Source organism: Acholeplasma hippikon, assembly GCF_900660755.1.
GTDB classification, from domain to species: domain Bacteria; phylum Bacillota_I; class Bacilli_A; order Acholeplasmatales; family Acholeplasmataceae; genus Acholeplasma; species Acholeplasma hippikon.
Genome location: NZ_LR215050.1, coordinates 173,015 through 230,685, shown reverse-complemented (window position 1 = coordinate 230,685; position 57,671 = coordinate 173,015). Strand labels below are relative to the sequence as shown.

Below are 57,671 nucleotides of genomic sequence, written 5' to 3'. Positions count from 1 at the left end.
AAAGTTATAAATAACAAAGATTAAAATACCAGGAAGTATTAAACTGATAAGCATTCTTTTATCTGTAAAGAATCTTCTAAGTTCTTTTTTAATAATGATTCCTATTGTCTTCATTATGCTTCACCTTTCTTGTCATAGAGTTCAAAGAATCTTTCTTCGATTGTCATATCTTTAGTGATTTCACTAAAGTTACCTTCTAAGACCATCTTTCCATCAATAATAATACCAACACGATCACATAGTTTTTCTACTAATGAGAAAATATGTGTTGATAGAATAATAGATTTACCTTCATTTTTTAAATCTACTAAAAAGTCTGTAACTGTTTTAGCTGTAATAATATCTAAACCATTAGTTGGTTCATCAAAAATAATAATATTTGGATTATGCACAACTGAAATTACTAATGAAATCTTTTGTTTCATACCAGTTGATAAATCTCCAACTTTAACTTCAGCAAATTTATCAATACCGAATTTTTTAAATACTTCTTCTTTTCTCTTTTGTGCAACTTCTTTATCTACTTGATGTAAATTTGAGAAGAAATCATATAAATAGTTTGGTGTAAAGAAATCTTCTAATTTTAATTCGCTAGTTAAGAAACCAATTTTACTTCTTACTAAATCTGGATCATCATTGATACTAACGCCATCAACTAATGCATCGCCACTATCAGGTTTAATCAGTGTAGAAATCATACGTAAAGTTGTGGTTTTACCTGCGCCATTCGGTCCAAGTAATCCATAAATCTCACCCTTATATGCTTTAAAAGATAAATCTTTTACTGCCACTTTAACTGGATTATCAGTTTTATCAATTTTTTGTTGTTTCTTTGATAGTTTGAATGTTTTATTCAAACCGTTAACTACTAGAATCTCTTCCATCATTACCCTCCCAAAATAGTTCATCTAATGTTTTATTTAATACTTTACATATTGCAATACATAAATTAATCGTAGGATTATATTCTCCACTTTCAATCTGATTAATGGTCTGTCTTGAAACACCAACCATTTCTGCTAGGTCTGCTTGTGAATAATCTAGTGCAGCTCTTGCAGCTTTCAACTTAAGATTCTTCATGCTCTTGACCTTCTTTAAATTTTTTATACATTGTAAATCCTGCAATCACAAGTGACATCACACCCGCTAATAAACTTAAGAAGTAACTTGTTACCATATTTCCTTCAATGAATTCGCCGTTAATTATACTCATTACGGCAATTACTAAGTTGAATAATCCCATGACTAATAAGACAATGATTAGTTGACTTCGATTTGAATTAATCCCTTCATATGCATCCTTTTTGATCGCAAGCGCTGAAAACACAGAAACACTAATAAATATCGCACTTATTACGCCAACGATATAATTTGACCAATGGAAATTAAACATCATACGAATAAAGCCATCTAATAAAAGTGTGCCACCAAGCGTGAAAAATGAAATTTCATAACACTTCCCTCTACTTAACAACTGTCTTTCATCATATACTTTCTTTGCTTGATTTGGATTTTTAATGATAATAAATGTTTTATAAATCACAACTGCCCAAATACCAAAGATTACTCCTAAAGCATAACTAAAATATTCATTATCAGTATTCCCAAATAGTAAAGATAAAATTACAAAGGTTGAGACTAATAAATTAATTAATATAATTTTAAATATTTTCATTTTGCACCTCAATATAATCATACAATAAAAAAACCAAATGTCAAGTATATTATACATTTAGTTTCTTTTACTTTACTTTTTGTAAATTATATTGATTAAAATTTCAACTAGAAGTTAATTTTTATTAATGATGCTTTAAACTAAAACTAACAACATAATAACGAATAAACTAAAAACAATTAAGAAGAATGATACAATCTGACCTAAAAGCTTAAATGGCTCTACTTTTGTCTTTTGTTTTTTAACTGAAAAATGATTTAAAACTACACCAAGAACTAATAAAATACTAAACATTATATAAAAAGCCGGTGTAAAGTCTTCATTAAAAAAATTAGTCATCAAATAAATATCTTTGCCTAATTCAACATAAGGAGCTAAAGGTTCATCTGTTAAATTATCTGATTCGCTAAATTCTTTTGACGTCGTACCATCACTTATTCTATAGATAAGTCCATTTTCTTCGTGAATAATGGTTATAACATTGATATCACCAGCAATTTTAATCATTATTCGTTCTTCTATCATTTCAACTGTAATTTGACGATCCGAATCACTTTTATATCCATATTCATTTTCATAGTATCTCTCGCCTTTAAAAGATACATATAGTTTGCTTGGAAACACAAAAATTGCACCAATAATAAGTAAAGGTATGACAATGATTAACTTTATCCATATTTTCATAATACATCCCCCTTTTAGTTTCATTATATATCTTTTTGATTGAATATATATGTTAGAAAAAGACCTGAATAAATCAGAATCTTCATCTAAATCGATTATTTTAACTTAAATTTTTCAAAATCTTAATTCTTTCTACTTTTAATATTACTTGAATATAACTAAATATATCTAGTAAAACAACTAAACCAATTGGAACTAAGTAAATATAAATATTATTTCTTAAGATATTAAAAATAAAGTTAAATCTATTTAAAAGATTTAAGTTGACAATTGTAATAATAATCCAATTGATGATATAAGTCGCTGTTAAAATAATTAAATAGTCTATGCCATGCTGAAGTATTTTTTGATTTATCAAATGTTTTTCTTTCATACCTAAAAATAAACTTATTGAATCACTATGAAGTTCTTTTTTTGATTTAAGATTAATTATATATGAATTTAAAATAATCAAGAAAAATATCATAAATAAAATAGTGTCTTTAGTTAAACTTGGATACCAAATTTCTTGATAATCAATTTCACTATTAATTTCATCTTTCCTATAAATTAAACTTCTCTTTAATTAATTTTAATACTTCGTACTCTCTTTTATTAATTGTGTTTGAATGAATATAGATTTCATTACGTCTAATTGCTTCATCAACATGAATGATGATTTCTCTAAAATTAAGTTCTAATTCTTCTTCTGTGAAATTACTTTCTTCCTTATTCCTATAGACTTCACAGATAAAATATATATTTGTTTGATGCCAAATTTTATTTTCTTTTTCTGATAATCTTTTTTCTTCTACAATTCCAAATGGTCTAATAGTATCAACCTTAACCAAATAACCCGTTTCTTCTTTAACTTCTCTAACTAAAGTATCTATTTCATCTTCATTTTCAAAAATTCCACCACCAGGAAACTTAATTTCATGATGATCATTTTCTACCATAAGTAATTTATTATCAATAAAGAGCTCGTACAGCGCATCTTTTAATTTCTTCTAAATCATCTTTATAATTCTTTTTATCTAAAGTTAAGAGTATATCCATATAAATCCGTCCTAAATAATAAAAAGCACATTAAGTGCTTTTTTCTAATGTCACCTTGGTGGGCGATGTCGGACTCGAACCGACATGGTTTCCCGACGGATTTTGAGTCCGTTGCGTCTACCGATTTCGCCAATCGCCCATATTATTTGGCTTAATAGCCAAATAAATTATAAACTTTTTATTTTATTTTTTCAATTCTAATTTGATTTTATTTTCAGCAATTAATTCTTTATATAAGTTTTCTGCATTTAATGCGTATTGTTCTTTTGAGTAATTGATAACTGAATCTTTCGCATTTTTCTTTAATGTTTCTAAAATTGAAAGATCTTCTTGAACCCTACATAGGATTTCATATAATTCTTCTGTTTTATTAAAGAAAATACCATTGACGTTATTTTCTACAAATGAGTCAAAGACCTCATCATAACGAACAATAATCGGAAGTCCTGCAGCTAATGCTTCAACATAAGTTAAGCCTTGTGTTTCTGTTGTTGATGCATTTAAAAATACATCAGCAATTTGATAATACTTAGCAACTTCTTCATGTTTAACAAAACCTAGTGTTTTGATGGAATGTCCAGCAGCTAATGCTTCAATATGCTTATCTAAGTTTACTTTAAATGGACCATCGCCAATCATAATAAATTTAGACTTAGGATATTTTTTATTAAACTTAGAGAATGCATCTACTAAATCTGGAAGTGATTTTTCTTTCGCAATTCTAGCCACAACGATCGCTACAAACTCATCCGGTTTAATACCTAAAGAAGCTTTTAACGATTCTACATCCTCTGTTTTATGATTCTCTTTGTAGAATGGCTTTAAGTCAATTCCAGAAGGAATAATCGTAAAACGTCCTGCATGTTCTAAGCGAATCATTTTATCATAGATCTTTTTAGTTGGAACAATCGTCATATCACTATACTTAGTGAAGTGATTGTTAATTAATCTAGCTAAATATTTAGCAAAGTCAGGCATATGTTCTGACATGAATTTAGAAATATAATGTGTATAGTCTTGATAACTTGTATGTAAAGTATATACCATTGGAACTTTTAAGTGTTTACCAGCACTCATACCTAATAAACCTACTGTGAATTCTGTATGAATGTGAATTACATCTAAATTTAATCCTTTAATCATCGGTAAATATCTTTTAACAAGCGGAACGACTTTATAGTCTTTTAAATCTTTAAAAGGCACAGTTAAACCACGAAGTCTAATCACATTATGATCATCTTCAAACATTTGACGTGGCGCACTTGGCGTAATGATATAAACTGTATGACCTAATGCTTCTAATCCTTCCTTGAGTGTGACAATACTTGTGACAACACCTGAGATCTGAGGTTTATAAGCATCTGTAAAAATACCTATATTCATACTTCTTTAACCTTCATTTTCTGTAATATTAAATAAGAAACAAATCCATACAACATACCAAAGTAATAGGTGGCAACTCTCCATAAAATCATGAGTGAAATCGCAATTTCAGGTGATTCAAACATTGCACCAATCATACCTGCAAAAATAGCTTCTGTTCCACCACTTGCTCCTGGTAATGGGACAAAGAACATCGATGTTGCAGCTAATAAGCTTGTGAAAACTAAATAGAAATTTTCTGATGTAGTTAATGTAGCACCTAGTGCTTTTGCAATTAAAATCGTTGTTAAATAAGTAATAAATAATGCTGCAAATTTCGTTGATAAACTACCAATAAAAACGCGTTTTTTGGTAAATAAGAATTTCACACCTTTTTGGAAGTTATGAACAAATTTATCAGATTTTTCCATTAATTGTTCCATTTTCTTTTTTAGGAATTTAATTTTCGATAATAGCATCAATAACTTATAAATTAAGTTTTTAAAGCCTTTTACATATGCCATTAAGAAAAGTAATACTAACACAAAGGCATTAATAAATATTCCAATCATTAAGAAAATAAAACTTAATCCAAGAGAACTTGTAATTTGATTAAAGAAAAGAATTAATCCCACCAGTGATAAGGCAACACAGGCAATTTGATAAAGAATTGATACAACTAATACGATTGAAGTTGCTTGTTCTGGTTTTAGATGATGTTTTCTATAAAAATAAACTTGGAATGGTTGTGCTCCACTTGAAAATGGTGTTATCCCATTAAAGAAAGGTTCTACTGATTGAATGAAAAATCCTGTTTTCATTGGTAAATCTTTATTGATTGCTCGTTGAACAATCAAGTTTGATAATGTAATTAAAACTAATCCGACTAAACTCAGACCTAAAGCACCTAAGTAATAGGGTAGTTTCATGGTTTTTAATTTTTCTAATACAAGTTCAAAATCATGGAGACTGCCAATAATCGTAAGACCCGCAAGGATTATTACGACAACCATGACAATATTTAGCCATATTTTTTTATTTGATTGCTGTTCTTGCATGGATTACATCTCTTCTAGATGTTTAATTCCTAACAGTCTTAAACCTTCCACTAAAACATTTAAGATTGAGCGTACTAGTAATAAGTTTGTATTTCTGATGACCTCATCTTCTACATTAACTTTCACTTTTGCATAGAATGAATTGAATTCTTGTGATAGTTGTAATAAGTATCTAGCAATTGTTGACGGCGTATTTTCTTGACATGCTCTTTCAATTGTTTGCGGGAATTGATCTAATACTTTAATTAGATTGAAATAAACATCTTCTTTATAAAGTTCTTTATTAACTTTTGTTAAATCAAATTGAGTTTGTCTTAAGATTGAATAAATTCTTACAATTGAATATTGTAAGTATGGACCAGTTTGACCTTCAAATTTAACCATGTTTTCCAAGTTAAAGTCGATATCTAAATGTCTTTCATTCTTTAAGTCATTAAAGATAACAGCACCAACCCCAACGGCTTTAGCAACTTCATCTTTATTCTTTAATTCCGGATTCTTTTGTTCGATCGCATTTTTTGCATCACTAACAGCTTGGTCAATAACATCCATTAACTTAGTGAATTTGCCACTACGTGTAGACATCTTCTTACCATCTTGTAAAACTAATCCAAAGTTTACATGGACAATATCGAAGTTATACCCCATTAAGTCTGTAACTTTCTTTAATGAATCAAAATGTAGTTTTTGTTCATTACCTACAACATATAATACTTTATCAAAGTTGTAAGTGTCTTTTCTATATAATAAAGCAGCTAAGTCTCTTGTTGCATAAAGTGTTGCACCATCTGTACGTTTAATTAATACAGGTGGTTGATTTTCACCAACATGAACAACTAAAGCACCTTGGTCTTCTTTTAATAAGCCTTTTTCTTCTAATTCAACAACTACACGATCCATTTTATCGTTATAGAATGCCTCACCATTGAATGAATCAAATGTAACACCTAATAAATCATACATATCCATGAATTCTTTTAAAGATTCATCACGGAAGTATTGCCATAATTGAGTGTATTCTGGATCATTTTGTTCTAATTTTAAGAATGCATCACGACCTTGTTGTTCAAGTGTTGGATCATTTGCTTCTTCATCATGGAATTTCACATATAATTTTTGTAATTCAGCAATTGGATTTTTTTCTAAGATTTCTTTGTTACCCCACTTTTTATAAGCAACAATCATCTTACCAAATTGAGTACCCCAGTCACCTAAGTGATTAATACCTACAACATTATATCCGTTCTTTTGGTAAATTAACTTTAAAGAATTACCAATAACTGTTGAACGTAAATGACCTACTGAGAAACTTTTTGCAATATTTGGTGATGAATAGTCAATTAAAACTGTTTTTCCATTGGCTTCTTTTGTTCCATAAGAACCATTTTTCTCATTGATTTCACTTAAAATGTGATAAGCTAAATCAGTTCTCTTTAAATAGATATTTAAAAAACCACCTACAAAAACTCCATGGTCAAATAATGGATGTTTGCTTAAGATTGCTAATGCTTTATCAGCAACTTCAGTAATACTTAATCCTAGTGATTTCACAAAGCCAAATAAAGGAACTGCTAAATCAGCATCTCCTCTTTTTGGGGTTTCTACAACAGCACCTGTTGTATTTAATTCTTGTTCTAATAAACTTTTTATTTGTATTTTAATTTCATTAATCATATTTCAAACCTCATTCAATTTATTATATCAAAATAATCCCATTTTTTGCTTATCATAGATAAAAAAAGGTATTATGTTTGATTTTGGTATATATTTTTTTGATAAATCGAAATCTTTACTCAAATATATTTTATCAAAGATAAAAAAAGAAATGACTTTTTTAAAATCATTTCAATTTAATCATTATTTATTATTGTATGCGTCAACGAATCTTTTAGCGATTAATTGAGGTCTTGTAATTGCACTACCTACAACAACTGAGAAAGGTTTTTGTTCTTTAATCATTAATAAATCTTCGATTGTATTAATTCTTCCTTCTGCAATCACTGGAATTTTTAAATCTTTAACTAATCTAGCAACTAATTCAACATCTGGTCCAACTAACTTTTTAGAATATGGTGTATATCCAGATAATGTTGTAGATACAATATCAAAACCAATTTCTGCTGCATAAATAGCTTCTTCATAAGTTGAGATATCAGCCATTGCAAGTAATCCTGCTTTATGAATTAAGTCAACTTTATCTTTTAAAGATACGTTGTCTGGATAAGGACGGTTTGTCGCATCCATTGCAATCACTTCACAACCTGATTTGATTAATGTATTAATTTCATCAACTGTTGGAGTGATATAAACATCATATCCTTCATAATCTTTTTTAATTAAACCAATAACTGGTAAATTTGTTTCTTCTTTAATTGCGACAATATCATCGTAACTGTTTGCTCTAATTGCTACAGCGCCACCTTCTTGAGCAGCTTTCGCCATTTTTCTCATGATGTGAGAACCATGAAGTGGTTCATTTTCGAGTGCTTGACAACTTACGATTAATTTATCTTTAATAATATCTAAAAAGCTCATAAAATAAACCCCTTTTTTAGTACGCTGTAGGATGAATCGTAATTGATTCCCCACCGTTTTTCTTTTGTTCTTCTGTTGCTTTTAATGTGAATGATTCTTTATTTGGACAAGTCATACGTGTTTGTCTTTCTAATGTGAAAGGAACCTTAACAACTTCACCATTGATTCTTCTGTATAAATAAACTGATTCCCAAGTTGCTTCTGTTACTTTTGCATCAGTTAATTTAACATTTGAACCTTCATTACCATATTGGTCAATTGAGTTAACACGCTTAAATTCAGCATCTAACATACCATGACCTTCACTATAGAATAGTGGAGAGTAATATGTTTGAGGCATATTGTTCTTTAAGTTAAATGCTTCACGTTGCTTCTTGTATTTTTCAATTTGTGTTGGTTCTAATACTTCAATCTTTAATTGAAGGTAATTTTGAACTGGGCTATAAACACTCATTCTAATTAAATCCCCTGGAAAATAATAGAATTCAAAGCGTCTAGGATCTGAAACATTCCAAGAGTTTACGTTATTACGATGTACATTACCTTCTCTATCAATTGCTTCTGAGTAGATATAACGATAGAACGGACGATAAGCAACTTTCTTGCTGCCATAGTTTAAGGCTTCAGAAGTATCTGTTGTTTCATATCCTACCATCCAACCTAATCCAGCATCAGATTCAGATAAAGAATGTCCTCCCATATAAATTGAAGGGCTATCTAAGTGACGTTGCCAGAATGTACGGTTATCATGGCCAAAGCGTTTATCATCTGGAATAAATTCTCCTAAACGAATGGTTCCTTCAATACCAATCCACTGATCTTTAGTTGAGTATACTTTGTGATACCAAGCACCTAAAAAACAATTTGGTGCTTTAGGAAGAACTTTTTCTTCAAATTTTCCTTCATATACTTTTACATCTTTAAAATCTTCTAAAGATGCGTAGTGACTATCCAAGGTAGGGACTACGATTTTATTTAAATCTTTCTTTAAATGTGTGCTCATTCTTCAAATTCACCTAATACACTTTCTGGCCATTTTAATAGAATACCTGATGCTTCAAGTAAGTTTTGATAATCTTTTAATAAAGTATCATTTTCATAAACTTCTTTAGGCGTTACGTTGTTCTTTAAACAATATGCCACTAAATATCCAGCACTTTCACCAATATTCCATTCTACTGGATGTAGACGGTAACAACCATTTGTAACGTGCGTTGTTCCAATATTTTTACATGATGCAATTAAATTCTTAGTTTTTAGAGGAATTAATGCGCCAAGTGGAATTTGGAACGGATATGTTTCATCAAAGAAATATGTTTTTGTCTTGGTTGTCATATGTAAATCGATATGATAATGACCAATACCTACTGAATCTCTGAAATCAGGTGCCTTTTTCGCATAGCGTTTGTTAATATCTTGCTCTTTAATTGTATAAAGTGCTTTAATACGGCGAGACTCTCTAATATAAGGAGCCATTGCTAAACCATCTTTAGTACCTAATACTTCAGGAACTAAGAAGATTTCTTTATAACCAAAACCTTTACCATCATCACGACGTGCTTCACTGTATAACCAATATACTAATGATAATGTTAATTGTTTTGCTTTATATTGATGATAAAGGGCATTTTCATCATCAAAAATATTACCTAGAATATAATCGTTTTGTGGCCAGTTAATTAGCATAACAGAGGCATTTACACCACGTTTGAAATGATTCTTTTCAATCACTTGACGATATTTAAACATATCTGGTGTGTTTTCATAAGGACCTTCCGCAAACATAGAGAATTCGCGTTTTGAACCTTGGTCTAAACCTGCTGCATACCAACTTAAGATTGATTCATTAAATGGCATGATATATGATTTGAAGTAATCATATAATGCTGGTTTTTCCATAACAATTGTGTTGTTTTCATCATATCCAACAGCTGCAGTCCAAGTAATTGGTTGCATGTCATATGGGTCTTTTTCTTTTGCTGCATGCGGTTCATTTGTTTCATCAAATGACTCTGCACCTGTTACATATGCCGTATTTGTTAATGGTAACAATTCCCCTGTATCAGTCGCATCTAAGAAATATTTAGCTTCTACGATGAATTCTTCTGTGTCATTTTTTAATAAAACATTATAAACAGTATCTTCACTTGCTTCAGCACCAATTAATTTTGTGTCTGTCATTAAAGTTAAGATACCTGATTCAATAAATGGATTTAATAATTCTTCTAAAAACTTAAGTGATACTCTTGGATCACTAGAATTTTTAGATACCCATCCATTACCTGGGTTAAAGATTTCTTTTGTCTTTAATTCATCAATAATATCTGGGTGATTTCTGTAATAACTTCTAATATCTTCTCTAAATTTACGATATGTTTTTGTTGCGCCAGTAAATTCAATATAGTTGTGTTCATCACTTGGAACACCTTGACTTGTCAATTGACCACCAATCCAATGGTATTGCTCAACGAGTAAAGTCTTAATTCCTTCTTTACTTAGAGCATATGCAGCCATAATTCCACCTAAAGAACCACCAATTACTACTGCATCATAATTTCTATTCATGCTTTTTTTCCTCTTCTAATAAAAATTCGTATGCTTCATCAAACTGTTGTTGGTTTGGCATATGAGCAGTTTGATAAACTTTTGTCGTAACTTGCGGATGATTTTCCAACATTGTTACAAACTTAACTGGAATCACATCATCAGATGCTCCACCCGTTAAGAATAATTTGCCATTGATTTTTGATTGATTGATTACTGGATCATATTTTTCTAGATAAACTAAGTTTTTAAAGTAATAATTATCTTCTTCCCAATTTAACTTATCTTTCAAATATTTGTAAAACTCAACCATTGAAGGTGTACCAACGATTGATACTGCTCGTTTTAATGGATAAATTGTTGATAAATAAATACTAATTGCTCCACCCATTGAAACCCCCATACTATAAAGTGCATTAGGTTTCACACGAGGCATAAATTTAATATATTTTTCATAAATTTCAACTGCATCTTTTGCAGATTGAATAATGAAATGATTGAAGTCTTTCCATTTCGTTGATTCACTTAGTGTTTCATATAGATTAATACGACGTTCACCGTGTAATATCGTATCTAAACCAACAACGATAAATCCTCTTCTTGCTAATTCATCTTCTCTTTTAAAGTAATCGCCATCTTTATATCCAGTAAAACCATGAAACGAAAAAATAACTGGTTTAATCGCATCATTTTCTAATTCATAAATGGATACTGGGATACCATCAATATGAAATTTCTTAACGTGAATCATTTCCATGTTAGAGAACCTCTTTTTTTAAAAAATCGAAACTATCTTGTAACATTTCAGGCGTTGAGACGTGTCCTGTTTCATAGAACTTAATTGTTGTCTCTGGCATTAATTCATGAAGTTTAGTTGCATACTTAGGTAAGACTACATCATCATGAATACCGCATCCCATAAAGATATTTTTACCCTTTAATAAAGGATAATTTAATAATGGGTCATGTTTTTCATAATATGCTAATTTTCTTTCATAGAAGAATCCATGATTGAAACCATACATGGTTGCTTTATCTGTATAATATTCAACAAATGATGGCATAGGAACTAATCCTACAACTGTTTTACATTTTTCATCAATTGTTGCTAAATAAAATGAGGTTAAACTTCCCATAGAAACACCATAAGCATGATAACTATCTGGTTTTACGGTTGGTTCATACATAAAATATTTATCGAATAATCGTGATGCATCATTTGCTGTATGCATCACGATTTCGATAATATCTTCATATTTACTTACATTTGATCTTTTCTTTTCTAATTCAGACATTCTTTGTCCATGCATGTAAGCATCAATTGCCACTACATAGAATCCTAAATTAGCTAGAATTTCCCCACGTCCCATAATATTAGCATCTTTATTGCCTGTAAAGCCATGGAAGAAATAAATTAATGGCTTTTGAATGCCGTTTTCAACTTCATATGTTGTAACTGGCACACCATCTAAAATTAAATCAGTTTTTTTCATTTACCTTCACTAATAGTCCTGTCTCAAACATACGATTCCATGGAGAATAAATATCTGTAATTGTAAAGATATATTCACCATTTAATTCTTTTTCAATGAATGCATTTAATTCATTTTTAATTTGTTCTACTACTAATCCGTGTTTACCATCGATTAAGAAGTAATTATTTGGTTCAACTAATGTCTTAGAAACTTTACTTCTTACCACAGAACAGTAACCAAAGTCTTCTACATAGCGTAAGCCTAAGAAATCTAGGTTTTCTTTTCTATTTGGGAATAAGAAGTCAAACATACCTTGTGGAATACATGTACCTAAAGTATTTGATGATGTATTCCATCCTGCATATGCAGAAATCTTCATTAATAGACCTTTTTGTCTTAATAATTTTAAGAGATTTAAATCTCCACCATTACCGTAGGCAACATCCCCAATAATAACTTTCTTACCTTTATTTAATGCGTAATTAGCAAACTCAACATATTCAATTAAGTTTCTGTCTGCATCATAAGATAATCTTGGTTCATTTTGTCTTGGTGCTTCAACCATGCCGGTTGCAGGTACGTTTACAAGTAACACTAATTCAGCTTCTTGCATGCTTGAGACTAAAATTCCGCCAGCTGCAAGTACTTGATATTTAATTGTTTCATTTAATAAACGATCTTCATAAAGTGGAATTTGCATACCACCAGTAATTGATGCATAGTGTAAATAAACAAGTGGTTGTTTATTTTCATAGTTATTAATCATTCTTGCGAGTAAAACATTTGTTACTTCATCTGCACCTGGGTACATGTAGCAAGTTAATTCAATATTTAAATCTTTAATTGCTTTTCTTACTCTAATTTGGTCAGTTGCTGTTAACCCATAAGGTGATGAATCATCTTGTGGAACAATACCAAATTCAATAATTCCTTCTTCAACTAACTTTAAGAATGCTAAATTCACTGCAATATTTTTATCACGTCTAACAATATAATCGTATAAATTTTCTTGATTAATTGATTGTTTAATTTCATTGAAATGAATTTCTTCTTCAGCAGATAAAATCCCTAATTGCTGTTTATGTTGATAAACGCCATATAAGTGAATTTCTCTCCCCATATACTCATAGTAATCTGGTTCTTCATCTGCTGATGAATACTTAGGATTTCTCATGATTAAGTTATATGCGTAAATTTTAATATTTGGATAAGTGTCTTTAATTTCTTTTAAAACATTTAAGCGATCAATTAATGTTTCAATTGAATCATGGTGTAAACGAGATGGAACAATTCCACCGTAAACTAATGTATCAACAGCAATAACCATACCGTCAACATCTTTAGCTACTTCTTTTACCCAAGCATTAATTTTGTCTAAATCGCCTTTCATTTTCTTATCACCTAGAATTGATAATTCAGGTGCTACGACTTCATAAGGTGTACCTTTAACTAATAATTGATTAAATTGATAGTTACAAGGTCTTTCATCTAATGGTAAAACTGCTATTTTTCTCATGTTGTTAAAGTCCTTAATTAAAGTTTGGGTGAATTCTTACGGTTTCTCCACCAGTTACTGGATCAATGCCAGATGTTGTGAAATGACTATCTGCAGGGCCATTTGTAAAGTTTGCTCTTGTTTCATTCATCACAACTCTATACATTTGTCCATCAATTTTTCTTAATAAGTAAGTGTTATGCCATACCATATCAAATACTTGTGATGTAGTAGGAATATTTGGTTTTCCTTCATTACCTGATTGGTCAATTGCATTTACACGTTTAAATTCTACTTTTGTTGTTAATGATCCATGTTCAGGAGATGAGAATGCTGGAGACTTAAAGTCTGCTGGATCTTTCCATCCGTTTTCTTCTCTAATTTGTACTGAATATGGTAATGTTGATTTTTCAATCACTTGAATTTGTAATTGTAAGTATCCTGGTTTTGGAGAGTATAAAATCATTCTTAATCTATCACCTGGAAGGTAATAGTATTCAGTGAATAAATAGTCCCAGTTACCAAATAAATTTTTAGTTTGATTATTTCCTGAAGCATTTGATACAGCATAGTATCTACCATTTGCTCTATCATATCCTCCAATGTCATAATCTCTATTTGTAATATAACGCCAGAATGGTCTAAATGCATATGAACCAATTGTTGTTGAACCATTCTTTAAAACTGTTAAGCTAAGTGATAATCCGACGTCAGATTCATTCCATGCATGTCCACCCATATAAATTGATGGATTATCTAAGTTTTTAACTGAAGGGTCAATTGGTAAACGGTCATCATGTTGGCCATTATATCGATTAATATCAAACATTGGTAATGTAAATTCTGCTTCAATTCCTAACCAATAATCTTTAGATGAATATACTTTGTGGTAATATGCACCTGCAAAAACCTTTTGTTTATCAGGCTTAGCAGATTCATTTGGAATAATCCCCGTAAATATTGGATATTTTTCAACTAAGAAATAATATTCAACAACTGTAATTTTCTTAGAAACAAAGTTAGATACATTTCCTGCAAGGTCTTGTACAAAGAAGAAAACTTCGTATTCTCCTGGTACTGTAACATCATAGTCACCTAAATCAGCTTCAATACGTGAAGAGATATCACCTTCTAGGTTATCTAAAGCTTGTAAGCCTTCAAAAATGTTGAAGTCTGTTGTATATTGATTAATTCTTGCTGTTCTATAAGTTGATTGGGTAAATTGTAAAATTGGTGCAATTTTATCTTCTAGTAATTCTTTATCTGGGTCTGTCTCATCAATTGGTGGTACGACTGGATCTATATTTTCTTTTGGGTTACATCCAATTAATGAAAGAGAGAGTAAACAAATACTTAGTATTAAATATATTTTTTTCATATTTTATCCTCTTCCTGGTCTTTAAATAAAAATTTCTTCAGTATGTTTTTTTAAGAAATCCAAATAAGTTAGATATCCTTTTTCAGTTAAATGAATACCATCTAATGAATATTCTGAATTTAACATACCATCTTTAATAAACTCATGATATAAGTCTAAATAAGTTGCTCGATACACCTTTGATTGATGTTTAATGAACTGGTTGATATATGCAATCTCTTCATTCCATTTAAGGGCATTCGTTTCATTTAACATCCCTTCTTTTCTTGGTGCAACAGGTAGCATGGAAACGACGTATAACTTAGTTCTTGGTAGATTTACAGTAATCATATCAAGTAAAGTGTCATAAGTCTTATGAAAAGGAATAGTATACCCATGTTCAAAGAAACGTTTATTGCATAAAAAGTCATTGATACCAATGAGTAAAACCACAATATCTGGTTGATGTAATCTTAATTCTTTTACAAGTGGAATTAATTCCGTTGTTTTATATCCACCAACACCGATATTCACTATATTTTCATATTGACTTAATAATTTAAATTGTGCAGTGATTGAGTCACCCATAAATACTACTTTTTTCATATGTCCTCTTATTTAAACACTAGGAAGAGCGTCATTTTTTATCAAAATGACGCATTTTCCTTTAATTGTTATCGATTATAATAATTTTCGCCTAAATTATATCTTTCAATAAAGATTGCTTGTAGTGCTGATTCAGTTGAAGTCATAATGTTACGAACTTCTCCACTTTGAATAGCAGATTGAATCTTAATCATGAATGATTGATCTGTTTGTGCTTGAGATTCAATAACGCTATAGAAATAATCAGGAACTGTAGAATCAATTAATGATAAGTGAATTTCTCTTGAGATATCTGATTCATAGCTTGAATATAATCTTGTTGCATAGAAGTTATCTTCTACTTCAGTTAATGTTTCTGGGAAGTATTGTAAATCTGCCCAAATCTTGAAGATTGTTTCATCATGAATCATTAAATCTTCATATCCAGCTGGGATATTTGCTTTAGAGAATGCTGAAGAAATAACATAAGTTGATTTTCCACCAACTGTTAAGCTCTTGTAATTTGACATATCTTCTTTTACGTTTGGACCAACTGGCCATGGAACATAGTTGATTTTGAAGTTCACGCCGCCCCATTTGTTGCTTGCAGTGATATGCCATGATTCACCATCTTGGAACACAACATTACCAGCTGCGAATTGTGGTTGAGATGCATTTGATAATGGCGCATCATCAATCCACATACCATCTGTTGTACGTAATTTGCTTAAGAATTCTAATGAATCTAAGACTGGTTTGTCAGTTAAATAAGTGTTAAAGTCAGCGTCAACTAATTTACCACCATTTGCTCCAATGAAACCATATGCATAGTTATAAGTTCTTCCACCTAAAACGTATTGTGCACCACCGTTTTCATCAGTTCTTGTGTGATCTAATGGACCGTTTAACTCATTTACTAACTTTTCAAAGTTTTCCCAAGTCCATTCACCTTTTTGCCATAATTCTAATGGTTCATTTTTTCTTGATGGTCCTAAAACTTGAGCCATTAAGTCAACATTATAGTATAGACCTTTATCTGCAATTGAGAATTGATCATCATATCCATAATATTTACCTTTGACTAAACCGAATTCTTTTTTAGAATTCCAGAATCTTGGTGATCCATATGCTTGAATATAATCATCTAATGGAACGATTGCTTTTTGTTCTGCTAAGTTTGGTAATGAAGTTGAAATAATTTCATACACATGAGCAGATTTTGATTGGAAAGCAGTTTCTTCGATAATATATCTTTCTCTTGCCCCACCCCATGAAGCATTTGTTGGATAGTTTTTGTATACAACTTTAACGTTGTATTTCTTTTCAACCTTATCCATTAAAGCTATTTTTTCTTGTTGGAATAAACGTTCATATTGGCTTGATCTTGGATCAGCTCTTAACGCATTATCCACCATGATAACGAATTCGATACCACCTAAATCATATTTAGTATCGTCTTCATCTTCATTATCTTCACCATCAGTTGGAGGTGTAACTGGTGGCACTTTTGGATCTGTACCCTTATCTCCACATGCTACTAAAACTAGTAGAAAGAGAAGAGAAGTTAAAAGTAAATAAACCTTTTTCATATTTTTCTCCTTTTTTTATTAGCCTACTAGGCCACTTCTTTCGATTCCTTCAGTAAATAATACTTTTTGCACCAATAGATAGAATATAATCAGCGGTATCATTGATAACATTGCTGATGTATTCAAGATCATTGATGTGAATAACGGGTTTTGGGTAACGTCTTGGTCAAGTAATTGCCAGATACCAGCTTGTTGAATTGCACCCTGTATTGCATTACGAATTGACATCATCTTAGTTGTTAGGGTAGAAAAATCACTATTTACTTTTGACACGAAGTTTGCAGTGAAATATGAATCATTCCATTGCCATACAAAAGTAAGAATACCTGTTAAGACCATAGCTCCTCTTGCATTTGGAAGCATAACTCTTGTAAATACTTGTAATGGATTTGCTCCATCTAAGTAGGCAGCTTCTTCAATTTCCTCAGGAATTCCTCTAAAGAATTGTCTGAATAAGAAGATGAATACCCCTGCTTTAATCCCCATACCAGTTGCGGCGAAAATATACATAATGGTTGGAGAACCAAGTAATGATTTACCAGTTCCCAAGAAATCCATTAAGGTTAATTTAAGCGGTAATTCAATTGTTGCTGGTGCAACAATAACTGTTGCCATCACGATGATAAATAATATGCCTTGTCCTTTAAATTTTAACCTAGCAAACGCATAACCCGCTAATGCTGTACATAAAATTTGAAGAATTGTTACAATCGTACTCATTTTGATTGAGTTCCATAAAGCGTTCCAATAGTCTAAGACAATTCCTGAAATTTCAAAGTTTTTCAGTGAGAAGTTTTCAGGAATCCATAAAACTAATGGATTGTTAATATCTTCTGGTGCTCTTAACGCAATTGAGAACTGTTGAATTAAAGGATATAAGATAACGAATGATAATCCATATAATAAGAAATACTTTAATAGAACAGATGCCTTTTCAAGTATTAACTCGAAAGTCATTTTACGCTTTTGCGGAGTTTTTAATCTCTTATCATAAATCTGTTTAGATTTATTTTTGAGTGCATTAAATTGACGATTTAAGAATTTAGTTTTAGCCTCTGTCATCATAATAGAACACTCTCTTTCTCATTAATAAGAATACAATTCCTATGATTGCCATGTTAATGATGAAGTAGCTCACAGAAATACCTGCTGCTAATCCATATTTATTTTGAGTCATTGCAAAGTCTAAGAATCTGTAAATTGGAGCTCTCGCAAACGAGTCAATGACTGTATAAATTGCTGCAGTTAGAATAAATGGTGTAATCATTGAAATCGTAATCTTCCAGAACATCACATACTTAGATGCTCCTTCAATTTTCGCAGCTTCATATAAGTGCCCTGGAATAGATTGAATAGCTGCAACGAAGATTAAGATTTGAATACCTGAAAGGTTAATAATCACAAAGATTCTTTCTACTGCTTGTAAAATAATCTCAATAATATTTCCACCAATACCAATTTCAAGGAAGAATGATGCTAGACGTTGAACGAAGAATTGATCTGCACCTGTTGATGAGTCAAGATATTGTCCAAATCCTTGATTTAAAGTATCAGAGATTAATGTGAAATTATAAATAACAGGAATAAAGAAGATCGCCTTCACAATTGTGCTACCTTTAAATGGTTTACTTAAGAATGTAGCAATTAAAATTGAGAAGATAATAATTACTGGTAAATCAATAACTAAATTTTGAATGAATAAGTATAACTGTACGCTAAATACGTTATTACCTTCAATAACATAACTTGTAAATAAGTTAATATAGTTACCTAAACCAATAAATTTAAATTGTAATCCTTGTCCAGAAGGTGATACTTCATTAAAGCTCCACCATACTGATTTAATAAATGATGGTAAGAAGAATAATAAAATACCAATAATCCAAGGTGTTGTAAATAAGACACCCCAAATAATTTTTTGTTTAAAATTAGGAATTCTTCTAAACCAATCACCAATTAATTGTAAAATATTACGTTTTTCTAATTTTTCATCACGAATATCTAAAAGTCGTTTTTCTAGTCTTTGAATTGTGTTTTTAATCTTTTGGTTTTTGTCAGAAACTTTAACTATTTTTCTAACAATTTTGTTTCCATTATAATCGGGGTTTTTCTCTCTCTTTGATTCGTTTAATTGTATTAAAGACTCGATCTTGTGTTCGTTAGTTACTTGTTTGGCAAGTAACTTTTTAATTCTATTTTCTGTTGTGATACGATGTTTTTCAAGTTTATTAACTTCTACATATTTAATTTGCTTGTTTCTCATGATACCACCACATAACTTTCTGTTTCATAGTTGATTCTAATTTTGATGTTTCCTTCATATGTGACTTCAACTAATGAACCTTGAAGGTTTAATACTTTATGATCGATAATGTCTTTACCATTAATATTTAAGCCATCAATTGTTTGATAAACTTGTTTTAAATCATTCATCCAATACTCATAATATGTAGAGATTAGATAATTATATTCTGTCTTAATCAGTTTTGTTGTACTTTCATTTGTGAAAGTAAATTGTAATCCAGCACCTGTTTCAATTGCCTTTAACATATGCCATGTGATTGATTTACTATCATCAACATTGATTGCTGGACCAGAATAGTTGAAGTAACCATTTAAGAATAATGCTACAAATGGAATATCATAGTCAACGATTGGATGCATTGTACCCTTCATATCTAAATCTAAGATTTGGTCTGAGTACATTGCTAAGTATTGATTAGGATTCCTTAATTGAACATGATAATCAGCTAATCGTTCAATCATTTCTACTTGCTTAGCAGCCACTTCATTTCTGAATAAAGTATTTTTCTTTGTTAAATTAGATGCTAACTGATTTCCAAAGTCTGTGAATGAAACAAAGTTATTATTTAACTTGTTTGATGTTTTAATCACATTTGAAATAACATTATTACTTGTTTTTGTATTTTGAACATAACTGATTGTTTTGTTCTTGTCAGTCACTTTTGATGATTCTAAATAAGGATATCTGTAAACATCATCGTTAAAGATATTTTTTGTTACATCTTTATCTAGATTTAAGTCTTTATCTGTAGCAGCATATAATGCGCTAAACTCTAAGAATAAATCAATGTTTTCATTTTTTAAATCTTTAATTAACTTCTCAAGTTGTTTTCTTGATGCAATTTGATCATTATAGTGTGTCTTTACGTAAGAAGTCGATTTAACACCTTGATTTGAGAATCCTGAATAAGTGATTGTAAAGTCGTTAATACCTAGTTTTTGAATTTCATTTTTAATGTTGATTACACCTTTTGCATCAGTTAATGAATCAACTGTTGTATAAGGAATACCTAAGAAGTATTTCTTTTGTAGATATCCGCCTAAAAGGGTAATATTTAATTTTTCTTGTTGTTCAATTTTTTCTAATAGGTATGTTTCAACTAAATGTGATTGATATAGCTTAGCCATATCATAATATGTTGAGTTCTCTTTAGACACGAATTGATAACTTGATACATAATCTTCTGTATTGTAATCAATTGTCCAACTTGTAACTCTTTGAGAGTTTGTTGATGATTGGAATGTGAATGCATCACGTTCTCTAATTGCGTAACGGTAATAAGCATATGAAATCTTATGTGCATAAGAACCGTTTCTTACTTCTGTTAAGAAACCTGCTCTTAAAGTTGACATTGCATCACCAGATGTAATTACATTAATGAAACCATATCCATTCTTATTATAACCATACATTGGATATGAAAGTTTTTCACCAGTTTGTGGTTTAATCTCATTTGCTGTACCAATTGATAAGTCAGCTCCGTAGACACGTTTTTCATATGCAACTGTATTGTACTTTAAGTTATTGTGGTCAATATAAATACCTGAACCGTCTGGAATAACTGTAAAACCTTGATCTCCCATATTACCTGTACCAAAGAATGGTAAGATGTCGATATAAGCGATTGGGAATTTTTCAGTTTCAACAATTGAATCATTGATTAATCTAACTTCAAATCCGTTATCAGTTAATGTGTATTTCACTGCAAATTCAAAGTAAGGTAATTGTTGACTTGTTTCAAATCCATATTTTTCAGCATCAGCTAAATAATCTTCATAAGTATAATCAGAGTACTCGAAGATAAATTTATAGAATGTATCGATTGATTCTTGTGATGCGATTGTTTTTAAATAACGAATACCATCAGTTTCAATATAGTTATTTAATAAACTTGTTAATTGTCTTTGTGTGATCACACCTTCTTGTACTTTTGCTTGAAGTGGTTCTAAGATTTTTGTATTGAAATCTTCACTACTTACTTGTCTTGGTAAATCTGTCATCGTTAGATTGTGTTTACCACCAACTTCATAAAGTACTTCGATTGTGTTGTCTTTAACTCTAAATTCATATTTGTCATATTGAACTGATTCATCATTAATGCTCATGCGTTTTGATGCTTCAATTTTTCTTTCATAGAAAAGAACAAATAATTCTCTAGCGTCACTTGGTATTAATAATGTGTCATGTTTTGGTGTTGAGTACCAAGTTTGATTTGTTGTTTTATCAATTAATTCGAAGTTTGTATCTTCTGCATCTAAGATAAATTTGTATTTTGTATTTTCGATAACAATTTCGTCTTGTGTGTAATCTTCTTTTTTTACAAATCCAGTTTTATCATATGGTGCTCGTTCTACATACTTAGTTTTTGCGCCAAGTACTTGAACAAGTACAAATGTTGTAAGACTTAAGACTAGGAGAAGAATAACACTATATTTAATCATTTTACGTTTCATTGTGTTTTTCCTTCCCTAAGAGTTTCTCATGATAAATTCTTCATATACTTGTTGGATGAAACCCCAAATTTGTTGGAATAATGTAAGGATTAAGATTCCTACGAAAATGATGACTGCAACTGCTAAAATTGTTGCAATTAATGTCACTATCGTTTTTGCTAGTCCATATTCATGAATGACTAATAAGCCAAAGAATCCCATGTAACCAGTTAAGACAACACCAATCGTTGATAACGTAGCATAGATTGCTAATTCTTCTTGAATAAGTTGTCCTGAGATAAATGTTAATGGAATACCAAACCATACCAATGGAATGACTGCATATCCTAAAACCTTAAAGATTTCTCCTAATGTTCCTTTTCCTTCAAATAATGAAGTGATTGACCAGTTACCAATTGCAATTAATGCAATTGGCACTGTAATTAAGAAGAATGTTTTAATAATAGAGAAGTTTTCTACGTATGATTCTCTAATTAAGAATCCTGAACGTGTCACTTGTAAAGCAGTTGAAATAACTAATAAAAGAATATAAGTTATTGCAACATGATATTTACCTTTTTTCTCTAATTTAAAGTCATCAAAACCTTGAAAAGGGTGAGTTAAGATGTAGATTGGAAATTTAAAGTAATCTTCCCAAACATGCTTTAGAAATTGAAGATAATCAAAGTTCTTGATTTTATTAAGTATTTTCTTGAACATCTTAATCCTCTCCTTCTCGTTTGACAGCTTGCTTAATAGATTTGAAGATAACAAATCCTACCGCACCTAATCCAACAATTAAAACGTATGGCAAGAATGCTGCTAATTGATCATTACGATATTGTTCGAATGCTTTTGAATAGTTATAGTAATCATATCCTAATTCGAAGTTCTTCATTGCATCTTCATAGTTGCCTTCTCTAAGTTGTGCACGACCAATACCTGCATACGCTAAGAAGTAATTTGAGTTTAACTTTAATACTTCTGCCCATGTATCTCTTGCTGCTGCATAATCCATTGCAGTATATTCTGCGATTGCTTTATTCACTAACTTCGCAAATTGTACTGGTTCATAGATTTTAATGCTTTTTGATGTGCTGTCGGTAACAATAATATATTCGTTAAAATAAGTTAATGATGTTGGACTTGATAATTGATCTTGTAAAGTACCTTTTCCACCTGAAATATATAGTAGATTTCCTTCTTTATCGTAAGTGAAGATTCTTCCTCTATTTTGATCTAAGATACTATAACGTTGCATTGATTCATGTACTGCAACATCAATAATTTGTGAAGGTCCAACTTCAACTCTTGTGTCTTGTTCTTGGGTCACTGAGTCTCCAACAACAGGAACTAATCCTTTATTTTCTAAGACATTTTTACCTTTAAAGTTTAAACGTTTAACAGGTTCCCAGAACTCAGTCTTAGAAGCTGTATAAATGTAACCTTCTTTATCAATGTCTAATGAAATAAATGATGATTGTAAATTTAAAGCCATTTTTTCTCTTTGTTCTTTAGTTGCAAATTTGTAGATTAAGGCTTCAATAAAATTAAATTTAATGGTGTTTGTACCGAAGAAACGGTTAAATTGTCCATCAGTATCAAATTCCATCACCCCTTCGAAAATGTTATAAGCGATAACATTAATTCGACCTGTACGGTCAACTGCAACGCGAAGAGGTTTAAAGTCTACTGTTTCAAAAATAATATCATTCGGATTTTTAACTTCATTAACTAATTGGTTTGTATTGATATCAAAAATCGCAACTCTATTATTGTTATAATCAGCGACATATAGTAAGTCATTAAATACATAAACTCCGTTTGGTGTATTTAGCTTACCTAATTCATCTCCATCTTCTGGGAATGATTTAACGTACTTGAATTCATTATTGAATACATATACTTTGTTTGCTGTTGCATCTGATACATAGATAAAATCTTTATACACAAATGCATCTCTTAAATCACCTAATACAACTGGGTTTCTTACATCATTGATGTCTGTAATATTTGAGTTATCAATTGCTCTTAATAAGTGCATTGATTCTGCTGATGCAATTTCACCCCAGTATGAATAGTTATATGATTGTTGTGTTGTAAATAAACCACTGAATAATAGTGATACAGATTGTAATAAAATCATAAATTTAATCATCATATCACCTACTTAATTCCTGAATGTGCCATTGTATCAATGATTCTTGTTTGGCTGAAGATAAATACTGATACTGGAACAATTAACATTAATAATGCAACTGCTGCTGAAGCACCAGTTCTTGCAATACCACCTGATACGATTTGTGATAATGCGAATGATAGTGGTTTTAAGTTTTCTGTAAAGATGAATGCTCCACCATCTGTTGACCATAATTGTTGGAACAGTAAGATAATGACTGTCAACCAAGCTGGTTTAACAAGTGGCATAACAACTTTGAAGAAAATTCTATATTCACCAGCACCATCCATTCGTGCTGCTTCTAATAATTCTGTTGGGATTGTCACCATAAATTGACGCATTAAGAATAATCCTAAAGTGAATCCCCATGATGGAATAATAATTGCCCATGGTGTATCAATAAATCCTAACCATGAGATAACTAAATAGTTTGGAACTGTAGTTACTAATGATGAGAACATTAATGAGTAAACGATTAATTGGTTAATTAATGCTTTACCAGGGAATTTTTGTTTTGCTAATGGATATGCTGCTAATGCACCAAATAAAACGTGACCAGCAACCCCAAGCACTGTAATAAACAGTGTATTAAAGAAATATCTTGAAATTGGAATTCTTGTATTACCAATTAAATTAAATAATTCTGTGAAGTTATCAAATGTAAAGTTTCTTGGAAATAACTGTGGTGGGAATAAGAAAATTTCATCTAAAGGTTTGAATGCATTCGCAATCGTAAATACTAATGGATAAGCACTAAATAATCCAAATCCAATTAATAAGATTGATACGAATACATCACCTTGCCAAGAACGGCTTAATCTTTTTTTACCTGTAGGTTTAATTTTCTTAGCCTTAACATTCTGAAGTTTTAATTTTGATAGTTCTTGACTTTGTTTTGAATTCATTATCAAGTACCAACCCTTCTTAAAAGTTTTTGCACAGCTAAGTTAGCAATGATCATCATTAAGAACAAGATCGTTGCAATCGCTGATGCATATCCCAACTCCATACGTTGAGATCCGGCTCCGAAGTCTAGTAAGTGAGTAATAATTGTATGTCCAGAATACTCAACTGAAGGGAAACCTAAGAGTGCTGTTGATACAGTACCAATACCGAATGATGAGGTGATTTGCATCAACGCACCAAACATTAATTGTGGCATCATTTGCGGTAAAGTAATATACCATAATTCTTGCCAACGGTTTTTGATACCATCAATTGCTGCTGCTTCATATAATGATTTATCAACAGTTTGGAAACCAGCAACGAATGATAAGAAGCTGATACCAAGTGATAACCATAATTGAACAATAATAATAATTGTTAATGCATATTCTGGTGTTTTTAACCATAGAATAGGTGCATCAATAATATTTAAGTTAATTAAAAATGCGTTTAAGTAACCATACATATCGCCGTTGAAGATTAATTGCCATAATAAGAATGCTGATCCACTGATTGATGGTGCATAGAAGACAATGGTTAATACCCAACGTAATTTTGGTGGTAATTCATTAACTAACCACGCAAATATAAATGCAGCCGCATAACTTACTGGTCCAATGACAACAGCAAGGATTAATGTATTTCTAATCGCAATTAAGAATACATCATCATGTAATAATAAGTTAATATAATTGTCTAAGCCAATAAACTTTGGTGAGTTTAGCATATCAAAGTTTGTAAAACTTAAGAATAAACTCATTATTACCGGTAAAATCGTGAAAGTAAAGAATATGATTAAGAATGGGGCCATCATACCGTAATAAACTTTATTCGATTTAATTTCTCGTTTTAATAGTTCTTTTTTTGTTATTTTTTGTGTCATAATCCGAGTTCTTTACGCTTTCTAGCAATTTCTTCATTAATCTTTAAGTGATATTGATATAGAGAGTCTTGCGGTGTTACATTGCTATTTAAGACAGCTCTAAATGCATTATCAATGTGTCGCCCTACAATGTAGTCCCCAGGTACAGTAGGAATACCAACTGCTAATTCTCTTTGTTGTTTTAACATTAAGTAATCTTTTGTTGGCCATGGAAGTTGTTCAAATGCTTGAAGGTTTGCTGTTGGGTAACGAGCTGCTGAACCAATAACTGATTCCATACCTCTTGCATAATCCTTTTGAGTGTCTGCGGATAACCACCATTTCATAAACTCCCAGCTTGCTTCTTTTTCTTTGGATGCACTCATAATAACAGATGAAGTAACTGTTGAGACTGATTGTCTATTTAAGACACCATCAACTTCTACACCTGGTAATAATGCATAATCCCATTGACCAGAAATTTCTGGAGCGAATACGCTTAATGTGTTATATAGTGAATAGTTTGCAACACCAATTGGCATTTCACCACTTCTAAATCTGTTTGCAAAGTTTGCTTCTAACGCAAATCCATAATCTGTAAATAATTTAGTGAAGTCTAAGAACGCATTAATGTTAGCAGGTTGTAACATGCCTGATTCTCTTCCTCCATCTAGATATAATTCTCCACCATTTTGTTTAATCATTGCATAAAGTACTGTAGACATTGCACCTTGAGAAACTGGTACATAGAATTCTAAGTATCTTCTTTGTAATAATGGAGAAATATCAATAACTTCTTCCCAAGTTGTAGGTAATGAAGTTACACCAACTGAATTTAAGATATCTTTTCTATAGAACATAACTAAGAAATCTTCTGTATCAGGTAGTGCGTAAGTAACACCATCAAATGTTAGAGCTTCTAAAGCAGAAGGGCTAAACCATGATGCAACTTCTGGGAAATCAGCAAAATCTGATAGTGGAACAATCGCATTTCTAATACCCCAGTTAACTGGCATTTTTTGGTCTACACCAATAGCAACATCCGGTCCATTACCAGAAAGTGTCGCTTGAAGTAAAACACCCATATTAACCATTTTTAAGTTAACATTAATACCTTTATCTAAAGTAAATGATTCATCAATTAATTGTCTTAAATAAGTTGTTTGGTCACGACCAGTTCCAATCCAAACTTCAATTGTAGGTCCATCAACTGATACACCTGTACCAAAGTCTGAATCATCTTTAAATGATCCAAAGAACATAGTAATTTCGTGCCATAATTTTTGGAAGAAATTCAATCTGATTTTTGGAAGTTTATGTGTGTTTCCAGAAACAATAATTTGATCAATTGTTAATGGTTGTTCAGAAACTGAAATAACCCAAGTTCCTAATGCTGAAATATTTTGTTCGAACTCTCTTAAACCTGATTGAACATTTTTTTCATCTTCAATAAATTTCTTAATTTGGTTTCCAGCTCTATCAAATGCTGAAATTAAACCTGAACGTCCACCAGAAATTCTAATAATTTCAGAACGAATCGCTTGTAATTCATCTTTGAATGCAACTAAGCGAGATTCAAAGTTTGGAATATATCTACTTAATAAATAATCTTGATATGGGTCAGGGTTTAAACCTGTACGCATAACAACTTCACGATAAAACGCTCTAAATTCCTTAATTAAAACGTTTACTCTTTGAACAATTGGACCATAGTTACCAATCGTTGAAGTTAATGAAATTTCATTCACACCAGCTTCTAAGTAAACATACATTGGTTCACCATTACCAAGTGATACATACTGTAAATCACTCTTGTATTTGAACTCAACTGTTTTCGCTTCTTCAAATGGTGTTTTACCATTAATCTTTAAACTTCTAGTTGTTGACTGACCATTTGAGAAGTTTTGCATAACTTTGAATGTTAATTTATAGAAACCAGCTTCTTTAACTGTTAATTGCCATGAAATTGAATCACCAGCAACTCTCCAGTTATTCCCCCCAATTGCATTATATCTTGTAATAAATGCTTCATAAGGTGTGAATTTAGGTGTAGAGAATTCAGCAATTGGATTTAATGATGGAGAAGATTTTAAATATGATTCTTCCGCTTCAATAATATAGCTATCTTCAACTACTTTTGCACCTTGTTGTAAATATTGATTGTAGTAAGTTTCATAGTTACTTACTTTAGTTTCTTGGAATAAGAATAATCTTCCTAAAACGAACGGTTCACGTTTACTTTCAAAAGTGATTGTATTAACGCCTTGTTCGAAATAGAAATAATAACTATCGTTATAATATCCAACTCTATCTTTTAATGTATCTTCTGCCCATAAGTGTATTTCAACTTGTTTAGGTCTAATATCTGATACACCTTTTTCTCTAGATTCTGATACACTGAATTCATCTTTGAAGAAACGTTGTAAAACAAGCGATTCCGCTTCAATGAATGGATATTTTCCATTAATTCTCATTGCTCTTTCAATGTTAGAACTTCTACCTAAAATAGAAAAATACTCGACACCAATATGGTAGTATCCAGCTTCTGCAACATTGACTGTTAAGGAAATATCTCCTGACTCAGGTAGATATAAACCATCTTTTTCATTCCCTAAATCATCTTTGAATAAACCATAATATGGCAGATCATTATCCACCAATCCATTCGAATATTCAAATGTTGTTAAATCAACATCAACGATTTCATCAGGAAACACCTTATTGTACTTATCTAAGTAAGTTGCATAAGTATCTTCCGTGTCACTTTCAAGCTCATAAATCGAGCCATTATAGTCACTTGGGGTGAATGCGCTTACGTTATTTGTATTTAGTAATAAGGTTCCTACTGTTAATGTTACGATTAGTAACAATATCATTATTTTTTTCATATAAACCTCTTTGCTTTAAAGTTGTATAGTCAACTATCAATAGTATATCATTTCATAGTTGACTAGTCAAGTTAATCTATAGGTGTTTAGTATATCTCATCAAGCAGTTCATCAAGCGATTCATTAAGCGATTCAACTTTAGAATAACCTTTAACTAAAACAAGATAATTAATTAAACTAATGCCACTTAATCCAAAGAATAATCCTAGAATAGGAATAAGTATAATCACATAAATAAACATAAACATAACAATTAACCAAATCAATGCTCTGAATGAGAATCCAATTGTTAATAGATAACTATGTTTAAGTAGCGATTTGATATTCACTTCATATAAACTAGAAATCATTAGACCATGCATAAATGCAATTAATGTGGCCCCGAATAATAATAGCATAATCATGAAACTAAAGAAATAGTACCAGCTAAACGGTTCTAATCCTGCGTAGAAATAAAATATATTAAATAAAAGCACAATCAAGATTACTTCAAAGAATAATATTGTCTTTAAACTTCTCTTTAAGATTTTCTTTAAAATCGAAACGTAAACATTAAAAGTTCCGATTGCACCCTTATTTAATACAAGTTTTAAAGTCAACACTCCAGTTACAATTGCCACAGGTAATCCCACGACAACTAAACCTAGTAACGTTGTTACAATCATCAAAAGATTTACAAAAATTACTTTTAATAAACCATCTGAGAAGTGATAAAACTTAGAGTTGACATACTTTTCATAAAAACTCATAATAAACCCTTCTAATAAAAAGCAAGGAGAAGCAATCTATTGCTAGATTGCTTATCCCCTTTTTAGTTTGTTGTTATTTTACTAATGATACCGTAGTGTTTCTTGGATCATAGTTATTTGCTGCTGGATTTCTCCATCCATCAGATGTACCACCTGCTGGTGCAGTTGGGAAAGTAGCATATTGTGCTACGAAGTAATAACCCATGAATTCTCTTGCGCCACCAGCTTGGTTAATGAAGTCTTGGCCATCTTTAGTGAATGTTAATGCTAAACCGTTCTTACCGATTAATAACATATCTCCTTCAGCTGTGTAGTTGTTTAATCCAACTGTTTGGTTGTTTTGAGCAACACCAGTTTCAGTTCCCCAACCTTTTTCAGCTGTCCAAGTTTGACCTAATACGCTACGTACAGTTTTAACATTGAAGTCTTTGTCTAATAATACTAATACTGAACTTGCTTCATTGTAGGTTCCTGACCATGATGTAACTTCGTGAACATTTGTTACTAAGTATAAATATCCGCCAAGTTTAGTAGCATCTGTACCATTTCTTCTACCGAAGTAATCTTCTGCTGTTGTTACAACCACTTTAGCGATTGCACCATTCACATTGATTTCTGATACAACAGTTTGGTCAATGTTAACTGAGTTTGAATTACCTGAATCAGAGTGAGTAGCTAATCCAATACCCTTAACATAGTAAGTATTTACACCATTGAAACCTGTGATTGTGTTTACATCGAATGATGAAGCTGCAGTTTCAGCAACTTTCTTGTTTAATCCGCCGCCTAATTTTACATAAATTTCATAGTAGTTAGTTCCTTCAACATGATCCCAAGTGATTAATTTAGAATTTTCTGCATCTACTTTAATAACTGGAGCTGCTAACGTTTGAATTTCTACTTTCTTATACTCAATTTCATTTGATAAATCAGAATCACTGAACTTGAACATATCTTTAGAAATTGCTTTAACTCTTACTTCATAAGGAGTTTCTGAAATTTCTAATGCTAATGAAGCTAAGTCTACTGAAGTTCCAGTCATCATATCACCAAATGCTTCACCATTAATGAATAATTGATATCCTTTAGCATTTGGAACTGCTGGCCATGATAATTCATGTCTGTTTAATGAGATTGAAGGCGCATCAATTGCATCTGGTAATGCGATTAACACTTCATAATCATTAATTAATTGTAATTTAATTGATGCTAAGTCGAATACGTCTTGTAAATCTTTAGTTGCTCCACCACCAGTGTAACCACTGTAGAAGAAGTTAGATGTCACAAAGATTCTTGTGTTTTGAGGGTCTTGAACACCACCAAACATTACGTAACCACCATCTGGAATTACATTTTCAATTTCAAATAATACACTTCCACCATTAGCGTTTGCTTTAGCCCATGGCATATCTGTATGTGATAATACAGTTTCACCATCTACAACGTCTAATTGTAAGTATACCCCTGGAGCTAATCTTACTTGTACAATATTGAAATCTTTGTCAGTTACGATTGCTGAACCATAAGGTAATAGAGGCACACCGTTTGAAGCAGGATATTCAGCAGCATGTTCAGCAAGTTCTGCTAAATAGAATGCTTTATCCATTACATATAGTTTATCATCAAATCTGAATTTAGCACCAGCACTTCCAGGATTTGTTAGTGCAGTTGTGTCATTCATCACATATTCAACCCATTTATCCCCAACAACTGCTGCGTTAACTTTAGCAAACAATGAAGGTTCAACTGTAATTACACGATCAACTGATGTTTTGTTGCCTGAGTTATCAGTTACTGTGTAGGTAACTGTGTATGTACCAGCAACATCTTTATTATAATCCTTAACGTCTAAAGTGATTACAGGATTTTTATCAACATTGTCTCTTGCAGAAACATCTTCCATTAAATCTACTTCAACACCAGCTAAATGTTTAATTGGAGTTAACTTTCCATCAGCAACATTCATGAATGCTGGTGGAATATTGTCCACTAATGCTAGTACTACTACTTTGAATTCTTTAGTAGTTTTTTCTTCATTTAATGTTAATGTAGCTGTTAATGTTACATTTTTATTTTCACCATATACTCTAGTAACTTTACCAGCTTTAGTGATTGTTGCACTATCGTTAGTCTCCCAAGTTACTAAGATGTTTTCACCAGCTGTTGCAGGTAATGTTACATCCTTAGTTACTGAATCAATTTTGTCCCCTGATGCAAAACCGATTTCTAGAGTTTCTTTAGCTTTTTCAACTAGCTCTTGATCGCTTTCGCCAGTTTGACAAGCCACTAATACAAACCCTAACATGAATAAAACTAGGGTTGTAATTAAACTTTTACCAAACTTTCTCATATAGTCTCCTTTTATTTTTGTTTATCTATACTCTATACGCTTATTATAGACTTTGTTTCTTGTATAGTCAAGTGTTTTATGTAAGCGTTTTTCATTTTTTTATTTTTATACAATTGAGCCCTTACTTGAAACCGATAGATCTGCATATTTAACACTTAGCCATGGTTCTTGTGAAAGTTTTTCCTCTAAGAAATCAATCACATATCCATCATGATATGATTTGATAATTTCTTCATACATATCTAGTCTTCTTAATTGACTATATATTCTATTTTGAAGTACTTCTAATCCAAATGGTTTATTTCTTCTTAACCAATTTTCTTCAAAACTCTTTAAAGATTCCATAAGATTTACTCTTGCTGCTTTTAAGATATTATGTGCTTCATCAAAGTTTTTCGTCTTAAAGTAACCACTTAATAAAATTTTTCTTAGTTCTAGTTTGTTTTTTAAATAACTTAATAGATTTTTAAAATGTGGATAATTAACTGCTTCTATTTCTTTTATAACAACATTTGCATTTTCAATTAATGGATCAATTAAACTATCGTTATATCCAACAAGATTGTTCATGTAAATTCCTAGTAAGATATCATCCCATAACAACATGATTGGATCAAATCCTAATTGATTAATTTTAGTTACGACTTCAAGTTTATGTTGTTCGTAACAATTAATCTTACTTAAATAGTTAGGATTAATTTGATTGCCAACCATGACATTAGTCACATCCACTAAACCTAAGAAAGATGTCTCATAGTCACAATACGCTCCATCATCATTCCATTGCGTAAAGATGATTTCTGATACCTTATTTTTTAATGATTCATTAATTGCGTGTGTCGCAGTTTTTAAGGTTTTTTCTCTATCATATGCAAGTTTTGTCCAAATCCATGTTCCACTAGCCATAATCACTTTACGATTCATTTTTTGGTGATTTTTAATCATTAAATCATAAACTTCGGCTTTATGATTATAGTAGTCCCAATAAACTAATGTGACATCCTTTGGAATCTTATTGATAAATTCATCTTCAAAACTAATCGTTGTATCATAATAGTATTCAGTTTTTGAACGATGTCTAAAGAACATATCTGACCATATACAAATCTCATTAAAGCCAGTATTCTTTGCTTTTTGATAAACTTGATTTAAATGATTTAAAAATAAATCTTCTGGGTTTGTATAACCATGTTGTTTATAGTATTGACCAAATGAGAAGCCAAATGTTTCGTCCATACCCACATGAATTTTTGTAGTTGAAAATGCTTCTTTACAAAAATCTAACATGGCTTGAATAAACTTATAAGTCTCATCAGAAATAATTAAAACATCTGCTTGATCTCTAAATGGATAACTACTTGGCCATCTTAAGAATTGACTCATGTGTCCCAGTGTTTGGATACAAGGCACTAAGTTTACTCCTACTGATTGTGCATAAGTATCTAGTTCTTGAATATCTTTTAATGTGTATTTTCCTCTTAAATATCCAAACTTAACATAATCTTCTAATTCATATACATCTTCTAAATATAACCAAATTTCGTTAAACCCAAGAAGTGCTTGTCTTAAGATGACACTCTTAAAGTAGTCTAACTTAAAGACTGCATTTCTTGATAAATCAATCATTGTTCCTTTAACCTTAAATCCGTCGTCTATAATTTCTTCATTAAATAAACTCAAGTGATTAAGATACAACAAAGCACTAGGAATGTTTTTATAATAAAGTTTATTTCCAACACGTTTTGTTACATCAGATAATTCAAAAGTTTCTATGTCATGATTAATATTTAAACTTTTGATTACTTTTTCTATTTCCATTATTTTTTCCTCTTGATGACAATTACAGTTAATGCCGCTAATACAACTAAAATTCCACTGCCAATTCCAATTGAAAGACCAATATTTGATGACTCTTTTTTCCCTTCATCTTCATCTTCTTCTTCAACGATTGGAAGATCAGTTTTATAGGTATAAGATATTTCACCTTTTTTACCATTACTTAATTCATAGTAAATAATAAATTCTGTTTCATTTTCAGGCACACTATCAAAAGTAGCCATTCTTAATCCTTTATACTGAACTAAAGCAACTTTATTTTCTTCATTCACTTGATTGATAACATACATTCTATCTATATCAAGATCTGCTTCGGTAAAGTTAATTTTTATCTTTAATTTGTTCTTATCAACCTCATGTGAAACAGTAAATGTTGGTTCAGTAGGTTCTTTTTCTTTAGATGCATAAATTAATTTTGTATAGATTGTAGATTTTGTTGTCTTATTTACAACACTAATGGATTGATGAATGTAATCATTCTTTTCAATCGTTACAACATTACCTTGGTAACTTTTTTCAATTCCATTTACAAAGACATCATAATTTGATGAAGGTAACGTTAAATTAATTGAAGTTTCTGTAATTGTTTCTTCAACTCTTGATGAATCTTTTGCTTTAATAAATAAGACTGCATTGGCAACCACACGATATGGGTTTTCTGTTGGAACGTTTACCATTTTAAACTGTCCATTTTCTTTAATCACGGTTTGGGTTGAACCACCGCCATCTAAGTTAAATCCATTCACAACACCATGAGATTTCATAATTAATGCGAATTCTCTTAAGTTAATTCCATTTGAAGTTCCTGTTTGTCTACCATCAACAGTAAATAAAACCGGTCTGTTATTTTCATCAAAACCAATACCTGTTCTTGGATGACGAACACTTGTGTTCTCATAACTTTGACCACCAATTGCTTCAAAAGTTTTAATTGTTCCGTTTTCTAAAATTTGTGAGTCAACACCTAAAATGGTATTTCCTTCTTCTACATCCTTAATTTTAGGTTGAATTTTAACTTTAACACCCTTAGCTAAAATTGACTTAACCGCTTCATCGGTTGTAACAATAGCAATCTTTGTATCAGAGTTTTCAATTTTTTGATTTACTTTTGTTCCTTCATTTGTATAAAAACTTGAGAAAGTTCCAATAATGCTCTTTTCAACGATATCAAAAACATAATGTTCTCTTACAACATCATTTGCAGAGTTATATCGGTAGTAGTAACCTGTTTTACCTGGAGTTGAAATTTGTGTATTTACTTGTGATAATTCTACTGCACCATATAATGCATCTGTTTTCGCATCATAAAAGTACGCATATTGTTTTTCTGTTGTTAACTTTTTATATGTTTCAATATGATTTCCATATTTAGTTAATGCTAATGAATAATACTTGTCATGAATATTTGGGTTTACCATACGTGATCCAAATAGCATGTTGGCATTAATTGTTTGATTGGTTGTAAAGTAATCACCATTAACTGCCGCAACAACTTCATAATTTGGATTTTTAGCTTCAAAGTCTTTTGCAATATCAATGACATTCTTATTTTTTAAAACACCTGTATTATCTCTAAAACTCCAAACAGTTGTTTCAATCGTATCATCAGCCTTTAAAACATGAATTCTTTGCGGTGTAACTGTACCCGCATCATTTGTTAAACTCGCTGAAATAAATTGATGTGTAACGCCATTAACTACATTTGTTGTTTCTGTTAAAATTTCATATTTTAAATTCCCTGAAACAAAGATGTTTGCAGCTAAAAACGGCAATAATAATAAAATAAATAATTTTTTCATTCTAATATCCCCTTTGGTCGAATCGTTATTTTTTGTCCACCAGTTTCAATATTTAACTCGCTTACTATAAATCCTTTAACATTTGGACAACTCATTTCAACTGCTATTTCTTCATTCATTGGTGTTTGATAAATAATTCCGTTTTCTTCATAAAGTAAATAACAGTTTTCCCAAATTGCATTTTCAATCACAGTATTTGAAACGATTGCTTCTTTTCCTTCATTACTTACTTGGTCAATAGCATTTACTCGTTTATAAGTTTTTAGCATATTTGTTCCATGTCCTGGCGAACTCATCATCGGTGAAGTAAAATCTTTAGTTTCTTTTAAATTATATTTTTTTCTAAACTCTACTGAATATGGAAGTTTAGAAACTTCAAGTACTTCGATCTTTAAAACTAAATAATCAGGTTTTGGACTTGTTAAACTCATTCTTAATCTATCACCTGGTAAATAGTAATATTCAGAAAAACTCGGATGATACATTGCATATACATTTTTAATACCATTTTTGTCATTTAAAATGGTTGCTGAATAATTTCTACCATTTGCTAAATCATATGAACCTGCATCATCAAACCCATCTGTAATATAGCGCCAGAATGGTCTATAAACTGCTGAGCCTTCTGTGACCTTTTCATTAAGGATTGCTCTACCTAGTGCTAATCCTACATCTGATTCATGTTTAGCATGTCCACCCATATAAATAGATGAAACATCTAAATTCTTTAAATCAAAATCAATTAACTTTGTAGGTTCTTTATCATCTTTAAAACGATTAATATAAGGCATAGGCAAAGTAATATCCCCCATAATACCTTTAAAATCGTATTCAATACTCATTACTTTGTGATACCATGCACCACCAAAACAAACTTGTTTTACTTTATTAGCATTTACATCTTTAAGTATTTTTATCATATTCAATTCCTTTTAATCTGTATCGTTATTTTAAGTATATCAAGAGAAACTTCACTTGTCTATACAAAATATAATATAAAAGAAAAGACCTATCAAATTGATAGATCTTTATGATTAGCCTTTGATGGCGTGTTGAACAAATTTATATTGGTCTCCACGATAGTATGATTTAACATATTCAAATGGTCTTCCATTCGTTAAGAACGTATTTCTTTCAATTAAAAGTGTTGGTGTGTGTTCCTTTACCATTAAATATTCAGTTAATTCTTTTGGAATTTCAATTGCCTCAATTGATTGAATACAGTGTGAAATTTGTAAATTCATTTTTGTTTCTACGTAATGATAAAATGATGATTTCAAATCTTCTTCTGTAATCGACTTAAATAATTTAACTGGAATGTATAATTGTTCAAATAAAACAGGCGTGTCATCACCATATCGGACCCTTTCAATTAAAAAGACTTCTTCTTTTTTAGCTAAGAATAGTTTTTCAGCAACTTTTTCTGGTGAAGCTACTTTTTCAAATTTTAAGATTTTACTTGATACTTTACGATTCATCGCTGCCATTTCTTGAGTAAATGAACGTACGCCATGAATGTTCTTTTCAATTTTACGCTTAGATATAAAAGTCCCCTTACCTTTATGTCTATATAAATATCCATCATTAACCAAGTTGTTTAATGCTTGTCTTGCAGTCATACGACTGACATTATACTTTTCTTTTAATTCATTTTCAGAAGGTACTAAATCCCCACTTTGAAGTGTACCATTCTCGATTTCTCTTTTGATGTCATTTTGAATGGTAATATAAATCGGTTCATTCATCTTTCTTAATCTCCTTTAATGTTATCTATTGAAAAAATAATTTTATACTATATAATGAAATACGATATAAAGAATGTACAGAAGGATAAAGCAATTATGAAAAACTATTTAACTTTTGATATCGGTGGAACCGAAATTAAATATGGCGTCATCAATGAAAACTACGAAATTATTTTTAAAGATAAATTTCCATCTCAAGGCGCAACAAGTGGGAAACTCGTTTTAGACGATATACTTTTTAAAGTAAGTGAACTAAAAGGTTATGAACCACAAGGTATTGCAATCTCATCTGCTGGTGTCATCAATTCAGATACTGGCGAAGTTTTAAGTGCAACTGATGCAATCAAAGGTTATATCGGTATGAATATTGTTGATTACATTGGCAAAGAAACAGGACTTAATGTATCTGTGATTAATGATGTTAACGCCATGGCGTTATGTGAATCTACATTAGGTGTAGCTAAGGATTCCAAGGTTACTGTATGTATGACTGTTGGAACTGGTATTGGTGGAGCGATTGTATTAAATAATCAAATTTTCCAAGGCGTTGGATACAATGCTGGTGAATTTGGATTAATGAAAATCGGTGACCACAAATATGAAAGTTTAGCTGCAACTTCTGCTTTAGTTAAACAAGCTCAAGAATTATTTGGTAATCAAATTCAAAACGGTATTGATGTTTTCAAACTATATGATGAAAAAAATCCATTAGCTGTTAACCTAGTGAATAGATTTTATGATCATTTAAGTGTTGGTATCGCCAATCTAGCTTATGCATTAAACCCTGATTTATTTGTTATTGGTGGTGGAATCACCGCTAGAGACTCTTTTGTTGAAGAATTAAATGTTTATGTTCAAGACAAACTTACTAAACATTTAAAGAGATACACTAAGGTTGCTGCTGCACAATTTAGAAACGATGCAGGAATGATCGGTGCATTCGTTCATTTTAAAAACACATATAAAATCTAGTTCAATTGTATACTTATCCCTTAATACTTGTAATTACAACTTAACAAATATAGTATACATCTAAAATATTATTTTTTCATTATTTTCATGAATTAAATGCTATTTTTTCAAAAAATGAACAAAATTTCAACGTTTATCCCGTATACAAGTAGTAAAATTTTAATGTTAACAAAATAAGAATCCGTAAGGGTTCTTTTTTTTATAGATGAATTGACAATTAATCTATAAAAAAACTCCGACTATTACGCCGGAGTTCTTTCTTTATTTTTTAGGAATATAGAAACCAATGTTTGAACTTGTTTCTGCTAACTTATCTGTTAAATTGATAATACCATCACTTGCTGCCACACTGATTGCAACATGTGTATAATCTTTCCAGAAATCTTCTGTTACAACAACATCAGTAACATAATTGAAATCAGTAATTACCTTTGTTCCATCTGCTTTAAAGAAAGTTAATTTAAATTTATAATTTCCTTTAACCGCAATCATAGATCCAACTGGTAACTCAGCTTTCGCTACTTTTGTAGTACTTGAAACAAAGTATTTAGCAATTGAATCATTTTTAACAAGTGTATCACTTAATTCACTCCAATAACCTAAATCATAATTTACATTTAATTTATTAAAGTCATTTAAAGATGGAACACGTTCTTTATAGTCTGATTCAGTTACTCTAAATGGTGTTCTAATTGCCTTATAAGCTGCATCAATTAACATGAGTTTATCAATTTGTGATACACCTGCTGGCGTATAATTAATTGCCTCAAGTGGGAAGCCTGTAATCTTATTAAACCAAGTTAAGGCAACCCCAAAACGTCCTACATCATATGTTAAATGGTATCCATCTCTTGTTAATGTATCTCCTAAATAACTTGTACGTGCATTTTGAATTGTAGTTCCTGCAGGAATCACAAGTTTAATATCTTCATGTGTCATTACATGTTTTTTAACTGATTCTAAAATACCTTTATACATCTTCATTTGATCTTTATCATACCATTCAAATGCGTTTGTTGCACTATAGTTTCCTTGATAAGACCAAGTTAAGTGCCAATAAATTTCATAATCATCATGTGTTGCATTTTGTTTAACATAGTTAACCATGTTGTTTAAATAAGGTTGATAAGATGCTTCTAGGCCACTATAACCACTTGATTGTTGAAGGGTAATAATGTCCCAATCTTCATCTTTAATACCATATTCTATTGATGAATTATTACGGTTAACCCATGTACCTGTTGTCTTTTTACGATATACATAGTCTGCTGTATTCGTTGTAATACTATTCCAGTGTTGTTCAAGTCTAGCACCAGCTTTATAAAGAATACCAATCACAACTTCTTCGATTCCGTAATCGGTTGCAATTTCCCAAAAATATTCTAAAGCATCATCGCTAAAACTATTTCCAATCGCTAGAATTTTAATTGATTTTGAAAAGTCCTTAGGTGTGTCCACTGGTAATTCCTCGTTTGGTTCATCATCATTGTCATCTGGATCTTTATCCCCTGGTTCATTGTCACCTGGATCTACATCCCCTGGATTTGGATCAAGTGGTGTATCATCCTTTTGGTTTGTACAAGCAGTTAACATTAACCCAAATAATAACACGATAAATATTGCTAATTTTTTCATAATTTCTCCTTTATTTGAATTAACTTCTATCAAGTAGTTCTAATTTAACTTCTGATACTCTAATATCTTTATTAGCTACTGCTGTAGCACCAGATTGGTATCCAGAATGGAATAAGTTTTTAACCATCCAAGTTCTTGAGATATTATTAGTTGTTGCAGGTGCGAAGATTAAGTATCCTCCATCTGGAATTAATGATTCTAATCTTTCCCCAACAAGGTTTGCAAATCCACCACCAGTTGCTTGTGTATTACCCCAACCTAAGCTTGATGTTTTAACTTCATCATTTTCATTTACTTCAGCTGTGATACCCACACCAACACGTAATAATTTAACATTTAGATTTTTATCAACAATTAGTAAAACTCCATTAGGGAAGAATACATTACCATTGCTATCAGCATATGAACCCGCATGTTTTTCAAACTCTGCTAAGAAGTGTTCTTTTGTCATCACTTGAATTTCATCTTTTGATCTGAATGCAGCGCCTGATGATAATCTATTGAAGGCATTTTCCATATTAAATGTTACTGCGACTTCAACATTATTTACTTTCATATGTGTATAGAACTCTGGTTGTTCAGGCTCCTCTTCACCAAATTGAACGTAAGTTACTTGATTTGATTTTTCTGAAATTTCATAATGAATCATATCTTGTGGGATTGCCATCACTTCCACAGTATATGAAATACCATCTGGAGAAGCTTTTAAGTTAAGTTCTTTCATATCAATGAATAAACCTGTTGTTTCATGAACTTTTATGCCATCAACATAAATATAGTATGTTCCTGCATTTGAAATTTCTTCCCATGATAGAATATCTTCTTCAATAGAAATTTCTGGTGTTTCTAATTTTTCAGTAACAATAATTACTTTTTCAATAATTTCAAATGTAACATTTCTTGGATCTAAGAAAGTACTCATATCACCACGCCATGCTTCATCTTTAAACTCTGCACCATTATCTTTAACATAAAAATGGTTCACAAATTCTCTGGCATCTACATTTATAATCACGCTGTCTGTAGGTGTTGTTACATTTAATAAGTTTGCGTATTTACCAATTAATAAATAATCTCCTGAATAAATTGAATGTATAATACTTTCAATTTGTTCTGCATTTGATTTATAGAACTTATTTTGATACCAACCATCTAAAATATTCCATGATTTACCAGTACCAGTTGAGTTAATCATTTTCACTGTGAAATCATTTTCTAATAGAACAATTGAACCATATGATTCTTTGAATTCAACATTTTTATGTGATTCATTTAATGTCATTGGATCAACAATTAAGAATAAGTACGGTGCACCATTAAAGCCGTTTTGAGTTGCATAAGATAAATTTCTTCTTACAAAGTAATTTAGCGCACCAGTTCTTAACACATCAACTTTATAACCGTTAATTACTAATGTTTCAACTTTACCTAACGTTACTTCAATTTGATTAGATTCATTTGAATCAAAGTGTGTATCATCGCCTATTGCGATAACTGATACTTTACTTACTCCTGGGAATAAAGTTTCAAATGTGGTAAGGTCAAATGCGTTTGTTGTTACATTACCTGCTTTTAAAGATACTGTACCAATTGTAAAGTAAATATCATATGAACTTGCCCCATCAATTAAGTTCCATGAGATTTCATTTCCATTTTTTGTAATAACTGGGGTTTGGGTTTCACTAAATGTTACCTTTTTGTATAACACTTTATTTGATAGATATGATAATCCATTTTTACCTGTATTATCTGGAACTGCTTGAACTTCGATTTCATAAGCTGTACCATTTTTTGGTGATTCTACTAAAGATAATAAATCTAATGAAAGATTTGTTCCTTCAATTTGAGCAAACTCTTTTCCATCTACATAGATAAGGTATTTAGTTGCATTAGGAATTGCTTCCCATGTAAGCATATTTTTGTATAATTTAATACTTGGTGTAGTTAGTCTTGGTGGCATTGGAACATAATCAGAATCTTGATGAATATCAACTTTCACTTCTCTAATATCGATATCTCTAATATCTTTATTTACTGCTCCAGTTGTATAAACTGAACTAAATACTCTACTAATTAAAGCCATACGTGCATCATATGGATCTTTACCTGGCGCAAAAATGATAAATCCGCCTTCAGGAATTAAGGTTTCAAGTAACGTTGGAATATTTTTTAACATACCACTACCTGAACTTGCATTAATACCTGAGTTCCAATTTAATTGGCTATCTTGTTTCATTTCATTGTTTTCATCAATCTCAAAAACAGAGCCTGATGAAACCCTAACAAGTTTAATTTTCATTGAAGGATCAACAACAATTAATGCACCATTATTCATATAAGGTACACCACCATTGTTTGTGTGCGCTGCTTTATATTTATCATATTCAGCTAAGAAGAATTCTTTCGTCATTAATTGAATAACATCTTTACTTCTAAACTTAGTACCTGAACTTGTATACATCAGTGCTTCTTCTTCGTTTACACTAACTGCTAATTCATCATCGTTGATAAATAGTTTATAAGTTTGAATCATTAAGCCATCGATAACATAAACATCTCTTTTTGCAGTTGATTTATTACCTGCATTATCAGAGGCTTGAATTGTAATAGTATATACTCCAGGTATATCATTTTGATATCCACCATCATCAATAATTTCTAATAAAATTGAATTGGATGGTGTGACATCATCAGTCACTACAACACCCTCGAATAAATCAAATGTCATATGTGCTAGATGTTCAACATCAGATAAAAAACCATCATAGATATCTTTAAAAACTGGCGCTTTTGTATCTTTTGGTTTATCATCATCTGGATCTGTTTCACCCGGTGTTTGTTCAATTGGCTTTTCATCATCTGGATTGTCACTTGGATCAGTTGTACATGCTATAAGCATAAAACTCAACATAAGTAACATGATGAATGTAAATAGTATCTTTCTCATATTTATCTCTCCTCTTATATTTTTAAATTCCCTTTTTAAAAATTTCGTTTGTATACTCTTCAATTGTAAACGTTTTCTGTTGTATAGTCAAGTGAAGTTATTCATCATTTTGTGCTTTAAAGATAAATATAGATAAAAAAATCACCTCGTTTGAGGTGATATTTTTTGTAATCAAATATTAGCTTATTATGAATTACTTTAATAAATCTTGAACTACGTCTTTGTCAAGAATGTCATTGTAGAACTTGAATAATTGTGAAGCTTGACTGCTTTCAGCAACTTGTAAGAAATCTACAACTTCTCCGTCTAAGAACACAACTAATGTAGGCATTGCTGCTGCATTAATTTTTGCATCATATTTTTCATTTAATTGGTTCATTAAATCTAAGAATGAAGCTTCTTTAACTGAATAATGGTATAAAGTTAATTTAGCATCCCCTAAAGCTTCGTATAATGCTGATGGGTTGATTTTTGGATCGGCATCTGCTGCTCCGAATAATCTTGCATAAACATTAGCAATAGCTCCCACGCTGGCTTGATTGCTTGAATCCCCGAAGAATACGATTGTTAAATGGTTATCTCTGTCAGCTAATGAATAAAGACCTTTACGAGAATTTACTAGTTCAAATTTGTTGTTCTTTGGTAATTTACTTTCAAATTGGTAATCTTGTGTATTTACAAGGTAATCATTATAAAAATTATCTTTCGCAGATGGTTGTAAAGCGATTAATAATCCGATTAAACTTACTACAACTACACCAATAATTGTCCATGTTAACCAATGAACTTTAGTTTGTATTGCCTGATATTTCTTTGCCATTTAATAAACTCCTTTTATATTCGCAATTTAGATTATAGCATGAATACTGTTATTATTCAATGTTATTTTTTATATCTTCTTTTAAAGAAGGTACAAATGTCTTGTTCTTAATCATTTTAATTTCATGATAATAAGGAGGAAGTTCTTCAACATATGGTGTTTCAAGAATTTTTGGAATATTTACAAAACGTTCATCATAGATGATTGTTACTAAACGATCAAACCCTAAATAACCAAATCCAATATTTTCATGTCTGTCTTTTCGAGCACCCATTTCATTTTTACTGTCATTAACGTGAATAACTGATATACGATTTAATCCAACAACTTCATCAAAATGCTTCATCACATTTTGATAATCATTTTTTAAATCATATCCTGAATCACTCACGTGACATGTATCAAAACATACTGATACTCTTTCTTGATTTTGAACTAAATCAATAATTGCACGAATTTCTTCAAACGTTCTACCAATTTCGTTACCTTTACCAGCCATTGTTTCTAAGGCAATGCGTACAGATAAATCTTTTGTATTTTCATTTATTTGATTAATACCTTCAGCAATCCATCTAACCGCTTCTTCTCTATCTCCACCAACTGCACTACCAGGGTGTAAAACAATTTGATTTGCCCCCATTGCAGCAGTTCTTATAATTTCTTTTGTTAAAAACTCAATAGCAAACGCACGCTTTTCAGCGTCCGGATTACATAAATTAATAATATAAGGTGCATGAACAACCACATTTTTGATATCAAAATCGTGTTCTTTCATATACGCTAATGCCTCTTCAATCTTCATTGATTCTAAAGGCTTTCTAATTGTATTTTGTGGTGCGCCGGTATAAACCATCATTGCAGTTGCTTCGTACCCTAAAGCTTCTTTAATACTTCCAAGGTACATTTCGCTTCCACTAAGCCCCACGTGACTTCCTAAGAGCAGCATTTCTATATCTCGCTTTCTTTACTTTTTTAATTGCAGCTTTGACTTCTTCTTGATGTTTCTTCTTATAACCTGGTGTTACACGTTTTGGTTTTGGAATCTTTTTAATCTCTTCTGCTATTTTCTTATCATAAGTTTTAGATTTTCTTTGTGTTGATTTTAATCCATTATCCGATAATGTATATAAAACGAATGGTACGCCTTTGTTTCTTAGTTTATCAATTTTCTTTTGATCGTTATCATCAAATAAAGTGATTACATCACCTTCATCTCCCATACGACCCGTTCTACCACTTCTATGTTTAAAGAATTCTAACATATACGGTAGATCGTAGTTAATGACATGACTTGCTTTAAAGTCTAAACCTCTAGCAAGTAAATCACTTGATACAACATATTGGTAACGATTATTAAAAATATCTTCTAAGATTTTCTTTCTTTGTTTAACGCCAATTTCAGATGAAATCTGAATGACATTTAAACCCTTATCAATTAATGTTTCATAAACACGTTTGATATCTTCATTTTTACTTACGAAAATAATACCTAAGTAAGGATTAATTCGATCAATGACTTGTTGTAAAGTTTTTAATCTAGAATCTCCTACACGAATCAATTTATGATTAATTTTTAATTTTGTATCTTTAACTGTATCTAAGAATATATATGAACCAAAATATTTTTTAATAAATGGTTCCATCGTTCTTGTAATAGTTGCTGAAAATAACATGAATTTTTGAATTTCTTGGTTAACTAAAACCGGGTCTAATAAACTCATGAAGTCTTCATCAAACATCATGTCTGCTTCATCTAAAATGAAGTAGTCTAAATGTTTTAAGTTAAGCGCATTTTTAGTAATGACTAAATCTACTAATTTAGCAGGCGTTGTAATTACAATATTGGGATGGCTATTTTCTAATTTCTTTGCTTCACGTTCCATATCCATAGAACCATAATAACTCTTATAGTTAACTGTTGGATCTGTTTCTTCAAGCATCTTAGAAACTTGCATAACAAGTTCATTTGTAGGAATTAAAATAACAGCTTCCACTGCGTTTTCTTTTCTTTTAATATTTTCTAATAATGGTAAGAGGTAAGCATGTGTTTTCCCTGTACCGGTTGGTGCCAATCCGACAATGTTTTGTGATTTAGAGAAATTCTCTATTACTTGTTCTTGGATTGGCGATAAATTACTAAAGTTTAACCTCTGTAACATTTCTTGTATTGTCATATAAAATCACCTACTAGATTATATCATAATAATCACTCAAATTTATCGTATGTGAACAAATCAAACGGCATTTTTACATCATTTTCCGTTATTAAATTTGATAAGGTTGCTCCAACTAATCTTAATTTCTCATTTTCATAAATATCATAGAATAATGTTTCTAACGCATCTTTTAAAACGACTAAGTCATTTGTATGCTCTTTAAGTGTTGTTGAACGCGTAATAATTGAAAAATCTGATTTTTTCAATTTAAAACCTACTGTTTTAGCCTTCATCTGGTGTTTTTTTAATCTTCTATGTGCTTCTTCAAGTTGCACATTTAATTCATCTAAGATAATTTTAGATTCAGATACATCATAATTAAAAGTTGACTCACTTGAAATAGATTTTGGAATTTTATATTTATCAGGATCAACAATATCATTTCCTTTCCCTAAAACTTCATCACGGTACCCTTCATATGTTTTAGGTTTCATAATTTTCATAATCTTATCAAAATTATTAACATTCATGAAATCTCCAATAGTTTCAATTCCTAAATTTTTAAGTCTTGGCGCAGTTTGTTTACCAATGCCAAATAAATCTTTAATATCCATTGGATATAGTATTTTTTCAACATCACGTTTACGAATGACTGATATACCCATAGGTTTTTTTAAATCACTTGCCATTTTTGCTAAAAACAATGTTGGTGCAATACCAATACTACATGGCAATTTAAGTTCGTTATAAATTCTTGTTTGTATTTCTTTTGCAAGTTTTAAAGGATGAATCTCTTTAGACCTTTCAGTTACATCTATGTAAGCCTCATCAATCGATGCTTGTTGAATAAGTGGACTATACGTTTTTAATAAATCAATAAACTCTTCACTTTTTTGACGATAAAAAGGGAAATCTACTGGTACAACAGTAAGCCTTGGATATATTTTTAACGCTTCTGCCATTGACATTGCAGCATGAATACCTAGTTTACGTGCTTTATAACTCGCTGTTGATAAAACACCTTTTGCACTTGAGGTTGGTCCACCAATGGCAAACACCTTATTTTTTAGATAAGGTTCTTTGATCATGGCACATGAGGCATAGAATGCATTCATATCAATATGAAATATAATTTTTATCCCTTTTTGCATAATTATTTTCTTCCTTTAATTAATATTATATAGTATAATATCTTTAGTAAATAAACATTTGGAGTGAATTAATATGGCAAAGAAAAAATTAAAACAAGAAGTTTTAGAATCAAGAAAAAGCAAACCAATCGTTTTTAAAGATCCAAGTGAAACATTATGGGGTAAGATTGTCATCGGAGTTATCATCTTCGGAACAGTTGCAACTGTATTAATAAGTACAGTATTTGCTCTCATCGAATATTTTGGATAATCGAAATTTAAGTTAATAAAAAAATAAAAATGAACTTTAGGTAGCAACTCAAAGTTCATTTTTATTTATCTATTAAGTTTAGCATTTAACTTAATTCCTTTCGTTTTGTAAGAACACTGCTAGAAATAATTCACCTAGTCTACTTAAAAAACTTGCCTTTTTCTTTTTTTCCATCTCATACACCTCCCTTACTTTATAATTTTTATCCATATAAAGATGGAAAAGGAGGTCTTCTAAAGACCTTATTTGCAAGTATCCGTTTTGTATATAACTATCCCGAATTAGCTATACGTTTCTGTTTCTTGTACACTTATTCTATCATGTTAGTATGAAAAGTCAAATGAAAGACTTTCAGAAATGCATTTTCACATTTTTCACAAAATTAAAAGGTGCACACGCACCTTTTTTTAGTTTTGATTTAATAAAGCTTTGGCTTGCTCAATAGCAAACGGTGAGATTGATTCATCAGATAACATACTTGCAATTGCTAAAATACGCTTTTCTTTATCTAAAATATCAATAAATGTTTGAATTCTGCCATCTTTCTTTTCTTTATAGATTGCATAATGGTGATCAGCCTTAGCTGCTACTTGTGGTAAATGCGTAATCGTTAGCGTTTGAATATCCTTTGAAAGTTCTTTCATTTTAGTTGCAACTTTCGATGCAGTTTTACCACTAATTCCGATATCAATTTCATCAAAGACAAGCATACTTAATTTTGAGTTTCTAGCAAAAATTGATTTAAGTGAGAACATGAATCTAGCTTTTTCACCGCCAGATGCAACTTTTGCAAGTGGTTTTAATGGTTCACCTTCATTTAAACTGATCATAAATTCAAGTGAATCAATGCCATTTTCTTCTAATGCTTGATTGTCTTTTAATGTTTCAAATTGAATTTCAAATTTTGCTTTCGTTAAGTCTAATTGATGTAGACTTTCCGTTAATTCTTTTTCTAATTTTTTAGCAAGTTCCATTCGATACTTTCTTAAGACTAGACCTTCTTTTAATGCATCTTCATAAGCTTTTTTTAACTTAATTTCTTGGTCTTTTAAATACCCATCATAATCTGTTGATAAAGCTAATTCTTCTTTAATTTGAGCTAAATAGATAACTAAGTCATTAATAGACTTACCATACTTTGTTTCAATCTTATTGAGTTCAAAGATTCTTTGTTGTTTAAGATTGAAGGATTCTTCATCAAAATCTAATGACTTAAATAGATTTTCTATATTTTTGATTGAATCTTCTAAATTATAGTAACTATCTTCTAAGACTTTAGCTTCAACTTCATATGATTTATCAAAACTTGAAATCTTTTGTAAGTTTTTAAACCCATCATATAAATTATCTAACGCAAAACTTGGACCATTAAGAAGTTCAACAGTTTCTTTTAATGCCTGTTGAATACGGTCAAAGTTTTTTAATTTCGAAACTTGTTCCTGAAGTTCTTCTAATTCATTCGTCTTTAAAGATAAAGCATCTAATTCTTTAACTTGATAAGTTAAGAAATCAACTCTTTCTAAAGTCTCTTTCTTTTTACTTTTTAAAGATTCGTAATGCTTATTTAACTCATGATACGTACTTCTTTTTAATAAATAATTATTTAATAAGTTTTGTGTCCTTGATTTATCTAATTGATCGACAAAGTCAACATAACTCGCCTTGTCCATTAACATATGGGTGTCATTTTGACCATGAATTAAACCAATTTTATTAGCAATTTGCTTTAAGCGTTGTAATGTAGATGTCTCATGATTAATTTTAATTAAATGACGTCCTGTTGCATCAATTTCACGAGAAAGTGTTATTTCACGCGGCAAATCAAGTGATTTTTGTTGTTCGTCATTTAAGATAAAGTTCCCCGTAACAAGTGCTTTTGAAGCCCCATGTCTAATATATTCCGCATCAGAACGTTTACCGAATAATAAAGAAAGTGATTCTAATAAAATTGATTTACCAGAGCCTGTTTCTCCAGTTAGGGCAGTTAGGCCATCATGAAAATCAATTTCTAAATCATCAATTAATGCAAAATTTTTAACATCTAAATGTTTAAGCATCTACATTCTCCTACGTATATAGAATAAAAACTCTTCATTACCTTCTTTACCTTTAATTGGAGATTTCGTAAATCCTTTGACTTCATAACCAATTGTGGTAATAAACTTTGTTGTTTTTTCAATGATTCGACTTAATACTTTTTGATCTTTTAAAACACCTTTTTTATTTAACGCATCTTTAGTTGCTTCAAATTGAGGTTTTAATAAAAAGACAATTTCATTCGTTTGTTCTTTTAAATGATCTAAAATTGGTAAAACTGATGTGAAAGATACATCAATAACACAAATATCATTTTCAGGCACCATAACATCTAAAATATTCGTATTTTCTAAACTAGTTACTCTCTCATCGTTTTTTAAACGTTCTAAGAGTTGCATCGTTCCAACATCATAGGCAAAGACGTGTTTAGCTCCATTTTTAAGAGAAACATCGGTAAACCCACCTGTTGATGCCCCTACATCAATAACCGTTAAATCTTTAAAATTTAAAGAAAAAATTTCTATTGCATGGGCTAGTTTTTCACCTGCTCGAGATGCATAAATATCTTCTTTAACTATTTTGACATCTTCCGTTCCTATGACTTCATAACCTGGTTTTGTAACTGTTTTATCATTCACTGTGACAAAACCTCTTTTAATTAAGTCAGATATTTTAGAACGTGTATACTCACTATAGTTTTCTGCTAAAAAAACATCTAATCTCATTCTTTAACTTCTACAATTAATTTTTCAGCATCTTTAATCATTTCATAAAGTGATTTAGATAATTCTAAACCTTCTTTATATTTGTTTACAGATTCTTCTAATGAGATATCTTTACTTTCTAATGTTTTAACAACACTTTCTAGTTTTTTCATTACTTCTTCAAAGTTTAATTTTTCGCTCATGATTTTACCTCTTTATTTATTACTTTCGTACTTACTTTTCCATCTTTTAACTCAATGTCAATGAAATCATCAACCCTAATATCTTTAACACTCGTTAACACTTTATTTTCTTTTGTTACTAAACCGAAACCACGTTCCATAATTGCTAAAGGATTAACTGATTTTAACTTTTCAGTTTGTCTTTGCAGTTCATATGTTTTTTTCATAATTTGATTTTTATAAAGTTGGTCCATCTGAATACTTAAATGATTTAACCTATCTTTAAAATTAAGTAGTTTCTCACTAGGATTTAATAAACGCTTGGAAAGAATTGTTACTATGTAGGTTAGTTCGTTTAATTTATGACTAAAGTTTCTGTGTAAGTTTGTAGTTAACTGATTAGCTTTATCAGTTAATTGCTCAATTTTTGATTTTGGACTTGAAATTGAAAGACGTTCATCTAGATGTAGGAGTTTTTGGCGTAAGTTTTTTAACTCCTCATTCATATAGTAGTTTAAAAGTCTTCTTTTTTCTTTTATTTCATTTAATAAATCTGTAACATTTGGTGTTGTTAATTCCGCAGCAGCTGTTGGCGTTGGTGCTCTTAGGTCACCAACATAATCAGATAATGTCGTATCCGTTTCATGCCCAATAGCAGTAATAATTGGAATTTTTGATTCGAAAATTGCCATTACAACTTCTGGTTCATTAAAACTCCATAAATCTTCAATGGAACCACCACCACGACCAAGGATAATCACATCAACCTCATTATCTAAGTTGGCACGTTTAATTTTCTTAACTAAATCTTCTTTTGAACCTTCACCTTGAACAAGTGCTGGGTATAAAATAATTTTTGTTAGTAAGTAACGACGTTCAACAGTTGTTTTAATATCTTGAATGACTGCTCCTGTAGGTGATGTAATGACCCCAATTGCTTTAGGGTACTTAGGAATTGGCTTTTTATGTACTTGATCAAAATAACCTAGTGCTTCAAAGTCTTTCTTAAGTTTTTCATACTTCATGTATAACTCACCAATACCATCAAGGGTAAGTGAATAAATACTTAAAGAATAAGTCCCTCTTGCCTCGTATAACGAAATATATCCTTCAACCAAAACTTTATCTCCATCTTTTGGTTCAAAGGATAAATTTTTTGTGTAAGTCGAAAACATCATTGCAGATATCTGAGCTTTCTCATCTTTTAATGAAAAATATAAATGCCCTGAAGAATGACGCTTAAAATTAGAAATTTCCCCTTTAAGAAGAATCTTCTTTAAATGGGGATCATTTTCTAATTTAACTTTTAAATATGTAGTTAGTGCAGTAACAGTTAAGTATTGTTGTTGCATATTAACCTACTTTTATAGATTTTTATAAATTGTATCTAATAGCTTATTGGTAAACTTATGTTGTTTTTCATCATCTAAATCTGTATAAATTTTAGATAATTCAACTGCTAAGTTAATTACAACCTCAGCTGGTAGTTCCTTTTTCATTAATTCAAATACTGACATTCTAATAATTGATAAGTCAACACGATTTAATCGATCGATTGTATAATTTGTTAGATTTGATGAGATTAAATCATCGATTATTGAAATATTATTTAAAATTTCAGTCATCTTTGTTTTTAACTCGCTATCAGCTTTTTCAAAATCTACGAATTGGAATGATTGTAAAATTTCAAACTGATATAAAAGTTCCATTAATTTTGTATATTTTTCTAATAGTGCATTTGTCATAAAATTACCTCGCTAGTATTATATCACTTTTTTTATTATATAAAAATAAAGGACCCAAAAATTAGGTCCTTTTACATAAAATACGATTTATTTAGCAAATGTGAATAGATCGTAGTTATCATCGATCCATTTCTTTAAGTCGTTATTAAAGCGATAGAATTCATAATTAAATGCAGTAACATCAATATCAAATGCATACTCGATTCTTTCATCATATGTGAATTCTTCATCTGCTAATAATGCTTCTAATACATCTTGTCTAACTGGTGAATAACCAATCCAAGAAGTGTTTTCTAACATCACATCGTATGTTGACATGAAGTTGATAAACTCGTAAGCCCAATCAACATTTCTAGCATTTGATGGAATCACAAATCCATCAATAAATACGTTTGTGTTTTCTGGAATCGCAAATGAATACCCTTCAGTTTCTTGTAATAAGTAAACAGCATCTCCTGAATAAACCATTGCGATATCATAAGGCATGCTTCCACCAGATGCTTCATCTAAGATTTCATCTGATTTTAATACAGTATTAGCGCCTTTTGCAGCAATTAACCAGTCTTTAGCTCTTACAACATCTTGTTCTGTTGCATCTGCCATTTTAACTACTGGATTTAATGAATATAATGCAGTCATGAATGCATCTCTTGGAGAATCATAAATCATCTTAGTAATTGATTGATTTTGGAACATGCTCCAACCAGCTGTTTCAACTTCTTCTTTAGTGAATTTTTCATTCTTATATAAGAATCCAAATGTTCCCCAATAGTAAGGCATTGAATACTTTAAGAAGTCAAATCCTTCTTCATCCATTTGTTCTAAAATATTTTTTAAACTTGTTGAGAATAACGCTTGATCAAATTCAATTTTTGACCAATCTAATTCTTGAATTAAACCTTCTGCTGCAAATTCTTCAATTGCATAATCTGAAGGGATGATTAAATCGTATTTATTGATTCTTGCTTGTGTTAAAGCAATTTCATTTGAATCGAAAGTTCTAATATCAACTTTGATACCAGTTTCCTTTTCAAATGCTTCTACAATCCCATCAGCGATATACTCGTTTGGTAAGTAGATAACTAATTTATTTCCTCCACATGCTGTTAAAACAAGTGTAGATAAAACTAATAACATTGCTACTAATATTTTTTTCATTAATCTTCTTCTCCTGTCTTCTCTCTTCTTGATTTTATTAAATCATAAACAATTTTAATGCCAATAACCGCAATGATAATCGTTGATAACGCATTGACACTTGGCTCAATACCTTTCTTTAGACCATATAGGTACATAGAAATGTTTTGAACGCCACCTGATGATAATTGTGAAACAATGAAATCATCAAATGACATGGTGAACGCTATCGCAGCCCCAGCAATAATTGAACCTCGTAGTTGTGGGATGATAACTTTCGTTAGTGTCTTTAATGGGTTAGCTCCTAAATCAGCTGAAGCTTCAATGATATTAGGATCTAATGATCTAACTTTCGGATAAATAGTTACAAATGCATAAGGTGTACAGATTGTCACGTGTGCAAGTACCATCGTTCCTAAATTTGGTTCTACATTAATCGCAATTAAGAATAGTAAGAACGCCACGGCCGTTAAGATGTCTGGGCTTAAAATAGGAATGTTATTCGCATTTAAGACAATTTCTCTAAAGACCTTCTTTTGTTTACTTACCGCAATTGCTGCAAGTGTTGCAAGAATAGTTGAAACGACCATTGCTGTAAATGAAACAATTACTGTATTTCTTAATGCTTTTGATAATTCTCTATTCACAAAGATTTCACGATACCATTTGAATGTGAAACCTTGAAAAACAGTTTGGCTTTGTAACTGATTGAACGAGAATACAACCATCACAATTAATGGCACATAAACGAATGCTAAGATTAATCCAATAAATACATATTGCCAGATAGGTACTTTTTTATTCATTAGAAAGCACCTCCTCATATCTATCCATTGACTTAAGAATTGCAACAATAATAAGCATGGCAACCGCAAGAATAATTGAGTATGCTGCCATTTCACCAAAACGTGAACCAGTTTGTCTTTCAATTAAGTTACCAATTAATGGGCGTTGTCCATTCCCCATGATTTCTGATACAACCAGTGTGGTTGTTGCTGGTAATAAGACAACTAAACAACTTGAAATGACACTTGATAAGGTTAATGGGAAGACAACTCTAACTAATGTTTGGAACTTATTTGCTCCTAAGTCAGCCGCTCCTTCTAATAAATTTTTATCAATTTTGGTCATTTGTGTATAAATTGGTAAGAACATGTAAGGCATATATAGGAAGATTGTCCCAATAATAATTGAATAATCATGTCCTAAGAAAATAGTTAACTGACTATATTCTGCATTTCCACCAACCACAAACGATGCTGCGATTAAAAATACGTTTTTAAGTGAATGCATCAAAATTAATGAGTTAATCCACATCGTTGAAGTGAATAATAACACCAAGATTGTTTGTGTTCTTTTTGGTAATTTGGAAATAAAGTAAGCTAATGGGTAACAAATAAGTAAACATATGAATGTTGAACGGATTGCTAACCAAATTGATTCAAACATAATACCAACATAATCTCTGGTACTAAAAAATTTAATAAAGTTGTTTAATGTAAATTGAATATTAAAGATTGATGAATTGTTACTTGTAAATGCATAAAGTAACATAATAAATAAAGGTAAGATAACAAGTATCGCTAATACTAAGTAATATGGAATACCTAAAAATGAGTTAAAAGAAATTTTTTTCTTTTTCACATTTTGTGTTTTTAAAGTGTTGTCCATTACCAAACCTCCATCACGTGGATGTCTTCTGGCCACCAATCTAAGTCCACTTCCATACCTTCAGGTTTGAAGTCTGTTGTATGAACTGTATAGATTCTTTCTTCAGTTTTTACATCAATTTCAAAATGAACACCCTTAAATACAACTGAATCGACAACACCAGAAATTTTTCCAGTTCCTCGTTCAACAATATCTAAATCTTCAGGACGAATAACGATATCAACTTCTTGATTAACGTCAAATCCTTTATCAACACATTCAAAATCTTTTCCATCAAAATGAACCAAGAAGTCTTGTTTCATAATACCTGGAATAATATTTGATTCACCAATAAAGGTTGCAACAAACTTATTGATTGGTTCATTGTAAATATCAATTGGTGTACCAACTTGTTGAATTTCACCTTTATTCATAACAACAATCTTATCTGACATTGTTAATGCTTCTTCTTGATCATGTGTAACAAAGATGAATGTAATTCCAGCATTTCTTTGAATTTCTTTTAATTCATATTGCATTTCTTGACGTAATTTTAAGTCAAGCGCTGCAAGTGGTTCATCCAGTAGTAACACTTTAGGTTCATTAATTAAGGCACGTGCAATTGCAACACGTTGTTGTTGTCCACCTGAAAGTTTTAAGACACTTCTATCTTCATATCCTTCAAGGTTAACCATTTTTAAATATTTAGATACTTTTTCTTTAATGACTTCTTCAAAGTCACGTTTAGAAACAAATGATTTTCTAATGGCTTGAATCTTATCTGTATATTCTTTAATTAATGTAACTTTGTTCTTGTTAGTTTTTAATTTTTCTTTTAATTCTTTTCTTAATGCTTTGATTTCTTCTTTTTTAGCTTCGTTTCTATCTTTTACACGTAAACCAAAAGCAACGTTTTCAAACACGTTTAAATGTGGGAATAAAGCATAACGTTGGAAGACTGTGTTGGTTGGACGTTTATATGCTGGTAATTGTAGAATATCTACGCCATCAAATAACACTTCTCCGCCGGTTGGTTCAATAAAACCACCAATAATTCTTAGGGTTGTTGTCTTACCACAACCAGATGGTCCTAGAAAGGTAACGAACTCATTACTCTTAATTTCTAAGTCGATTCCTCTTAATACTACTTGACCATTATATTCTTTTGTAACGTCTTTTAACTCAATTAATGCAGCCATATACGATCCTTTCTACGCTATGTTTACTCACAGTAAAATAACTTTTCTAATATTGTCTAAAAGTTTAGTTAACGTAAACAGAGTGTTAAACTATAATAAACCAAACTGCATATATTATATATAATTATTTACAGATGTCAATAAATTAACAAAAAAAATTTCAATGAAAAAGGTCCCATGTTTAGGGACCTTATTTTTTAGCAACCATCTGGCATATAATCAGTTTGAATTCTTACTGTTCCATCACTTAATGTATCAACATGTCTAATGTCTAAATCCTCAAGATTTAACCACTTTAACTGTTCTTCTTTTAAAGTGACTCTCATGCGATCACAGATGATGTATTTTTCTGGTTTATTTGTTTCTAAATATTGTTTTACATTCATAATTATTTCCTCCTTTATGAATATATACCAACGTTTTGATAGATCGTATTAACCTGCTTGAAATAATAATCAAGTGTAAAGCAGTTATCAATTTCTTCTAGATTAACCAAACGCATTATTTCTTTATCTTGTTTTAATACGATATCAAAATCACTTTCTATACTTAAAGCATAAAAACTTAAACTTTGTACTTTATCATATGCCGCTTCACGTGATAAACCTTTATTAATTAAAAGATGTAAAACGCGTTGCGCATAAATAACTTTATGATTTAAGTTAATATTCTTAAGCATCTTCTCATCATTAACTTGTAATTCATTTAATACTTTGTTGTATCTTGTTAACATATAGTCGATTAATGAAGTTGCATCTGGCATAATAATACGCTCGGCTGATGAATGTGAAATATCACGTTCATGCCATAAGGCAATATTTTCCATTGCAGTTAAGCTATAACCTCTTACAACTCTTGCAATCCCTGCCATATTTTCTGAGGCAATTGGATTACGTTTGTGTGGCATTGCCGAAGAACCTTTTTGTGTTTTGGAAAACCCTTCTTGAACTTCTAAGACTTCAGTTCTTGATAAGTGTCTTACTTCAACACCAATTTTTTCAATTGTGCTAGCAATTAACGCAAGCACTTGTAAATAAAAAGCATGACGATCACGTTGTAATGTTTGAGTTGAAATGTTTGCTTCATAAATACCTAAATCTTTACATACAAAATGTTGGATTTCTGGTGGAATGTTCGCAAAATTTCCAACTGCGCCTGAAATCTTGCCAATTTCAATTTGTTTTCTCGCTAACTTGAATCGTTCTAGGTTTCGATTCATTTCATCGTAATATAGGGCAAATTTTAAGCCAAACGATGTGATGTCTGCATGCATGCCATGTGTGCGTCCCATGATTGGAGTATTTTTATATTTTAATGCTAATGATTTTAATGTTTCCATGAAAGTTAATAAACCTTGTTCAATAATTTCATTAGCTTCTTTAAATAAAACACCGTATGCAGTATCAACCACATCTGTTGAAGTCAATCCATAATGGAACCATTTCTTTTCTTCACCCAGTGATAAAGAAACTGCTCTTGTAAATGCGACGATGTCATGTTTTGTTTCTTGTTCTAAGCGTTCTACATCTGATAGTTTAAACGAAGCTTTCATTAACTTTTCTAAATCTTCTTTAGGAATTAAACCCAATTCATGAAAAG

At 30.7% G+C, this 57,671-nt stretch carries 52 protein-coding genes and 1 tRNA gene (2 of these 53 running past the window's edge); 2 read left to right on the top strand and 51 right to left on the bottom strand.

The genetic code is table 11. From position 1 onward, the window contains the following. The 34 genes from EXC59_RS01140 to EXC59_RS00975 all read right to left on the bottom strand — a co-directional run. Positions 1–114, bottom strand: the 5' end (the start) of a protein-coding gene (locus EXC59_RS01140; protein WP_051659007.1) for an ABC transporter permease. 1,050 nt of this gene lie to the left of the window's left edge; 114 of the gene's 1,164 nt are visible here — the first part of the coding sequence; it begins with the start codon at positions 112–114; its stop codon lies beyond the left edge, outside the window. Next, positions 114–884, bottom strand: a complete 771-nt coding sequence (locus EXC59_RS01135) for an ABC transporter ATP-binding protein (RefSeq protein ID WP_035369095.1) — start codon at positions 882–884, stop codon at positions 114–116. Before EXC59_RS01135 ends, EXC59_RS01140 begins: the two co-directional genes overlap by 1 nt. Next, complete coding sequence (locus EXC59_RS01130; RefSeq protein WP_035369094.1) at positions 862–1,080, bottom strand: helix-turn-helix transcriptional regulator; 219 nt, start codon at positions 1,078–1,080, stop codon at positions 862–864. The genes EXC59_RS01135 and EXC59_RS01130 overlap by 23 nt, the downstream gene beginning before the upstream one ends. Next, positions 1,067–1,675, bottom strand: a complete 609-nt coding sequence (locus EXC59_RS01125; RefSeq protein ID WP_035369091.1) for a hypothetical protein — start codon at positions 1,673–1,675, stop codon at positions 1,067–1,069. Before EXC59_RS01125 ends, EXC59_RS01130 begins: the two co-directional genes overlap by 14 nt. A 135-nt stretch (positions 1,676–1,810) precedes the next feature. Next, positions 1,811–2,359 (bottom strand): hypothetical protein, encoded by a 549-nt coding sequence (locus EXC59_RS01120; RefSeq protein ID WP_035369090.1) that lies wholly within the window; start codon positions 2,357–2,359, stop codon positions 1,811–1,813. Between the two features lie 100 nt (positions 2,360–2,459). Then, complete coding sequence (locus tag EXC59_RS01115) at positions 2,460–2,813, bottom strand: hypothetical protein (protein WP_035369089.1); 354 nt, start codon at positions 2,811–2,813, stop codon at positions 2,460–2,462. A gap of 88 nt (positions 2,814–2,901) precedes the next feature. Then, positions 2,902–3,297 carry an NUDIX hydrolase gene (locus EXC59_RS01110; protein ID WP_035369087.1) on the bottom strand — a complete coding sequence of 132 codons (396 nt, stop codon included), beginning with the start codon at positions 3,295–3,297 and terminating at the stop codon, positions 2,902–2,904. Positions 3,298–3,453: 156 nt separating this feature from the next. Next, a tRNA-Leu gene (locus EXC59_RS01105) sits at positions 3,454–3,536 on the bottom strand. Positions 3,537–3,580: 44 nt separating this feature from the next. Beyond that, the gene (gene mgs / locus EXC59_RS01100) at positions 3,581–4,780 is read right to left on the bottom strand and encodes an alpha-monoglucosyldiacylglycerol synthase (RefSeq protein WP_035369085.1); all 1,200 of its coding nucleotides are present in this window, start codon (positions 4,778–4,780) and stop codon (positions 3,581–3,583) included. Further along, complete coding sequence (locus tag EXC59_RS01095) at positions 4,777–5,817, bottom strand: lysylphosphatidylglycerol synthase transmembrane domain-containing protein (protein ID WP_162163993.1); 1,041 nt, start codon at positions 5,815–5,817, stop codon at positions 4,777–4,779. Before EXC59_RS01095 ends, mgs begins: the two co-directional genes overlap by 4 nt. Before the next feature lie 3 nt (positions 5,818–5,820). Beyond that, a complete protein-coding gene (argS, locus tag EXC59_RS01090) occupies positions 5,821–7,491 on the bottom strand; it encodes an arginine--tRNA ligase (RefSeq protein ID WP_035369083.1) in 1,671 nt (556 codons plus the stop codon). 183 nt (positions 7,492–7,674) lie between these two features. Further along, positions 7,675–8,352 (bottom strand): N-acetylmannosamine-6-phosphate 2-epimerase, encoded by a 678-nt coding sequence (locus tag EXC59_RS01085; RefSeq protein ID WP_035369081.1) that lies wholly within the window; start codon positions 8,350–8,352, stop codon positions 7,675–7,677. A 16-nt stretch (positions 8,353–8,368) separates the two neighbouring features. After that, on the bottom strand, positions 8,369–9,355 hold the full coding sequence (locus EXC59_RS01080; RefSeq protein WP_035369080.1) for a hypothetical protein: 987 nt from the start codon (positions 9,353–9,355) through the stop codon (positions 8,369–8,371). Then, positions 9,352–10,917: an FAD-dependent oxidoreductase gene (locus EXC59_RS01075; RefSeq protein ID WP_162163992.1), complete on the bottom strand. Its 1,566-nt coding sequence runs from the start codon at positions 10,915–10,917 to the stop codon at positions 9,352–9,354. Before EXC59_RS01075 ends, EXC59_RS01080 begins: the two co-directional genes overlap by 4 nt. Beyond that, positions 10,910–11,653, bottom strand: a complete 744-nt coding sequence (locus EXC59_RS01070; RefSeq protein ID WP_035369076.1) for an alpha/beta hydrolase family protein — start codon at positions 11,651–11,653, stop codon at positions 10,910–10,912. Before EXC59_RS01070 ends, EXC59_RS01075 begins: the two co-directional genes overlap by 8 nt. 1 nt (position 11,654) lies before the next feature. Further along, complete coding sequence (locus tag EXC59_RS01065; RefSeq protein ID WP_035369074.1) at positions 11,655–12,389, bottom strand: alpha/beta hydrolase family protein; 735 nt, start codon at positions 12,387–12,389, stop codon at positions 11,655–11,657. Continuing rightward, entirely contained in the window at positions 12,376–13,887 is a 1,512-nt protein-coding gene (locus EXC59_RS01060; protein ID WP_162163991.1) for a DUF4127 family protein, read from the bottom strand. The genes EXC59_RS01065 and EXC59_RS01060 overlap by 14 nt, the downstream gene beginning before the upstream one ends. A 13-nt stretch (positions 13,888–13,900) precedes the next feature. Further along, positions 13,901–15,244: a hypothetical protein gene (locus EXC59_RS01055; protein ID WP_035369073.1), complete on the bottom strand. Its 1,344-nt coding sequence runs from the start codon at positions 15,242–15,244 to the stop codon at positions 13,901–13,903. Between the two features lie 21 nt (positions 15,245–15,265). Then, positions 15,266–15,829, bottom strand: a complete 564-nt coding sequence (locus EXC59_RS01050) for an SGNH/GDSL hydrolase family protein (RefSeq protein ID WP_035369071.1) — start codon at positions 15,827–15,829, stop codon at positions 15,266–15,268. Positions 15,830–15,897: 68 nt separating this feature from the next. After that, the gene (locus EXC59_RS01045; RefSeq protein ID WP_035369070.1) at positions 15,898–17,397 is read right to left on the bottom strand and encodes an ABC transporter substrate-binding protein; all 1,500 of its coding nucleotides are present in this window, start codon (positions 17,395–17,397) and stop codon (positions 15,898–15,900) included. 18 nt (positions 17,398–17,415) lie between these two features. Further along, on the bottom strand, positions 17,416–18,459 hold the full coding sequence (locus EXC59_RS01040; RefSeq protein WP_162163990.1) for a carbohydrate ABC transporter permease: 1,044 nt from the start codon (positions 18,457–18,459) through the stop codon (positions 17,416–17,418). Next, positions 18,446–19,660 carry a carbohydrate ABC transporter permease gene (locus EXC59_RS01035; RefSeq protein ID WP_129614230.1) on the bottom strand — a complete coding sequence of 405 codons (1,215 nt, stop codon included), beginning with the start codon at positions 19,658–19,660 and terminating at the stop codon, positions 18,446–18,448. Before EXC59_RS01035 ends, EXC59_RS01040 begins: the two co-directional genes overlap by 14 nt. Beyond that, the gene (locus tag EXC59_RS01030) at positions 19,657–22,155 is read right to left on the bottom strand and encodes a DUF5696 domain-containing protein (RefSeq protein ID WP_162163989.1); all 2,499 of its coding nucleotides are present in this window, start codon (positions 22,153–22,155) and stop codon (positions 19,657–19,659) included. Before EXC59_RS01030 ends, EXC59_RS01035 begins: the two co-directional genes overlap by 4 nt. Before the next feature lie 15 nt (positions 22,156–22,170). After that, entirely contained in the window at positions 22,171–22,854 is a 684-nt protein-coding gene (locus tag EXC59_RS01025; protein ID WP_035369065.1) for a Yip1 family protein, read from the bottom strand. Between the two features lies 1 nt (position 22,855). Beyond that, positions 22,856–24,292 (bottom strand): NHL repeat-containing protein, encoded by a 1,437-nt coding sequence (locus EXC59_RS01020; protein ID WP_035369064.1) that lies wholly within the window; start codon positions 24,290–24,292, stop codon positions 22,856–22,858. An 8-nt stretch (positions 24,293–24,300) separates the two neighbouring features. Further along, positions 24,301–25,218: a carbohydrate ABC transporter permease gene (locus tag EXC59_RS01015; RefSeq protein WP_035369063.1), complete on the bottom strand. Its 918-nt coding sequence runs from the start codon at positions 25,216–25,218 to the stop codon at positions 24,301–24,303. 2 nt (positions 25,219–25,220) lie between these two features. After that, complete coding sequence (locus tag EXC59_RS01010; RefSeq protein ID WP_162163988.1) at positions 25,221–26,141, bottom strand: carbohydrate ABC transporter permease; 921 nt, start codon at positions 26,139–26,141, stop codon at positions 25,221–25,223. Continuing rightward, positions 26,138–29,008 carry an extracellular solute-binding protein gene (locus tag EXC59_RS01005; RefSeq protein WP_162163987.1) on the bottom strand — a complete coding sequence of 957 codons (2,871 nt, stop codon included), beginning with the start codon at positions 29,006–29,008 and terminating at the stop codon, positions 26,138–26,140. Before EXC59_RS01005 ends, EXC59_RS01010 begins: the two co-directional genes overlap by 4 nt. A gap of 86 nt (positions 29,009–29,094) precedes the next feature. After that, positions 29,095–29,757, bottom strand: a complete 663-nt coding sequence (locus tag EXC59_RS01000; protein WP_035369060.1) for a DUF624 domain-containing protein — start codon at positions 29,755–29,757, stop codon at positions 29,095–29,097. 73 nt (positions 29,758–29,830) lie between these two features. Next, positions 29,831–32,107, bottom strand: a complete 2,277-nt coding sequence (locus EXC59_RS00995) for an immunoglobulin-like domain-containing protein (RefSeq protein WP_035369058.1) — start codon at positions 32,105–32,107, stop codon at positions 29,831–29,833. A 105-nt stretch (positions 32,108–32,212) separates the two neighbouring features. Then, positions 32,213–33,925 carry a beta-N-acetylhexosaminidase gene (locus tag EXC59_RS00990; RefSeq protein WP_051659003.1) on the bottom strand — a complete coding sequence of 571 codons (1,713 nt, stop codon included), beginning with the start codon at positions 33,923–33,925 and terminating at the stop codon, positions 32,213–32,215. Continuing rightward, positions 33,925–35,742, bottom strand: coding sequence for a phosphodiester glycosidase family protein (locus EXC59_RS00985; RefSeq protein ID WP_035369057.1), 1,818 nt, complete (start codon positions 35,740–35,742; stop codon positions 33,925–33,927). The genes EXC59_RS00990 and EXC59_RS00985 overlap by 1 nt, the downstream gene beginning before the upstream one ends. After that, the gene (locus EXC59_RS00980) at positions 35,739–36,662 is read right to left on the bottom strand and encodes a hypothetical protein (RefSeq protein ID WP_162163986.1); all 924 of its coding nucleotides are present in this window, start codon (positions 36,660–36,662) and stop codon (positions 35,739–35,741) included. The genes EXC59_RS00985 and EXC59_RS00980 overlap by 4 nt, the downstream gene beginning before the upstream one ends. Positions 36,663–36,776: 114 nt before the next feature. Then, a complete protein-coding gene (locus EXC59_RS00975; protein ID WP_035369055.1) occupies positions 36,777–37,487 on the bottom strand; it encodes a GntR family transcriptional regulator in 711 nt (236 codons plus the stop codon). 96 nt (positions 37,488–37,583) lie between these two features. Between EXC59_RS00975 and EXC59_RS00970 the strand changes: the two genes are divergently transcribed. Next, complete coding sequence (locus tag EXC59_RS00970; protein ID WP_035369054.1) at positions 37,584–38,459, top strand: ROK family protein; 876 nt, start codon at positions 37,584–37,586, stop codon at positions 38,457–38,459. Between the two features lie 261 nt (positions 38,460–38,720). On the opposite strand, the gene EXC59_RS00965 is transcribed toward EXC59_RS00970, so the two are convergent. From EXC59_RS00965 to dinB, 6 genes are all read right to left on the bottom strand, one after another. After that, on the bottom strand, positions 38,721–40,094 hold the full coding sequence (locus EXC59_RS00965; RefSeq protein ID WP_051659002.1) for a DUF4886 domain-containing protein: 1,374 nt from the start codon (positions 40,092–40,094) through the stop codon (positions 38,721–38,723). Between the two features lie 19 nt (positions 40,095–40,113). Beyond that, on the bottom strand, positions 40,114–43,041 hold the full coding sequence (locus EXC59_RS00960) for a DUF5011/hyalin repeat domain-containing protein (RefSeq protein WP_035369053.1): 2,928 nt from the start codon (positions 43,039–43,041) through the stop codon (positions 40,114–40,116). A gap of 193 nt (positions 43,042–43,234) precedes the next feature. Continuing rightward, entirely contained in the window at positions 43,235–43,861 is a 627-nt protein-coding gene (locus EXC59_RS00955) for a hypothetical protein (protein ID WP_035369052.1), read from the bottom strand. A 52-nt stretch (positions 43,862–43,913) separates the two neighbouring features. Next, positions 43,914–44,807, bottom strand: a complete 894-nt coding sequence (locus tag EXC59_RS00950) for a deoxyribonuclease IV (protein WP_035369051.1) — start codon at positions 44,805–44,807, stop codon at positions 43,914–43,916. Next, entirely contained in the window at positions 44,776–46,035 is a 1,260-nt protein-coding gene (locus tag EXC59_RS00945; RefSeq protein ID WP_051659001.1) for a DEAD/DEAH box helicase, read from the bottom strand. The genes EXC59_RS00950 and EXC59_RS00945 overlap by 32 nt, the downstream gene beginning before the upstream one ends. Positions 46,036–46,067: 32 nt before the next feature. Beyond that, positions 46,068–47,168, bottom strand: a complete 1,101-nt coding sequence (gene dinB, locus EXC59_RS00940; RefSeq protein ID WP_162163985.1) for a DNA polymerase IV — start codon at positions 47,166–47,168, stop codon at positions 46,068–46,070. 73 nt (positions 47,169–47,241) lie between these two features. Between dinB and EXC59_RS07055 the strand changes: the two genes are divergently transcribed. Further along, positions 47,242–47,418, top strand: a complete 177-nt coding sequence (locus EXC59_RS07055; protein ID WP_156952794.1) for a hypothetical protein — start codon at positions 47,242–47,244, stop codon at positions 47,416–47,418. A 407-nt stretch (positions 47,419–47,825) separates the two neighbouring features. On the opposite strand, the gene recN is transcribed toward EXC59_RS07055, so the two are convergent. From recN to purB, 11 genes are all read right to left on the bottom strand, one after another. After that, entirely contained in the window at positions 47,826–49,475 is a 1,650-nt protein-coding gene (recN, locus tag EXC59_RS00935) for a DNA repair protein RecN (protein ID WP_035369049.1), read from the bottom strand. Further along, positions 49,476–50,180, bottom strand: coding sequence for a TlyA family RNA methyltransferase (locus tag EXC59_RS00930; RefSeq protein ID WP_035369048.1), 705 nt, complete (start codon positions 50,178–50,180; stop codon positions 49,476–49,478). Beyond that, positions 50,177–50,362, bottom strand: a complete 186-nt coding sequence (gene xseB, locus EXC59_RS00925) for an exodeoxyribonuclease VII small subunit (protein ID WP_162163984.1) — start codon at positions 50,360–50,362, stop codon at positions 50,177–50,179. Before xseB ends, EXC59_RS00930 begins: the two co-directional genes overlap by 4 nt. After that, positions 50,359–51,693: an exodeoxyribonuclease VII large subunit gene (xseA, locus tag EXC59_RS00920; protein ID WP_162849162.1), complete on the bottom strand. Its 1,335-nt coding sequence runs from the start codon at positions 51,691–51,693 to the stop codon at positions 50,359–50,361. The genes xseB and xseA overlap by 4 nt, the downstream gene beginning before the upstream one ends. Before the next feature lie 12 nt (positions 51,694–51,705). Further along, positions 51,706–52,086 (bottom strand): transcription antitermination factor NusB, encoded by a 381-nt coding sequence (locus EXC59_RS00915; protein WP_035369044.1) that lies wholly within the window; start codon positions 52,084–52,086, stop codon positions 51,706–51,708. Positions 52,087–52,173: 87 nt separating this feature from the next. After that, positions 52,174–53,244, bottom strand: a complete 1,071-nt coding sequence (locus EXC59_RS00910; RefSeq protein ID WP_035369043.1) for an extracellular solute-binding protein — start codon at positions 53,242–53,244, stop codon at positions 52,174–52,176. After that, on the bottom strand, positions 53,244–54,029 hold the full coding sequence (locus tag EXC59_RS00905; protein ID WP_035369042.1) for an ABC transporter permease: 786 nt from the start codon (positions 54,027–54,029) through the stop codon (positions 53,244–53,246). Before EXC59_RS00905 ends, EXC59_RS00910 begins: the two co-directional genes overlap by 1 nt. Continuing rightward, positions 54,022–54,894 carry an ABC transporter permease gene (locus EXC59_RS00900; RefSeq protein WP_035369040.1) on the bottom strand — a complete coding sequence of 291 codons (873 nt, stop codon included), beginning with the start codon at positions 54,892–54,894 and terminating at the stop codon, positions 54,022–54,024. Before EXC59_RS00900 ends, EXC59_RS00905 begins: the two co-directional genes overlap by 8 nt. Continuing rightward, on the bottom strand, positions 54,894–56,072 hold the full coding sequence (locus EXC59_RS00895) for an ABC transporter ATP-binding protein (protein ID WP_035369039.1): 1,179 nt from the start codon (positions 56,070–56,072) through the stop codon (positions 54,894–54,896). The genes EXC59_RS00900 and EXC59_RS00895 overlap by 1 nt, the downstream gene beginning before the upstream one ends. A 197-nt stretch (positions 56,073–56,269) precedes the next feature. Continuing rightward, positions 56,270–56,458, bottom strand: coding sequence for a hypothetical protein (locus EXC59_RS00890; RefSeq protein WP_035369038.1), 189 nt, complete (start codon positions 56,456–56,458; stop codon positions 56,270–56,272). 14 nt (positions 56,459–56,472) lie between these two features. Then, positions 56,473–57,671, bottom strand: the 3' portion of a protein-coding gene (gene purB, locus EXC59_RS00885) for an adenylosuccinate lyase (protein ID WP_035369036.1). It continues 97 nt past the right edge of the window; the window shows 1,199 of its 1,296 coding nt (coding positions 98–1,296); its start codon lies beyond the right edge, outside the window — the gene reads right to left on this strand; it ends in the stop codon at positions 56,473–56,475.

What these genes read in the sequence shown, in the direction of transcription:
- EXC59_RS01045 (WP_035369070.1), bottom strand. Translation starts at nt 17,397, where the DNA reads ATGAAAAAGGTTTATTTACTTTTAACTTCTCTTCTCTTTCTACTAGTT.
- EXC59_RS07055 (WP_156952794.1), top strand. Translation starts at nt 47,242, where the DNA reads ATGGCAAAGAAAAAATTAAAACAAGAAGTTTTAGAATCAAGAAAAAGC.
- EXC59_RS00995 (WP_035369058.1), bottom strand. Translation starts at nt 32,107, where the DNA reads ATGAGAAAGTTTGGTAAAAGTTTAATTACAACCCTAGTTTTATTCATG.
- EXC59_RS00915 (WP_035369044.1), bottom strand. Translation starts at nt 52,086, where the DNA reads ATGACAAATGCACTATTAGAAAAATATACAAAATTAATGGAACTTTTA.
- EXC59_RS01125 (WP_035369091.1), bottom strand. Translation starts at nt 1,675, where the DNA reads ATGAAAATATTTAAAATTATATTAATTAATTTATTAGTCTCAACCTTT.
- EXC59_RS00955 (WP_035369052.1), bottom strand. Translation starts at nt 43,861, where the DNA reads ATGGCAAAGAAATATCAGGCAATACAAACTAAAGTTCATTGGTTAACA.
- EXC59_RS01070 (WP_035369076.1), bottom strand. Translation starts at nt 11,653, where the DNA reads ATGGAAATGATTCACGTTAAGAAATTTCATATTGATGGTATCCCAGTA.
- EXC59_RS01130 (WP_035369094.1), bottom strand. Translation starts at nt 1,080, where the DNA reads ATGAAGAATCTTAAGTTGAAAGCTGCAAGAGCTGCACTAGATTATTCA.
- EXC59_RS01120 (WP_035369090.1), bottom strand. Translation starts at nt 2,359, where the DNA reads ATGAAAATATGGATAAAGTTAATCATTGTCATACCTTTACTTATTATT.
- EXC59_RS00975 (WP_035369055.1), bottom strand. Translation starts at nt 37,487, where the DNA reads ATGAATGAACCGATTTATATTACCATTCAAAATGACATCAAAAGAGAA.
- xseA (WP_162849162.1), bottom strand. Translation starts at nt 51,693, where the DNA reads ATGCAACAACAATACTTAACTGTTACTGCACTAACTACATATTTAAAA.
- EXC59_RS00990 (WP_051659003.1), bottom strand. Translation starts at nt 33,925, where the DNA reads ATGGAAATAGAAAAAGTAATCAAAAGTTTAAATATTAATCATGACATA.
- EXC59_RS00910 (WP_035369043.1), bottom strand. Translation starts at nt 53,244, where the DNA reads ATGAAAAAAATATTAGTAGCAATGTTATTAGTTTTATCTACACTTGTT.
- EXC59_RS01085 (WP_035369081.1), bottom strand. Translation starts at nt 8,352, where the DNA reads ATGAGCTTTTTAGATATTATTAAAGATAAATTAATCGTAAGTTGTCAA.
- EXC59_RS01110 (WP_035369087.1), bottom strand. Translation starts at nt 3,297, where the DNA reads ATGGTAGAAAATGATCATCATGAAATTAAGTTTCCTGGTGGTGGAATT.
- EXC59_RS01055 (WP_035369073.1), bottom strand. Translation starts at nt 15,244, where the DNA reads ATGAAAAAAATATATTTAATACTAAGTATTTGTTTACTCTCTCTTTCA.
- EXC59_RS01000 (WP_035369060.1), bottom strand. Translation starts at nt 29,757, where the DNA reads ATGAGTTTTTATGAAAAGTATGTCAACTCTAAGTTTTATCACTTCTCA.
- EXC59_RS01065 (WP_035369074.1), bottom strand. Translation starts at nt 12,389, where the DNA reads ATGAAAAAAACTGATTTAATTTTAGATGGTGTGCCAGTTACAACATAT.
- EXC59_RS00970 (WP_035369054.1), top strand. Translation starts at nt 37,584, where the DNA reads ATGAAAAACTATTTAACTTTTGATATCGGTGGAACCGAAATTAAATAT.
- EXC59_RS01035 (WP_129614230.1), bottom strand. Translation starts at nt 19,660, where the DNA reads ATGAGAAACAAGCAAATTAAATATGTAGAAGTTAATAAACTTGAAAAA.
- recN (WP_035369049.1), bottom strand. Translation starts at nt 49,475, where the DNA reads ATGCTTAAACATTTAGATGTTAAAAATTTTGCATTAATTGATGATTTA.
- EXC59_RS00985 (WP_035369057.1), bottom strand. Translation starts at nt 35,742, where the DNA reads ATGAAAAAATTATTTATTTTATTATTATTGCCGTTTTTAGCTGCAAAC.
- EXC59_RS01135 (WP_035369095.1), bottom strand. Translation starts at nt 884, where the DNA reads ATGGAAGAGATTCTAGTAGTTAACGGTTTGAATAAAACATTCAAACTA.
- dinB (WP_162163985.1), bottom strand. Translation starts at nt 47,168, where the DNA reads ATGCAAAAAGGGATAAAAATTATATTTCATATTGATATGAATGCATTC.
- EXC59_RS01080 (WP_035369080.1), bottom strand. Translation starts at nt 9,355, where the DNA reads ATGAGCACACATTTAAAGAAAGATTTAAATAAAATCGTAGTCCCTACC.
- EXC59_RS01020 (WP_035369064.1), bottom strand. Translation starts at nt 24,292, where the DNA reads ATGATTAAATTTATGATTTTATTACAATCTGTATCACTATTATTCAGT.
- argS (WP_035369083.1), bottom strand. Translation starts at nt 7,491, where the DNA reads ATGATTAATGAAATTAAAATACAAATAAAAAGTTTATTAGAACAAGAA.
- EXC59_RS00950 (WP_035369051.1), bottom strand. Translation starts at nt 44,807, where the DNA reads ATGCTGCTCTTAGGAAGTCACGTGGGGCTTAGTGGAAGCGAAATGTAC.
- EXC59_RS00945 (WP_051659001.1), bottom strand. Translation starts at nt 46,035, where the DNA reads ATGACAATACAAGAAATGTTACAGAGGTTAAACTTTAGTAATTTATCG.
- EXC59_RS00960 (WP_035369053.1), bottom strand. Translation starts at nt 43,041, where the DNA reads ATGAGAAAGATACTATTTACATTCATCATGTTACTTATGTTGAGTTTT.
- EXC59_RS01040 (WP_162163990.1), bottom strand. Translation starts at nt 18,459, where the DNA reads ATGACAGAGGCTAAAACTAAATTCTTAAATCGTCAATTTAATGCACTC.
- EXC59_RS00980 (WP_162163986.1), bottom strand. Translation starts at nt 36,662, where the DNA reads ATGATAAAAATACTTAAAGATGTAAATGCTAATAAAGTAAAACAAGTT.
- EXC59_RS01015 (WP_035369063.1), bottom strand. Translation starts at nt 25,218, where the DNA reads ATGAATTCAAAACAAAGTCAAGAACTATCAAAATTAAAACTTCAGAAT.
- EXC59_RS00890 (WP_035369038.1), bottom strand. Translation starts at nt 56,458, where the DNA reads ATGAATGTAAAACAATATTTAGAAACAAATAAACCAGAAAAATACATC.
- EXC59_RS01025 (WP_035369065.1), bottom strand. Translation starts at nt 22,854, where the DNA reads ATGTTCAAGAAAATACTTAATAAAATCAAGAACTTTGATTATCTTCAA.
- EXC59_RS01005 (WP_162163987.1), bottom strand. Translation starts at nt 29,008, where the DNA reads ATGAAAAAAATAATGATATTGTTACTAATCGTAACATTAACAGTAGGA.
- EXC59_RS00965 (WP_051659002.1), bottom strand. Translation starts at nt 40,094, where the DNA reads ATGAAAAAATTAGCAATATTTATCGTGTTATTATTTGGGTTAATGTTA.
- EXC59_RS01075 (WP_162163992.1), bottom strand. Translation starts at nt 10,917, where the DNA reads ATGAATAGAAATTATGATGCAGTAGTAATTGGTGGTTCTTTAGGTGGA.
- EXC59_RS00900 (WP_035369040.1), bottom strand. Translation starts at nt 54,894, where the DNA reads ATGGACAACACTTTAAAAACACAAAATGTGAAAAAGAAAAAAATTTCT.
- EXC59_RS01030 (WP_162163989.1), bottom strand. Translation starts at nt 22,155, where the DNA reads ATGAAACGTAAAATGATTAAATATAGTGTTATTCTTCTCCTAGTCTTA.
- mgs (WP_035369085.1), bottom strand. Translation starts at nt 4,780, where the DNA reads ATGAATATAGGTATTTTTACAGATGCTTATAAACCTCAGATCTCAGGT.
- EXC59_RS00930 (WP_035369048.1), bottom strand. Translation starts at nt 50,180, where the DNA reads ATGAGATTAGATGTTTTTTTAGCAGAAAACTATAGTGAGTATACACGT.
- xseB (WP_162163984.1), bottom strand. Translation starts at nt 50,362, where the DNA reads ATGAGCGAAAAATTAAACTTTGAAGAAGTAATGAAAAAACTAGAAAGT.
- EXC59_RS01060 (WP_162163991.1), bottom strand. Translation starts at nt 13,887, where the DNA reads ATGAGAAAAATAGCAGTTTTACCATTAGATGAAAGACCTTGTAACTAT.
- EXC59_RS01050 (WP_035369071.1), bottom strand. Translation starts at nt 15,829, where the DNA reads ATGAAAAAAGTAGTATTTATGGGTGACTCAATCACTGCACAATTTAAA.
- EXC59_RS00905 (WP_035369042.1), bottom strand. Translation starts at nt 54,029, where the DNA reads ATGAATAAAAAAGTACCTATCTGGCAATATGTATTTATTGGATTAATC.
- EXC59_RS01010 (WP_162163988.1), bottom strand. Translation starts at nt 26,141, where the DNA reads ATGACACAAAAAATAACAAAAAAAGAACTATTAAAACGAGAAATTAAA.
- EXC59_RS01095 (WP_162163993.1), bottom strand. Translation starts at nt 5,817, where the DNA reads ATGCAAGAACAGCAATCAAATAAAAAAATATGGCTAAATATTGTCATG.
- EXC59_RS00895 (WP_035369039.1), bottom strand. Translation starts at nt 56,072, where the DNA reads ATGGCTGCATTAATTGAGTTAAAAGACGTTACAAAAGAATATAATGGT.